The sequence below is a fragment of the Staphylococcus sp. EG-SA-10 genome (genome assembly GCF_017151945.1).
Taxonomy (GTDB): domain Bacteria; phylum Bacillota; class Bacilli; order Staphylococcales; family Staphylococcaceae; genus Staphylococcus; species Staphylococcus aureus.
Genome location: NZ_JACVZJ010000018.1, coordinates 1 through 42,597, shown reverse-complemented (window position 1 = coordinate 42,597; position 42,597 = coordinate 1). Strand labels below are relative to the sequence as shown.

The 42,597-nt window shown below is 32.9% G+C and carries 42 protein-coding genes, 1 pseudogene and 1 riboswitch; of the genes and pseudogenes, 11 read left to right on the top strand and 32 right to left on the bottom strand.

Annotated features, from left to right (window positions below):
• Positions 1 to 123 precede the first annotated feature (123 nt).
• A pseudogene (locus IDG45_RS13935) lies at positions 124 to 222 on the top strand (hypothetical protein); the annotation flags it as partial.
• An 81-nt stretch (positions 223 to 303) separates the two neighbouring features.
• Here IDG45_RS13935 and IDG45_RS10880 read toward each other — a convergent pair.
• From IDG45_RS10880 to IDG45_RS10820, 13 genes are all read right to left on the bottom strand, one after another.
• Complete coding sequence (locus IDG45_RS10880; protein ID WP_001080459.1) at positions 304 to 723, bottom strand: DUF4064 domain-containing protein; 420 nt, start codon at positions 721 to 723, stop codon at positions 304 to 306.
• 282 nt (positions 724 to 1,005) lie between these two features.
• Positions 1,006 to 2,025, bottom strand: coding sequence for a lipoteichoic acid stability factor AuxB (gene auxB / locus IDG45_RS10875; protein ID WP_000896727.1), 1,020 nt, complete (start codon positions 2,023 to 2,025; stop codon positions 1,006 to 1,008).
• 73 nt (positions 2,026 to 2,098) lie between these two features.
• Positions 2,099 to 3,172 (bottom strand): ABC transporter substrate-binding protein, encoded by a 1,074-nt coding sequence (locus IDG45_RS10870; RefSeq protein WP_000819679.1) that lies wholly within the window; start codon positions 3,170 to 3,172, stop codon positions 2,099 to 2,101.
• Positions 3,172 to 3,981: an ABC transporter permease gene (locus IDG45_RS10865; protein ID WP_000872390.1), complete on the bottom strand. Its 810-nt coding sequence runs from the start codon at positions 3,979 to 3,981 to the stop codon at positions 3,172 to 3,174. Before IDG45_RS10865 ends, IDG45_RS10870 begins: the two co-directional genes overlap by 1 nt.
• A gap of 5 nt (positions 3,982 to 3,986) precedes the next feature.
• Positions 3,987 to 4,784, bottom strand: coding sequence for an ABC transporter permease (locus IDG45_RS10860; protein ID WP_001246555.1), 798 nt, complete (start codon positions 4,782 to 4,784; stop codon positions 3,987 to 3,989).
• Complete coding sequence (locus IDG45_RS10855) at positions 4,777 to 5,871, bottom strand: ABC transporter ATP-binding protein (RefSeq protein WP_000433551.1); 1,095 nt, start codon at positions 5,869 to 5,871, stop codon at positions 4,777 to 4,779. The genes IDG45_RS10860 and IDG45_RS10855 overlap by 8 nt, the downstream gene beginning before the upstream one ends.
• 12 nt (positions 5,872 to 5,883) lie before the next feature.
• A complete protein-coding gene (relB, locus tag IDG45_RS10850; RefSeq protein ID WP_001020625.1) occupies positions 5,884 to 6,423 on the bottom strand; it encodes a type II toxin-antitoxin system RelB family anti-toxin in 540 nt (179 codons plus the stop codon).
• Between the two features lie 143 nt (positions 6,424 to 6,566).
• Positions 6,567 to 6,842, bottom strand: a complete 276-nt coding sequence (locus IDG45_RS10845; RefSeq protein ID WP_000455588.1) for a UPF0223 family protein — start codon at positions 6,840 to 6,842, stop codon at positions 6,567 to 6,569.
• A gap of 167 nt (positions 6,843 to 7,009) precedes the next feature.
• Positions 7,010 to 8,416, bottom strand: coding sequence for a dihydrolipoyl dehydrogenase (gene lpdA, locus IDG45_RS10840; RefSeq protein ID WP_000260117.1), 1,407 nt, complete (start codon positions 8,414 to 8,416; stop codon positions 7,010 to 7,012).
• Positions 8,417 to 8,419: 3 nt separating this feature from the next.
• On the bottom strand, positions 8,420 to 9,712 hold the full coding sequence (locus IDG45_RS10835) for a dihydrolipoamide acetyltransferase family protein (RefSeq protein ID WP_000863437.1): 1,293 nt from the start codon (positions 9,710 to 9,712) through the stop codon (positions 8,420 to 8,422).
• Between the two features lie 90 nt (positions 9,713 to 9,802).
• Complete coding sequence (locus IDG45_RS10830; protein ID WP_000068176.1) at positions 9,803 to 10,780, bottom strand: alpha-ketoacid dehydrogenase subunit beta; 978 nt, start codon at positions 10,778 to 10,780, stop codon at positions 9,803 to 9,805.
• Positions 10,781 to 10,783: 3 nt separating this feature from the next.
• Positions 10,784 to 11,896: a pyruvate dehydrogenase (acetyl-transferring) E1 component subunit alpha gene (gene pdhA, locus IDG45_RS10825; RefSeq protein ID WP_000035320.1), complete on the bottom strand. Its 1,113-nt coding sequence runs from the start codon at positions 11,894 to 11,896 to the stop codon at positions 10,784 to 10,786.
• Between the two features lie 170 nt (positions 11,897 to 12,066).
• Positions 12,067 to 12,693, bottom strand: a complete 627-nt coding sequence (locus IDG45_RS10820; RefSeq protein ID WP_000668338.1) for a YkyA family protein — start codon at positions 12,691 to 12,693, stop codon at positions 12,067 to 12,069.
• 364 nt (positions 12,694 to 13,057) lie between these two features.
• Between IDG45_RS10820 and def the strand changes: the two genes are divergently transcribed.
• From def to rnjA, 4 genes are all read left to right on the top strand, one after another.
• Positions 13,058 to 13,609 carry a peptide deformylase gene (def, locus tag IDG45_RS10815; RefSeq protein ID WP_000957036.1) on the top strand — a complete coding sequence of 184 codons (552 nt, stop codon included), beginning with the start codon at positions 13,058 to 13,060 and terminating at the stop codon, positions 13,607 to 13,609.
• 330 nt (positions 13,610 to 13,939) lie between these two features.
• The gene (locus IDG45_RS10810; RefSeq protein ID WP_001788599.1) at positions 13,940 to 14,062 is read left to right on the top strand and encodes a hypothetical protein; all 123 of its coding nucleotides are present in this window, start codon (positions 13,940 to 13,942) and stop codon (positions 14,060 to 14,062) included.
• A 28-nt stretch (positions 14,063 to 14,090) separates the two neighbouring features.
• Positions 14,091 to 14,309: a DNA-directed RNA polymerase subunit epsilon gene (gene rpoY, locus IDG45_RS10805; protein WP_000257888.1), complete on the top strand. Its 219-nt coding sequence runs from the start codon at positions 14,091 to 14,093 to the stop codon at positions 14,307 to 14,309.
• Complete coding sequence (gene rnjA, locus IDG45_RS10800; RefSeq protein WP_000811375.1) at positions 14,309 to 16,006, top strand: ribonuclease J1; 1,698 nt, start codon at positions 14,309 to 14,311, stop codon at positions 16,004 to 16,006. The genes rpoY and rnjA overlap by 1 nt, the downstream gene beginning before the upstream one ends.
• 464 nt (positions 16,007 to 16,470) lie before the next feature.
• Here the strand turns inward: rnjA and IDG45_RS10795 are convergent, their stop codons facing one another.
• The 3 genes from IDG45_RS10795 to IDG45_RS10785 form a co-directional block, all read right to left on the bottom strand.
• Positions 16,471 to 17,133, bottom strand: a complete 663-nt coding sequence (locus IDG45_RS10795; RefSeq protein WP_000514290.1) for a potassium channel family protein — start codon at positions 17,131 to 17,133, stop codon at positions 16,471 to 16,473.
• 132 nt (positions 17,134 to 17,265) lie between these two features.
• Positions 17,266 to 18,285 (bottom strand): cytochrome d ubiquinol oxidase subunit II, encoded by a 1,020-nt coding sequence (locus IDG45_RS10790; protein ID WP_000638453.1) that lies wholly within the window; start codon positions 18,283 to 18,285, stop codon positions 17,266 to 17,268.
• Positions 18,282 to 19,643: a cytochrome ubiquinol oxidase subunit I gene (locus IDG45_RS10785; RefSeq protein ID WP_000381852.1), complete on the bottom strand. Its 1,362-nt coding sequence runs from the start codon at positions 19,641 to 19,643 to the stop codon at positions 18,282 to 18,284. Before IDG45_RS10785 ends, IDG45_RS10790 begins: the two co-directional genes overlap by 4 nt.
• 197 nt (positions 19,644 to 19,840) lie before the next feature.
• Between IDG45_RS10785 and nrdH the strand changes: the two genes are divergently transcribed.
• Positions 19,841 to 20,074: a glutaredoxin-like protein NrdH gene (gene nrdH, locus IDG45_RS10780; protein ID WP_001289618.1), complete on the top strand. Its 234-nt coding sequence runs from the start codon at positions 19,841 to 19,843 to the stop codon at positions 20,072 to 20,074.
• Positions 20,075 to 20,310: 236 nt separating this feature from the next.
• Here nrdH and ptsP read toward each other — a convergent pair whose 3' ends face one another.
• From ptsP to auxA, 5 genes are all read right to left on the bottom strand, one after another.
• Positions 20,311 to 22,029 (bottom strand): phosphoenolpyruvate--protein phosphotransferase, encoded by a 1,719-nt coding sequence (gene ptsP / locus IDG45_RS10775; protein ID WP_031927757.1) that lies wholly within the window; start codon positions 22,027 to 22,029, stop codon positions 20,311 to 20,313.
• Between the two features lie 2 nt (positions 22,030 to 22,031).
• A complete protein-coding gene (locus tag IDG45_RS10770; RefSeq protein WP_000437472.1) occupies positions 22,032 to 22,298 on the bottom strand; it encodes a phosphocarrier protein HPr in 267 nt (88 codons plus the stop codon).
• A 153-nt stretch (positions 22,299 to 22,451) separates the two neighbouring features.
• Positions 22,452 to 22,994, bottom strand: a complete 543-nt coding sequence (locus IDG45_RS10765) for a hypothetical protein (RefSeq protein WP_000505962.1) — start codon at positions 22,992 to 22,994, stop codon at positions 22,452 to 22,454.
• 53 nt (positions 22,995 to 23,047) lie between these two features.
• Positions 23,048 to 24,220, bottom strand: a complete 1,173-nt coding sequence (locus IDG45_RS10760) for a class I SAM-dependent rRNA methyltransferase (protein WP_000685058.1) — start codon at positions 24,218 to 24,220, stop codon at positions 23,048 to 23,050.
• A 424-nt stretch (positions 24,221 to 24,644) separates the two neighbouring features.
• Complete coding sequence (auxA, locus tag IDG45_RS10755) at positions 24,645 to 25,940, bottom strand: lipoteichoic acid stability factor AuxA (protein WP_000009069.1); 1,296 nt, start codon at positions 25,938 to 25,940, stop codon at positions 24,645 to 24,647.
• Positions 25,941 to 26,091: 151 nt separating this feature from the next.
• On the opposite strand from auxA, the gene graF reads away from it, so the two are divergent.
• The 4 genes from graF to IDG45_RS10735 all read left to right on the top strand — a co-directional run bounded on the left by graF (position 26,092) and on the right by IDG45_RS10735 (position 29,600).
• Positions 26,092 to 26,226 (top strand): glycopeptide resistance-associated protein GraF, encoded by a 135-nt coding sequence (graF, locus tag IDG45_RS10750; RefSeq protein ID WP_000064214.1) that lies wholly within the window; start codon positions 26,092 to 26,094, stop codon positions 26,224 to 26,226.
• Positions 26,227 to 26,632: 406 nt separating this feature from the next.
• Positions 26,633 to 26,733: riboswitch (TPP riboswitch) on the top strand.
• A 76-nt stretch (positions 26,734 to 26,809) separates the two neighbouring features.
• Positions 26,810 to 27,385, top strand: a complete 576-nt coding sequence (locus IDG45_RS10745; RefSeq protein ID WP_000033477.1) for an ECF transporter S component — start codon at positions 26,810 to 26,812, stop codon at positions 27,383 to 27,385.
• A gap of 15 nt (positions 27,386 to 27,400) precedes the next feature.
• Positions 27,401 to 28,801, top strand: a complete 1,401-nt coding sequence (locus IDG45_RS10740) for an ABC transporter ATP-binding protein (RefSeq protein ID WP_000921977.1) — start codon at positions 27,401 to 27,403, stop codon at positions 28,799 to 28,801.
• The gene (locus tag IDG45_RS10735; protein ID WP_000273259.1) at positions 28,794 to 29,600 is read left to right on the top strand and encodes an energy-coupling factor transporter transmembrane component T family protein; all 807 of its coding nucleotides are present in this window, start codon (positions 28,794 to 28,796) and stop codon (positions 29,598 to 29,600) included. The genes IDG45_RS10740 and IDG45_RS10735 overlap by 8 nt, the downstream gene beginning before the upstream one ends.
• Positions 29,601 to 29,865: 265 nt before the next feature.
• On the opposite strand, the gene purD is transcribed toward IDG45_RS10735, so the two are convergent.
• From purD to purE, 11 genes are read right to left on the bottom strand one after another with little or no spacing between them, the layout of a single operon-like run.
• Positions 29,866 to 31,113 (bottom strand): phosphoribosylamine--glycine ligase, encoded by a 1,248-nt coding sequence (gene purD / locus IDG45_RS10730; protein WP_001101910.1) that lies wholly within the window; start codon positions 31,111 to 31,113, stop codon positions 29,866 to 29,868.
• 21 nt (positions 31,114 to 31,134) lie between these two features.
• Positions 31,135 to 32,613 carry a bifunctional phosphoribosylaminoimidazolecarboxamide formyltransferase/IMP cyclohydrolase gene (gene purH, locus IDG45_RS10725; protein WP_000709282.1) on the bottom strand — a complete coding sequence of 493 codons (1,479 nt, stop codon included), beginning with the start codon at positions 32,611 to 32,613 and terminating at the stop codon, positions 31,135 to 31,137.
• A 14-nt stretch (positions 32,614 to 32,627) separates the two neighbouring features.
• Positions 32,628 to 33,194 (bottom strand): phosphoribosylglycinamide formyltransferase, encoded by a 567-nt coding sequence (purN, locus tag IDG45_RS10720; protein ID WP_031927753.1) that lies wholly within the window; start codon positions 33,192 to 33,194, stop codon positions 32,628 to 32,630.
• 2 nt (positions 33,195 to 33,196) lie between these two features.
• A complete protein-coding gene (purM, locus tag IDG45_RS10715; protein ID WP_000030808.1) occupies positions 33,197 to 34,225 on the bottom strand; it encodes a phosphoribosylformylglycinamidine cyclo-ligase in 1,029 nt (342 codons plus the stop codon).
• The gene (gene purF / locus IDG45_RS10710) at positions 34,218 to 35,702 is read right to left on the bottom strand and encodes an amidophosphoribosyltransferase (protein ID WP_086034323.1); all 1,485 of its coding nucleotides are present in this window, start codon (positions 35,700 to 35,702) and stop codon (positions 34,218 to 34,220) included. Before purF ends, purM begins: the two co-directional genes overlap by 8 nt.
• Positions 35,681 to 37,870, bottom strand: a complete 2,190-nt coding sequence (gene purL, locus IDG45_RS10705; RefSeq protein ID WP_000032747.1) for a phosphoribosylformylglycinamidine synthase subunit PurL — start codon at positions 37,868 to 37,870, stop codon at positions 35,681 to 35,683. Before purL ends, purF begins: the two co-directional genes overlap by 22 nt.
• Entirely contained in the window at positions 37,863 to 38,534 is a 672-nt protein-coding gene (gene purQ / locus IDG45_RS10700) for a phosphoribosylformylglycinamidine synthase I (protein ID WP_000666799.1), read from the bottom strand. The genes purL and purQ overlap by 8 nt, the downstream gene beginning before the upstream one ends.
• Position 38,535: 1 nt before the next feature.
• Positions 38,536 to 38,799 (bottom strand): phosphoribosylformylglycinamidine synthase subunit PurS, encoded by a 264-nt coding sequence (gene purS / locus IDG45_RS10695; protein WP_000848351.1) that lies wholly within the window; start codon positions 38,797 to 38,799, stop codon positions 38,536 to 38,538.
• Complete coding sequence (purC, locus tag IDG45_RS10690) at positions 38,799 to 39,503, bottom strand: phosphoribosylaminoimidazolesuccinocarboxamide synthase (RefSeq protein WP_000174052.1); 705 nt, start codon at positions 39,501 to 39,503, stop codon at positions 38,799 to 38,801. Before purC ends, purS begins: the two co-directional genes overlap by 1 nt.
• A gap of 3 nt (positions 39,504 to 39,506) precedes the next feature.
• On the bottom strand, positions 39,507 to 40,631 hold the full coding sequence (gene purK / locus IDG45_RS10685) for a 5-(carboxyamino)imidazole ribonucleotide synthase (RefSeq protein WP_001010403.1): 1,125 nt from the start codon (positions 40,629 to 40,631) through the stop codon (positions 39,507 to 39,509).
• On the bottom strand, positions 40,618 to 41,100 hold the full coding sequence (gene purE / locus IDG45_RS10680) for a 5-(carboxyamino)imidazole ribonucleotide mutase (RefSeq protein ID WP_001807178.1): 483 nt from the start codon (positions 41,098 to 41,100) through the stop codon (positions 40,618 to 40,620). The genes purK and purE overlap by 14 nt, the downstream gene beginning before the upstream one ends.
• A gap of 200 nt (positions 41,101 to 41,300) precedes the next feature.
• Between purE and folD the strand changes: the two genes are divergently transcribed.
• Positions 41,301 to 42,161, top strand: a complete 861-nt coding sequence (gene folD, locus IDG45_RS10675) for a bifunctional methylenetetrahydrofolate dehydrogenase/methenyltetrahydrofolate cyclohydrolase FolD (RefSeq protein ID WP_000225846.1) — start codon at positions 41,301 to 41,303, stop codon at positions 42,159 to 42,161.
• Positions 42,162 to 42,597: the final 436 nt, after the last annotated feature.

Sequence of the window (42,597 nt, the reverse complement as noted above, 5' to 3'; positions counted from 1 at the left end):
TTCATGATTTTATTCTTTTCTTTAATCATGAAAGAATTACATTAAAAATGGCTGATTCTGTATAACAACAAAACCAACCATTAATTTTAATTATTTAATTGTCTACTAGACTGGGTGCAGTTCAAAACATGGGTTAATATCATTTCATGGACACTTATTATTATTCTAAGTATTTTAAATGTCTATTTAATCGTTCAAACATTCCAAGAACTACAAGGTTAAAAATAAAACCATTAAAATGTTGGTTGTATCTAATAATTAACAACTTAACATTTTAATGGTTTTTCTTTTGCTATGAACATATTAATGATAAATATACTCATCGTCCTTATGTGTAGTTTCTTTTGATTCTTTTTTAGAAATCGACATAATCATCACGATAATCCATAAGACAATTGCAATTAAATTAAGAGCCATCAAACTTACAATTATCGCGATAACAAAAAGTATAATCGATAATTTTCTACGCCCTTTAATACAAATTGTCGCAAATATACCATAAAGTGTTGAAATTAATAAAATAATTGCTAATGCACCAATTGTTGTCTGAAGCATATCTAAAGAAACCTTGCCACCGTTCTGAGATAATTGCTTCGCTAATTCTTCACGTTGTGATGCATTGCCACTTTTTAAAGAAAAATAGGATAGCCCCATAACTAATAAATAAATAATACTAATACTATTTGCAATCCAAGCCATGATTAATTCAGGTTTTCTATTCATCATAAAATCCTTTCTTTGTTTAATATTTTAATAAGTATACTACGAGCCTATAGATATACGCACATTAATTTCCTTGTATATTAACATATTTTTCATCTAATTTTTATAATAAACATCTGAATTCAGATTGATGGTAATTTAGGTGTATGGTAATGATAAATCGTCATTTAAAATTTTGACACCTAAACACTTTAATTAAAAGTTATCGATAATTAACCTCATATAAAAACCCAGATTAATAAGCAAAAGACCTCTACTTACTAATCTGGGTATCATCAATATTTATTCTTGCTCTTTTTTGTCCTTAACTTCACTTGAATTGCGTTCTTCAGAAATATCATTGTTGTAAATTTGACGTCGCTCTTCAAAATTCATTCGACGTTGACTAACTGCGCTAGGTTGATTTTTCCTATGTTCTTTCATTCGTTGGTTATAAGCTTTACGTTTTTCTTTTTTCTTAGCTTTAATTTCAGCTTTTTCTCGCTTTTGTTGTGCTTTCAATTCTTTTGGATCAACTTCAGGTTCTGCATAATAACCATCATCTTCAATACCTAGTTCTTCAGTACTTTTTTGTTTGTATTTAGCCTGTCTGGATAATACTGATGGTTCTTCCTCAGTGCGCTCATCATGATTATATTCACTTTCAACTGCTCGTTTAGGAAATTGATCATATTTATCTCTTTCCTGTTCTTGATCATATACAGTGTTTGATTTATCCAATTCTTTTTCATATTTAGGCACATCATAATAATCATCTTTCGGTTGTGGGCGCTCATACACAGGTTCACGATAATCATAAATCGGCCCATTGTACTCTTCATAATATTGTGGCGCAACCATTTCAACTTTATCTTTTCTTATAAATAGCATCATCGCAATAATAAAGAATAAGATCGGAATGATTAAAGTAACGATAAGTAAAACTAAAGGAATCGTTACAATTGCTGATATTAAGAATAAGAAACCTGACAAGATTCTTATATTCATAGATATGAGAGCTAAAAATGAAATCAACAAACAAACAATAAAGTAAACGATAATAGCCCATATACCATTTTGTAACCATATTACAAATTGTGTTGTATTATAGCCATTTCCAGCTAATAATTGCTGGATAAATGCATTATTGTTTAATGTATTTTCAAGATTAGCAATCGATGTGTTATTACTGAATGAAACAAGTGCTATAAACATCGTAATGACAGTAAGCACTAATAACATCACCCAACATAACCAACCTAGAACTTTTTCAGTTAATCTACTTACTGGACGTTTAATTTGAGTAAATTGTTCTCCAGCCATTCGTTACAACTCCTTATAGTACTTATCCCGTTATTATAACTAAATATACAGTAAATAACTACTATTTATGATTTTATTTTAATGACATTTTGAAATTCAAAAAGTTTTCATTGTATTCACTTAAAACTTCAGGTCCTAAATCTTTATAAACTTCAAGGCGTTCTTGCTCTTTCTTAGTCGGATAGAAACGATGGTCATCTTTAATCTCTTTAGGCAACAATTGTCGTGCAGCCTTGTTCGGCGTTGCATAGCCTACGAATTCTGTATTTTGCTTGTTATTTTTAGCATCTAATAAAAAATTCATAAATTTATATGCACCCTCTTTATTTTGTGCCGTTTTTGGAATTACCATATTGTCGAACCATAAATTCGATCCTTCTTTAGGAATAACATAGTTATATTTATCCCCTTCTTGCACTAGAGGTGCTGCAACACCACTCCAAACAACCGCAATGTTACCTTCATTTTGTTCAAGCATCATGGTAATTTCATCACCTACGACACCTCTTACTTGTGGTGCTAATTTAGTTAAATCTCGCTCTGCTTCTTTTAGATGGTGCGAATTACGGTCATTAAGATTATACCCAAGTTTGTTGAGACTCATGCCTATAATCTCTCTAGCACCGTCAACTAGTAAAATTTGGTTTTTAAATTTAGGATTATACAACGACTTCCAACTATCAAATGATTCATTTGGATACTTTTCTTTATTATATAAAATACCTACAGTTCCAAAGAAATAAGGTAAAGAGTATTTATTGCCTTTATCAAATGACATATTCATATAATCTGAATCCAAATTTTTAATATTAGGTACCTTATTATGATCTATTGGTAACAATAAATGATCTCTTTTCAATTTTTGAACTGTATATTCACTAGGAAAAGCAACATCATAATGTGTACCGCCATTGCGAATTTTGGCTTCCATCGCTTCATTTGAATCGAAAGTTTCATAAACGACTTGAATGCCAGTTTCTTTTTCAAATTTCTTAATTAACTCTGGATCAATATATTCGCCCCAATTGTATACGTAAATTTTTTGATTTGTATGCACTTGTTCTTTAGATTTAAACCAATGACTTAAAGTAAGACAAAGCATACCCACAACTAATGCACCTATAATGAGTTGTAAAAAACGTTTCATTATTTTACACCTCGCTTGATTAGTTTTTTCTTATTTATCACGTATTGAATCAAATAATATCCTAGTATTCCTAATACAATAACAGCAAACAATAATGTTGAAATCGCATTAATTTCCATACTAATTCCTTTTCTCGCCATAGCATAAACTTCAACTGATAACACACTAAAGCCATTACCAGTAACGAAGAAACTTACTGTGAAATCGTCTAGTGAATAAGTTAAAGCCATAAAGAATCCTCCTATAATAGAAGGTAAAATATTAGGAATAATAATGTTGCTTAATAATTGTGGTTCAGTCGCTCCTAAATCTCTTGCAGCATTTAACATATTATTATTCATTTCATACAGTTGTGGTAAGACGATAATCACAACTATAGGTATGCAAAATGCAATATGAGATATTAGAACTGTCCAAAATCCTAAACCAAGACCAGTAAAATGGCCAATCGTTGTAAACATAATTAAGAATGATGCACCTATGACAACGTCGGATGATACCATCAAGACATTATTCAATGTTAGTAAAGTTACTTTAAACTTTTTATTTCTTAAATAATAAATAGCAATGGCACCAAATGTACCAATAACTGTAGAAATTGAGGCTGCTAAAAGTGCTACAGCTATCGTATTAAAAATGACCGACATTAAATGATCATTTTGAAATAATGATTGATAATGCTCTAATGTAAAATGTTCAAAGTGAATCATATTACCAGCCGAATTGAATGAATAGAACATTAAAAAGAATATTGGGATGTATAAAATCGCTAAAAGTATCCCGATATACAGCTTTCCATACCATTTCATATGATTCACCCTCTCCCATTAGATGATTTTGTAATGATTAAAATGAATGCCATAAATACAATTAAGAATATAGCTATAGTTGATCCCATACCATAATTTTGAATTGTTAAAAATTGTTCCTCTATTGCCGTACCTATATTTATGACTTTATTACCTGCAATTAATCTTGTAATCATAAATAATGAAAGTGATGGAATAAAGGTTACTTGAATCCCAGTCATAACACCTTCTTTTGTTAACGGCATGATTACTTTTCTAAAAGTATAGAAAGGACTAGCACCTAAATCACTTGAGGCCTGCAATAAATTATTAGGAATTGCTTTCATGCTATTAAATATAGGTAAAATCATAAATGGTATATAAATGTAACTTGCCACTACTAAAAACGCACCAGTTGTAAATAACAAATTGAATGATGGTAAATTAAATAAGTGGAAAAATTGATTAATCACGCCATCATGACTTAATAAACCTATAAAAGCATATGTCTTTAACAATAAATTTATCCATGTTGGAATAATCATTATCATTAATAAGATATTTTGAAATTTCGAGCGAGTAATATAATAGGCAGCTGGATAACTGATAGCCAACGTAATAATTGTTATTAAAGCGGCATATAAAATTGAATATGCAAACATTTTTAAATATTTTGTAGTAAAAATTTGTTGATAATTCGTGAAACTAAAATGTCCATTGATATCTAAAAATGAAAAATAAATGAGTAATACAACTGGTACAATAATAAATATAACCATCCATAGTAAATACGGGATTAAGAGAAATTTATTAGTATTACGCATTGTCTACTTCCTCATAGCTTTCAATACGTTTATCAAACTCTTCTTCTGTTTCTCCAGGAACCATAATATGAATGGCTTCAGGATCAAAATAAAGACCAACTTCACTGCCTACTTCAGCTTTTTTAGTCGTTTGTATTACCCATTCATAACCTTTATTGTCTATACAACATATTTCATAGTGGACCCCTCTAAATAACATAGAATCAACAGTTGCTTTAAATAATCCTTCTTCAGCTTTGATTAATGATATATCTTCTGGTCGAATAACGACTTCTACTTTTTTATTTTCAGGAATACCCATATCGACACATTCGAAATCTTGCCCATAAATATTCACGACATAATCTCTAACCATGCGCCCTTCAACAATATTAGATTCTCCAATAAAATCAGCTACAAATCGATTCACTGGTTCGTCATATATATCTGTTGGTGTACCAAATTGTTGAATTTTCCCATCTTTTAATACAAAAAGAAAGTCACTTAATGCTAACGCTTCTTCTTGATCATGTGTTACAAATATAAATGTAATACCTAATCTAGATTGCAATTCTCGTAATTCATATTGCATTTCAGTACGCAATTTCAAATCTAATGCGGATAAAGATTCATCTAACAATAATATTTCTGGTTCATTTACGATAGCACGTGCAATTGCAACACGTTGCTTTTGTCCACCACTCATTTCATTAATATTCCTTTTTTCATAACCTGAAAGCTTAACTAATTTTAATGCCTCAGTTACTTTTTGATCAATTTCAGTTTTTGATAATTTTTTTAATTTCAAACCGAAAGCGATATTATCATAGACGTTTAAGTGTGGAAATAATGCATAATCTTGAAAGACTGTATTCACTTTACGTTTATTTGGCGGTAAATTACCAATTGGTTTGTTTTGATAAATCACTTCACCACTGTCAGGATATTCAAACCCTGCAATTAATTTTAAAATTGTTGTTTTACCACAACCTGAAGGACCTAATAATGTATAAAAGTATCCTGATTCAATATCAATATCTATGTCATCTAAGATATTAAGATCATCATAGCTTTTACTAACTGATTTTAATGATAATAATGGTTCCAAATAAGATCCCCCCTATAAATATGAAGCTGTCGCTACAATAAGTATTCGTGTTTCATTGTTTGATTCATTTGACAAACGATGATTATCTCGTGCTTTAAAATACAAAACGTCTTCTTCTTGTGCTTGATATATCTCTTTGCCTAAATTAAGTGTTATCTGACCTGACATACAATAAATAAACGTATCAGACTCTGATGGATTGAAATTTTTATATGATGCGCCAGGCTTTAAAGTTAATATTAATGGCTCCATATCATATTCATTTGACTTTGAAACTAACCAATTTAATATATAACCTTCATCATACTCATCATAAATAACTTGTTCTTCCTTCTTGTATAATACTTTTTCATTTTCACTGTCTTTAAAAAATTCACTTGGCGTCGTTCCTAACACCTCTATAATATTTAAGAAAGTTTCCATACTTGGTGAGGCATGTTCACTTTCTATTTGTGAAATGTAGCCTTTCGATAAGTCTGTACGTTCAGCAAGTTCTTCTTGCGTTAAATTTTTAATTCTTCTAAGATTTTTAATTTTATTACCTATGTTCATTTATTTTTCCACCTAAAAAAGCTATATTAAGTTTACTTTTATCAAACATTTTGTTTAACACTTGATAAAGGTATCAAAATATAGCTTTATTAGCAATAGTTTTAAAGAAAAAATCCTATTAAATTGTGTTAATTTCGAACGAATTATTTTTTAGCTGTTACTCTTTGTTCTTCAGAGTGATTTTTTACATCTTGAACTGCTTTGTAACTATTATAGCCACTACTTTTTTCGAAAGTATTAAAAATTTGTTTTTCCTCTGCTTTAGCAGGCACAATTTCTTTAAATCTTTTATATGCATCCATAAAGTCGCCTGCCGTCACGCCGGATTCATAATACTTCTCTACATGATTAAAGAAATTTATCACTGAAATCATCTCTTCATTACTCCAGTCTAAATCAATTGGATACTCATATTCCATTGTTGAACCCTCCATTTCAATTCTTTTGTTAGCATCGCTAGTATAACATGCATGTCACATGTTAACGATATCTCAAATCAATTTCCTTACACTACTTTACCTAAAACAAAAAAGCCGTAGCATATGCTACAGCTTTTAATGACTGAATCTTTATAGATAATCAGTTATTACATTGTATGGATTGGGTATCCGATAGCTTTTTCCGCTGCTTCCATAGTCATCTCACCTAATGTTGGATGTGCATGGATTGTTAATGCGATATCTTCAGCATTCATACCAGCTTCAATTGCTAAACCTAATTCAGAGATAATATCTGATGCACCAGTACCAACTACTTGAGCACCGATTAAAGTATCATCTTCTTTAAGTGTAATAAGTTTAACAAATCCGTTAGTATCATCTAATGATAATGCACGACCATTTGCTGCATATGGGAATTTAGAAGCTTTAATTGCTAAACCTTCTTCTTTAGCTTGCGCTTCTGAATAACCAACTGTAGCTAATTCTGGTTCAGTAAAGCATACTGCTGGCATACCAATGTAATCAACTTCAGCAGCTTGACCATCAATTGCTTCAGCAGCAACTTTAGCTTCATAGCTAGCTTTGTGAGCAAGTGGTAAACCTGGAACGATATCACCAATTGCATAGATATTGCTGATAGACGTACGGCTTTGTTTATCAACTTCTAATAATCCACGGTCAGCGAATTTAACACCTAATTCTTCTAGGCCTAATTCGTCTGTGTTTGGACGACGACCTACAGTTACTAATACATAATCAGCTTCGATTGTTTTCTCTTCGCCTTTAGCTTCATAAGTAACTTTAACTCCGTTATCTGTTTCTTCAGCTGATTTAGCCATAGCTTCAGTAACGATTTCAACACCTTTTTCTTTCATACCTTTTTTAACAGGTTGTGTCATTTGTTTTTCGAAGCCACCTAAGATATCTTTAGCACCTTCAAGGATGGTTACTTCTGAACCAAAGTTAGCAAATGCTGTACCTAATTCTGATCCAATGTATCCTCCACCAACTACAACTAATTTACCTGGTACTTCTTGTAAGTTTAAAGCACCTGTTGAGTCGATAACACGTTTACCGAATTTGAAATTAGGAATTTCAATTGGTCTTGAACCTGTTGCAATGATTGCATTTTTAAAGTTGTATGTTTGTGCGCTCTTTTCGTCCATAACACGTAAGCTATTGTTATCTACGAAATATGCTTCACCTTTAACGATGTTAACTTTGTTACCTTTAAGTAAGCCTTCAACACCACCAGTTAATTTATTAACAACTGATGATTTGAATTCTTGAACTTTTTGGAAGTTTAAAGAAACACTTTCAGCAATAACACCTAAGTTTTCAGAATGTTGTGCTTCAACAAAACGGTGAGAAGCATGTAGTAATGCTTTTGAAGGAATACATCCTACGTTTAAGCAAACACCACCAAGATTACCTTTCTCAACGATTGTTACTTTTTGTCCTAATTGAGCTGCACGAATTGCTGCAACGTATCCACCAGGACCTGCTCCGATTACTATAGTATCTGTTTCAATTGGGAAATCTCCAACTACCATGTTTTACCCCTCCATTAATAATAATTCTGGATTATTTAATAAACGTTTAATGTGATTCATTGCATTTTGGCCAGTTGCACCATCAATTTGTCTGTGGTCAAAGCTTAATGATAATGCTAATACTGGTGCTGCAACAATTTCTCCATCTTTAACGATAGGTTTTTGAGCAATACGGCCAATTCCTAAGATTGCTACTTCTGGGTGATTGATAACTGGAGTGAACCATTGTCCACCAGCTGAACCGATATTACTGATTGTGCATGTTGCACCTTTCATTTCATCGGCTGTTAATTTACCATCACGTGCTTTAACAGCTAATTCGTTAATTTCATCAGAAATTTGGAAAATAGATTTACGGTCAGCATGTTTCACTACAGGTACTAATAAACCTCTATCAGTGTCCGCCGCAATACCGATATTCCAGTAATGTTTATGCACAATTTCACCAGCTTCTTCATTGAATGAAGTATTAAGTGCTGGGTATTTTTTCAATGCAGAAACAAGTGCTTTAACAACATATGGTAAGAATGTTAACTTAGTACCTTGTTCAGCTGCGATTTCTTTAAATTTCTTACGGTGATCCCATAATGCTTGAACATCAATTTCATCCATTAATGTTACATGAGGTGCAGTATGCTTAGAGTTAACCATTGCTTTCGCAATTGCTCTACGCATAGCAGGGATTTTTTCAGTTGTTTCTGGGAAGTCGCCTTCTAATGATACTGCTGCAGGTGCTGCAGGAGTTTCAGCAACTTCTTCATTTGTAGCTGAAGCAGCTGATTCATTTGAAGCTGTTGGTGCACCACCATTTAAGTATGCATCTACATCTTCTTTTGTAATACGACCATTTTTACCAGATCCAGAAACTGCTTTAATGTTAACACCTTTTTCACGTGCGTATTTACGTACTGAAGGCATTGCTTTAACAGTTCTGTTTTCATCTACTTCTTCAGTTTGAGTAGCTACAGGTGCTTGCTCTGCTGGCGCTTCCTCTTTCGCAGGTTCTTCTTTAGATGATGAATCATCATCATGACCTTTAAATTGCATATCTTCTGCATCAGGTGCATCGATTTTAACAATAACGTCACCAACTACAGCTACTGTACCTTCTTCTACCATAACTTCTTCTACAGTACCAGATACTGGTGATGGGATTTCTACTACTGATTTATCGTTTTGTACCTCAGCTAAAACATCGTCTTCTTCAATAGTATCTCCAGCTTTAACAAACCATTTTACAATTTCACCTTCGTGGATACCTTCCCCGATATCGGGTAATCTAAATTCAAATGCCACGTTTTTGCCCTCCTAAGATTTCGTAAATTAAACATTTCATTTTAATCAATGAGACTAAAATACGCTAACTTCGTTAACTTTTAAAATGAATTAAAATTCTAAAGTTTCTTTTGCTTTTTCGATGATGTCATTTTTGTTTGGTAACCAAACATTTTCAGCTTGAGTGAATGGATAAATTGTATCTGCTGCTGCAACTCTTCCAATAGGTGCTTCTAATGAAAGGATTGCACGTTCACTTAATTCAGCTACAACTGCTGCACCAACACCAGCTTGACGTTGTGCTTCTTGAACTACAACTGCACGACCAGTTTTTTCAACTGAAGCTACAATTGTGTCAACATCGATTGGTTGAACAGTACGTAAGTCAATTACTTCAACAGAATAACCATCTTTTTCAAGTTCTTCTGCAGCTTTCATTGATTCTTGAACCATTGCACCGTATGTGATGATTGAAATGTCATTACCTTCTTTTTTCACATTAGCCTTACCAATGTCAATTGTATATTCTTCTTCAGGTACTTCTTCACGGAATGAACGATACAATTTCATATGCTCTAAGTATACGACTGGGTCATTACTTCTAATAGAAGAAATTAATAAACCTTTCGCATCGTATGGTCCTGAAGGAATAACAACCTTTAGACCTGGAGATTGAGCTAAAATACCTTCTAAATTATCTGCGTGCAATTCAGGTGTGTGTACGCCACCACCAAATGGGCTACGAATTGTTACAGGTGCAGTTTTAGTACCGCCTGAACGGAAACGAGTACGTGCAATTTGTCCAGCAATCGCATCAAATACTTCGAATACGAAACCTAAGAATTGTACTTCCATAACCGGACGGAATCCTTCAACTGCAAGACCCATTGCTAAACCGCCAATACCTGATTCAGCTAAAGGTGTATCGAATACTCTATCTTCACCAAATTCTTTTTGTAGTCCTTCAGTAACACGGAAAACACCGCCGTTAACACCAACGTCTTCACCAAAAATTAAAACATCTTGGTCATTTTTAAGTTCAGTTTTAAGCGCATCATTAATCGCTTGAACCATTGTCATTTGTGCCATGGCTTACTTCGACTCCTTCTCTTTGTAAATTTCATATTGTTCTGCTAAGTTTTGAGGCATATCTTCATACATAATTTCCATTAGAGAAGTAACAGTTTGTTTTTCAGTGTTATCAGCCTCTTTAATTGCTGCTTTAATATCAGCTTTTGCACGTTCAATAACTTCATTTTCTTTGTCTTCATTCCATAAACCTTTGTTTTCAAGGAATTTACGGAAACGTACTAATGGATCTTTTTTCTCCCATTCAGCATCTTCGTCTGAAGTTCTGTAACGAGTTGGATCGTCACCAGCCATTGTATGAGGACCATAACGATATGTCATAGTTTCAATTAATGTTGGACCTTCACCTGCAACTGCGCGGTCACGTGCTTCTTTAGTTGCTTGATATACAGCTAACGCATCCATACCATCAACTTGGATACCAGGAATACCTACAGCAATTGCTTTTTGAGCTAATGTTTCAGCAGCAGTTTGCTTGCTTCTTGGTGTTGAAATTGCATAGTTATTGTTTTGAATAACGAAAATTGCAGGTGCTTTATAAGCTGCTGCAAAGTTAATACCTTCGTAGAAATCACCTTGTGAAGAACCACCGTCACCAGTGTAAGTGATTGCAACTGCATTTTTACCACGTTTTTTAAGTGCAAATGCAACACCAGCAGCTTGAATGTATTGTGCACCGATAATAATTTGTGGGCTTAATGCATTAACGCCTTCAGGGAATTGATTTCCTTTGAAGTGACCTCTTGAGAATAAGAAAGCTTCTGTTAATGGTAAACCATGCCAAATAATTTGAGGAACATCTCTGTATCCAGGTAAAATATAATCTTCTTTTTCTAAAGCGTATTGTGACGCTAATTGTGATGCTTCTTGACCAGCAGTTGGTGCATAGAAACCTAAACGTCCTTGTCTGTTTAATGAGATAGAACGTTGATCAAGGATACGAGTCCATACCATTCTTTCCATTAATTCTACTAATTGTTCATCCGTAAGATCAGGTACTAAGTCTTCATTTACGACGTTACCATTCTCATCCAAAATTTGAACCATTTCAAATTTCGATTGAGTATCATTTAAAACTTTTACTGCATCGAATTGGGCTTGTAACTTAGGAGCCATTCAATTCACCATACCTTTCCCATAATTGTATAGAAATTCATTTTATCCTTACTAATTGTACCACAAATAAATGGGACTGTTAAACCATTTGAAAAAGTTCTGTTTTAATAAAAAAAGATACAGATAATAGGAACTGTATTAGTTGTTTCCTACCATCTGTATCATATTAATTATTTAAATTGATCAACGTCTTGCTTTTCTTTACCAACCTTATTTAGTACTTTTGTATATTTTTCAGATACTTCTTTTAACTTTTTATAGTTCTGTTCTATTGCTTTTGATTTTTCATTAACACCTTGTTGTGTCGCATCATTTTGATTTAAATATTTAAACAATGTTTTTTCTGAATTGACAGCATTTTTATAAGCTTTAGAGTATTCACCATGCAATTTGTATTTTTCTTTTAATACATCATCTAATTGTTTTACTTCTTTACGTTTAACATCATTATCAATGTTATCAACGTGACTTTTTGCTTTCTTAAAGTCTTGTTCAGACTTCTTAATTGCGTCTTCTTCTTTTTCAAATTCCTTTAGACGATCATCGGCATTTTTAATTAAATCTTTTACTGCTTTACCGCGAACTGCTGTATCTTTACTATTGACATCTTCAGTTAATTTTTTCTTTTTCTCATCTAATTCAGCAATTTTCTTACCAACAGTTTTAATTGGTTCTTCATCGTCTTTAATTTTATCCACTTGCTTTAAATATGCCTTAATTTCTTTTTTATCCGTAGTACATCCTGCAAGCAAGACACTAGATGCTAATACTACTGCGATTGTTTTTCCAAATTTCATTACTTGTACCTCCACTTGCTATTTAAATTAAATGATAAATAAAATCTGCTTGGAAATCAATTTTAAACAATTACATTACACATCTTCATTACTAAGTATATCTGTTGACAGTTACGTCATTTATAATATAATTTTTAAAGTCAAGATGATAAATAAATTGCTAAAGTATCATTGCTTGAAATCAACACTTTAATCATTTTTTAGGCAATTAGCATATCTGAAAATTTACATATACTATCTAAAATAAACCTTGGCAGTAGTTGGTTAACTTTGTACATACTTACACATAAAAATGTATGAGTATCTTAACAACCTTTTTACTGTCATTCAACTAAAACAAATTAAAATAAGGAAGGTGCAATATATGTTAACTATGAAAGACATCATTAGAGACGGTCATCCAACTTTGCGTCAAAAAGCAGCCGAGCTAGAATTACCATTAACTAAAGAAGAAAAAGAAACATTAATCGCCATGAGAGAGTTTTTAGTAAATAGTCAAGATGAGGAAATCGCGAAACGATACGGTTTACGTTCAGGCGTTGGTTTGGCTGCACCTCAAATTAATATTTCTAAACGTATGATTGCTGTTTTAATACCAGATGATGGCAGTGGCAAATCTTATGACTATATGCTTGTGAACCCCAAAATTGTAAGTCATAGCGTTCAAGAAGCCTATTTACCAACTGGTGAAGGTTGCCTTAGTGTCGATGATAATGTTGCTGGTCTAGTTCACCGTCATAATAGAATTACAATTAAAGCCAAAGACATCGAAGGTAATGATATACAGTTACGACTAAAAGGATATCCAGCAATTGTTTTCCAACATGAAATTGACCATTTAAATGGTGTAATGTTCTATGATCACATTGATAAAGATCACCCATTACAACCACATACAGATGCAGTAGAAGTTTAAAACACACTATTACTAATTATCAAAGCTTAGGATAAATATGATGTCCTAAGCTTTTTCTTTTACAACTTTTCCTAATAAATAACAGTAAAATATTTTCACCCTTCTACCAAACTTTTTATCCCCTCATTTAAATTTTATCGTTTCATATAAAATCCTTTAATTCTTTCTTAACATTAATTTATAATCTCTACATTTATTTTAATAAATAGAACTGCACATTTATTCGAAATACTTAGATTTCTAGTGAGATAAACTGCTTTATTTATTATCATTCATCATGTAAAATAAGATTTAACTGAAATTTTAGTGTTATTTCACTAATTTTTTAAAATGAACGACATGATGAACCTAGTTATTAACCAAATCGTTATTAAGTTACATTATAGAGATGATTGGAATGAATTTATCGATATATACTCCAATACGATTTTACTAGGGTTAACAATAAATTAAACAAACATTCTTAGGAGGAATTTTTAACATGGCAGTATTTAAAGTTTTTTATCAACATAACAGAGACGAGGTAATTGTGCGTGAAAATACACAATCACTTTATGTTGAAGCTCAAACAGAAGAACAAGTACGTCGTTACTTGAAAGATCGTAATTTTAATATCGAATTTATCACTAAATTAGAGGGCGCACATTTAGATTACGAAAAAGAAAACTCAGAACACTTTAATGTGGAGATTGCTAAATAATGAAACAATTACATCCAAATGAAGTAGGTGTATATGCACTTGGAGGTCTAGGTGAAATCGGTAAAAATACTTATGCAGTTGAGTATAAAGACGAAATTGTCATTATCGATGCAGGTATCAAATTCCCTGATGATAACTTATTAGGGATTGATTATGTTATACCCGACTACACATATCTAGTTCAAAACCAAGATAAAATTGTTGGCCTATTTATAACACATGGTCACGAAGACCATATAGGCGGTGTGCCCTTCCTATTAAAACAACTTAATATACCTATTTATGGTGGTCCTTTAGCATTAGGTTTAATCCGTAATAAACTTGAAGAACATCATTTATTACGTACTGCTAAACTAAATGAAATCAATGAGGACAGTGTGATAAAATCTAAGCACTTTACGATTTCTTTCTACTTAACTACGCATAGTATTCCTGAAACTTATGGCGTCATCGTAGATACACCTGAAGGAAAAGTAGTTCATACCGGTGACTTTAAATTTGATTTTACACCTGTAGGCAAACCAGCAAACATTGCTAAAATGGCTCAATTAGGTGAAGAAGGCGTTCTATGTTTACTTTCAGACTCAACAAATTCACTTGTGCCTGATTTTACTTTAAGCGAACGTGAAGTTGGTCAAAACGTAGATAAGATCTTCCGTAACTGTAAAGGTCGTATTATATTTGCTACCTTCGCTTCTAATATTTACCGAGTTCAACAAGCAGTTGAAGCTGCTATCAAAAATAACCGCAAAATTGTTACGTTCGGTCGTTCGATGGAAAACAATATTAAAATCGGTATGGAACTTGGTTATATTAAAGCACCACCTGAAACATTTATTGAACCTAATAAAATTAATACCGTACCGAAGCATGAGTTATTGATACTATGTACTGGTTCTCAAGGTGAACCAATGGCAGCATTATCTAGAATTGCTAATGGTACTCATAAGCAAATTAAAATTATACCTGAAGATACCGTTGTATTTAGTTCATCACCTATCCCAGGTAATACAAAAAGTATAAACAGAACTATTAATTCCTTGTATAAAGCTGGTGCAGATGTTATCCACAGCAAGATTTCTAACATCCATACTTCAGGGCATGGTTCTCAAGGTGATCAACAATTAATGCTTCGATTAATCAAGCCGAAATATTTCTTACCTATTCATGGTGAATACCGTATGTTAAAAGCACATGGTGAGACTGGTGTTGAATGCGGCGTTGAAGAAGATAATGTCTTCATCTTTGATATCGGAGATGTCTTAGCTCTAACACACGATTCAGCTCGTAAAGCTGGTCGCATTCCATCTGGTAATGTACTTGTTGATGGTAGTGGTATCGGTGATATCGGTAATGTTGTAATAAGAGACCGTAAGCTATTATCTGAAGAAGGTTTAGTTATCGTTGTTGTTAGTATTGATTTTAATACAAATAAATTACTTTCTGGTCCAGACATTATTTCTCGAGGATTTGTATATATGAGAGAATCAGGACAATTAATTTATGATGCACAACGCAAAATCAAAACTGATGTTATTAGTAAGTTAAATCAAAATAAAGATATTCAATGGCATCAGATTAAATCTTCTATCATTGAAACATTACAACCTTATTTATTTGAAAAAACAGCTAGAAAACCAATGATTTTACCAGTCATTATGAAGGTAAACGAACAAAAAGAATCAAACAATAAATAATCAAAAAGCTACTAACTTTGAAGTGAAGTTTTAATTAAACTCACCACACATTGTTAGTAGCTTTTTCTTTATATATGATGAGCTTGAGACATAAATCAATGTTCAATGCTCTACAAAGTTATATTGGCAGTAGTTGACTGAACGAAAATGCGCTTGTAACAAGCTTTTTTCAATTCTAGTCAGGGGCCCCAACATAGAGAATTTCGAAAAGAAATTCTACAGGTAATGCGAGTTGGGGTGTGGGCCCCAACATAGAGAAATTGGATTCCCAATTTCTACAGACAATGCAAGTTGGGGTGGGACGACGATAAAGAAATACTTTTTCTATAGAAATTAGTATTTCTTATGCATGAGTTTTACTCATGTATTCCTATTTTTAAGTACACATTAGCTGTGGCTAATGTGTAAGAACCACTACATAATAAATCATTAGTGGCTCTTTATCATTTCTGTCCCACTCCCGATTATCTCGTCGCAATATTTTTTTCAAAGCGATTTAAATCATTATCATGTCCAATCATAATTAAAATATCACCTATTTCTAAATTAATATTTGGATTTGGTGAAATGATGAACTCTTTGCCTCGTTTAATTGCAATAATGTTAATTCCATATTGTGCTCTTATATCTAAATCAATGATAGACTGCCCCGCCATCTTTTCAGTTGCTTTCAATTCTACAATAGAATGCTCGTCTGCCAACTCAAGATAATCAAGTACACTTGCACTCGCAACATTATGCGCAATACGTCTACCCATATCACGCTCAGGGTGCACAACCGTATCTGCTCCAATTTTATTTAAAATCTTTGCATGATAATCATTTTGTGCTTTAGCAGTTACTTTTTTTACACCTAACTCTTTTAAAATCAAAGTCGTCAACGTACTTGATTGAATATTTTCACCAATTGCCACAATGACATGATCAAAGTTACGGATACCTAAACTTTTCATAACTGCTTCATCTGTTGTATCTGCAACAACCGCATGAGTAGCGATATCACTATATTCATTCACTCTATTTTCATCATGGTCGATGGCCATTACATCCATGTCTAATGCATTCAACTCACGAACGATACTACCTCCAAAACGACCTAGACCGATGACTACATATTCTTTACCCATACTCGCCCTCCATTAAATGATTTTCATCAATTCATTGAAAATATAAATTTAAAATTATTATAAATGAGTACCCCAACTAAATTATCTAAATGCAGTAATGCAAGTAAATGAAAGTTGGGGTATCGTCTCAACTTATGATTTCTTTCCTTCAACATATTCTTTGTCGAAAACAAATAATCTTAATAATAATATTAACGATGGAAGTAATAAAAGTAAACCTAAAATAAAGACAATCACTAATGTCCAGCCCATTTCTGGATTAACATATGCATCTGTAATTTTTACAAACGGATATAAAAGGTATGGCAATTTACTAATTCCATAGCCAAAGAACGCGAACATCATTTGTAAAATAACAAATACAAAAGCCAAACCATGTTTTTTCTTAAAGAATGTTAACAATGAAGCTAATGCAAAGAATAAGAAACTTATAGCAAACATCCACCAGTAGTCAAAAACAGCTGAATAAAAATGTTCAGAATTTTGAATGCGTAATGATAGAAATACGAATAAACAAATGATAATCATCGGTGGCCCTAAAAATATGTGCCATTGTCTTGTTAAATTATATGCAGGTTCGTCATTTGCTTTTTTAGCATAATATGTCAAAAATCCTGATGAAATATATAAAACTGAAATAATCGCCAAGAATACTACAGACCAAGCAAATGGGCTTAATAGTAACTGCACCCAATCTAGATCGATAACATTGTTTCGAACATTAATATAACCACCTTCTGTAATAGTTAAAGCAGTTGATAATGAAGCTGGAATTAATAATCCACTTACCCCATACATGATCATCCATGCTAATTTTGTATCTTGACCATAATTTTCAAATGCATAAAAACTGTTTCTCAACGATATCATAATCAGTGCTATTGAACCTGGTATTAACAATACCGTGCCTAAATATTTGATTGACTCTGGAAAGAAACCTACGAATCCTACGAAGAAGAAAACAAAGAATACATTCGTAACTTCCCAAACTGGGTTCAAATAACGTGAAATTAAGTGATTAATTTTCTTTTCATCACCAGTTAACTTTGAATGCAATGCGAAGAAACCTGCCCCAAAATCTATAGAAGCAATAATGATATAGCAAAATAAAAACAACCATAACACTGTTATACCTATAAATGCATAAATCATTTTTCTATTTCTCCTCCTTGCTTCTTGGCTAAACGATTTACATCTTCATACGCCGGTTTATTTTTAAACATACGAATTAATACGTATGCACATGTATACATTAAAATGATGTACAATACGCCAAATAAAATTGTAACGAAGGTTATTCCGCCTGCTTGTGTTGCTGCTTCTGCCACGCGCATATAACCACGAACAATCCAAGGCTGTCTACCCATCTCTGTTAAGAACCATCCAAATTCTATAGCTAGCATTGAAGCTGGTCCTGTTAATAATATTCCGTAAAGCATCCATTTATGAGTAGAAAACTTTCTAAGCTTTTTAAACATTAAAGTTAAGACATAAACACCTGAAATGACAAAACATAAAATTCCCATCGTTACCATTAAATCAAAGAAATAATGGACAATCATAGGCGGATGTAAACTTTTCGGAAAATCATTTAACCCTTGCACTTTAGTTTTGACACTATTATCTGCTAAGAAACTCAATAGTCCAGGTAATTCAATCGCACCTTTAACTTGCTGAGTCTTTTCATCTAACACACCAAATAATAATAATTTGGCATGGGAAGATGTATCGAAATGCCATTCATAAGCTGCTAATTTTTCAGGTTGGAATTTATGCAAAAATTTTGCAGATAAATCCCCTGCCAACATAGAAAGTAAAGTTGAAAAGAATCCAACAATCATAGACATTTTCAAAGCTTTCTTATGGTAGACAGTATCTTTAGGTTGACGATTACGCAATAATTTAAAAGCTGCTATTGATGCAATAACAAATGCCATCGTCATACCGGCTGTAGTAATTACGTGAAATGATCGAACTATAAACGATGGGTTAAACATCGCTTCTATAGGTTGAACATTGACCATCTTTCCATTCTTCAACTCAAAACCTGCAGGCGTATTCATAAATGAATTCACTGAAGTAATGAAGAATGCTGAGAAAGAGCCACCAATAATTACTGGTATACTAATTAAGAAATGTGTCCATTTATTTTTAAAACGATCCCAAGTATATAAATATATACTTAAGAAAATAGCTTCAAAGAAGAACGCAAATGTTTCCATAAATAATGGAAGTGCAATAACGTGTCCACCCATTTCCATAAATGTAGGCCAAATCAATGATAATTGAAGTCCTATAATTGTACCTGTAACAACTCCCACTGCTACAGTAATCGTATAAGCTTTAGCCCATCTTTTGGCCATAGCTATATATTGAAGATCATTTTTGCGAATACCTAAAAATTCTGCAATTGCGAACATTAAAGGCATACCAACACCAATCGTTGCAAAAATGATATGAACTGCTAAAGTCATAGCTGTCAAAAACCGACTGATTTCAACTGTATCCATTTAAAAACATCACCTTTTTCTTTTTTTGATGACAACACAATGAACTTAATTATAATTGCTATAATGTGTATTTTTAAAACATTATGCGCTATGAAATTGTGTATAATTTATGTCAGTTCACAATGTGTTCACAAATTTGAATTTCAATGTATAATTGTGTATATTACATTAGAATAAAGCACGAAGGAGCATGATACATGTCAGAAATAATCGTTTATACGCAGAATGATTGTCCACCTTGTACATTTGTAAAAAATTATCTAAATGAGCATCAAATTGATTTTGAAGAAAGAAATATCAACAATCAACAATATCGAAACGAAATGATAGATTTTGATGCTTTTTCAACTCCGTTTATTTTGTTGAATGGCAATCCAATGTACCATGTTGATCTTGATGAAATCAACAAAGTATTAAATATACAAGATTAATTTTCATCTAAATCGACTTCATCATTTTTAGCTATCATAAATTAAATATCGATTTTTAAATTAATTAACATTAATTAAAGAACAACATTTTGCTAATGACACCTAGTTGTTTAATTAGTTAGCAACAACATTCCTTGAAATTAACATAAATCATAAAAAAAGAACCCGAAGTATTCATAATTACTCACAATGAATACTTCGGGTTTATTTATAATTCTGTCTTTCGAAAGAATTAATTATTTTACGTAGTTGTTAACTAATTCAATAACTTCTTCTTGCGTTGCACAGTCGACTGCACGGTTAGCAAGTTCAGTCATTTCATTTTTACTTAAACCATTAATTTGTCTTCTTGCTTTCAGAATAGACGTTGCACTCATAGAGAACTCATCTAAACCTAAACCAAGTAATAATGGAATAGCTGTTTCATCTCCAGCCATTTCACCACACATACCTGTCCATTTACCTTCTTTATGTGACGCTTCAATAACTTGTTTAACTAAACGCAAGATTGAAGGGTTATATGGTTGGTATAGATATGATACACGCTCTGACATACGGTCAGCAGCTAATGTGTATTGAATTAAATCATTTGTACCGATACTGAAGAAATCTACTTCTTTAGCAAAGACATCAGCTAATGCTGCTGTTGCAGGTATCTCTACCATGATTCCTAATTCTATATCATCTGAAATGTCATGACCTTCATTTTTAAGGTTTTCTTTTTCTTCTAATAATATAGCTTTAGCTTCTCTAAATTCGTTAATTGTTGCAACCATTGGGAACATGATATTTAACTTACCATAAACTGATGCACGTAATAATGCACGTAGTTGCGGTCTAAAAATATCTTGTTGCGCAAGGCATAAACGAATCGCACGGTAACCTAAGAATGGATTCATTTCTTCAGGCAAGTTTAAGTATGATAATTCTTTATCTCCACCTATATCTAAAGTACGTACAACAACACGTTTACCGTTCATTGCTTCTAATACTTCTTTATAAGCTTCAAATTGCTCTTCTTCTGTAGGCATTTGGTCACGACCCATATATAAAAACTCAGTTCTATATAAGCCGATACCTTGTGCACCATTTTCAATAACACCTGGCAAATCATTAGGTGTACCAATATTTGCAGCAAGCTCTGCGTGAACACCATCAACTGTAACAGTATCAGCATCACGTAGTTTTTGTAATTCTTTCTTGTCAGCAAAATAACGCTCACGTTTATCTTGATAAGCGATTAACTCATCTTCAGTTGGATTAACGATTACATCACCATTTAATCCATCTACGATAATCATGTCGCCTTGTTTAACTTCTTGAGTAATTGATTTTGTACCAACAATTGCTGGAATTTCTAAAGAACGACTCATAATCGCAGAGTGACTTGTTCTTCCGCCAATGTTTGTAGCAAAACCTTGTACGAATTCTTTATTTAATTGAGCAGTATCAGATGGCGTTAAGTCATTCCCTACAATAACAACGCTTTCATCGATCATACTCGGATTCGGTAATTCTACACCTAAAATATGTGATAACACACGTTTAGAAACGTCGCGAATATCAGCCGCACGTTCTTTCATGTATTCGTTATCCATAGATTCAAAAATTGTAACAAATTGTGTTGTTACATCCGTTAATGCTGTAGCAGCATTAGCGTTTTCATTTTTAATCTTATCTTGGATTGGTTGAATTAATTCAGGGTCATCTAAAACTAATAAATGTGCATCAAAGATAGCAGCTTTATCAGCACCTAGTTGAACCTCTGCATTATTTCTAATTTTAGTTAACTCAACTTTAGAAGCTTCGATAGCGCCATTGAACTTTGCAACTTCTCCTTCAACATCAGTGACTTTTTCATTTTTGTCGAATGTTAAGTCTGGCTCAACTAATAAATAAGCTTTAGCAATTGCGACACCATCAGATGCGGCAATACCTTTAATTAATTTAGACATGATTATTTAGTCAATCCTTCTTTTGATAAGACGTCACTGATTGCTTGAATGGCGTCAGATTCATCACTACCGTCAGCATAAATTGTAATTTCAGCATCTTTACCAACACCAAGGCTCATAACACCCATGATTGATTTTAAGTTAACTTTCTTACCGTTATATTCTAATTGAATATCAGAATCGAATTTTGAAGCTGTTTGTACTAACATTGTTGCTGGTCTAGCGTGAATACCAGTCTCGTCGATGATTACATATGAATTTTGTTCCATAATTACATTTCTCCTTCGTATAGTTAGAATCTTCAATATTATTACAATACTAACTTAGTTTTATACATTAACTTTACCAAAACCATGCTTTAAATTCAATTCGTTTAAAACCGGTTTCAGTAAAATTTGCAAATTGCAAAACTATTATAGCACCTACATGACATTTTTAATAACATTTTCGCATTTTTGAATGTGATCTTTTCCAATTTTATTCATAAAATAATAACTAATTGATGCAGATACAGCTTGTCCTACTACCGGGAACCATTTCGTTTGTTTTGCAGCAGTACGTTTAGCTACATCTCTAATAACTATTTTTAAAAATGCACTTGAAATTCTTTTACCAATAAATTGACTACCTTGAATTGCTGCTGCAGACATAACTCTTTCTTTCACATCATCTCCAAGGCTATTAACTTGCTTATGATCTAAGCCATAAATTTTATTAACATCTTCGATAATATCTTTCATTAATTTTAAATCAACACCAAAGTCTAATCCAGGAATTGGAACAACGCTCATTGTTGATGACATTAAAGACTTTCTCTTTACAATTGCTTCAGCACGTTGTCGTCTTTCATTTAATTCTTTAATTGTCGTAGGCATTGCACCCTTTTCATTAATGTTTTCTATTTTAAAAACTGAATTACCAATTTTATTAGTTAAATTTGACGTTAAATTATTTTTGAATCCCATAATATTATCACCCTTCTTTTTCTCAATAAGTTACTATACCCCTTTTTATCAAATTAATGTCTAATATTTACAAAAACAGCTTTTAAATATTTAGATGGCTTATAATGTGGATGTGTTTTAAAATCTTTTGGTAATCCCATAACTTCAGTTAATTCATAATCAACGCCACTCTCTTCAAGTGTCTTTTTAATAGTATTTTTAAATTGCTTTAATGGATATACACTTGCGTTTGTACATAATAATAATGTTCCTTCAGATGATAAGATATTTAAGGCGCCATTAATTAATTTGTCATAATCTTTTTGCACTGAAAATGTACGTTTTTTGTTGCGTGCAAAGCTAGGTGGATCAATCACGATCGTGTCATAACTATGTCCATGACGTGCAGCATATTTATAGAAATCAAAAGTGTCCATGACATAAATATATTGAGATTTAGGATCAATAGCATTTAATCCAAAATTTTCTTCAGTTAAACTACGAGAACGATTAGCCAAATCTACACTTGTTGTTGAAGATGCCTCACTTGCTGCTATTACAGAAAAAGCACCTGTATAACTAAATAAGTTTAAAACATGGCGTTCTTTGGCATATTGATCCCTTAATTTCTTGCGCACTTCTTTTTGATCTAAAAAGATACCTGTCATCAAACCATCTTCAAGGTCTACGTTATAAAATGTGAAGTTTTCTTCGATAACAATTGGAAACTCAGGTGCATCGCCTTCAACAAAACCACCACTATATTCGCTGTCTTTAAATCTTACTTTTTCGTAAATAGATTTATAATCAAATACTTTTCTAACCGCTTCAAGAATGGCATATTTAAATTTATAAATACCTTTTGAGTACCATTGAATCAACAAATGGCCATCGTAATTGTCGATCGTCAATCCCCCAACACCATCACCTTCAGCATTAAATAATCTAAAAGCATTTGTTCCATCTATATTAAAATAATAATCACGTTCTGCTAATGCAGTTTTAAACAATTTCACAAAGAAAGCTGTATTGATTTCTTGAGCTTTATCGTATGTTAGAACCCAACCTAATCCTTTATGTTGGCGACCAACATAAGCCGTTGCAACATATTGTGATTTATCAGTCACAATTTGAAAAATATCTCCTTCTTTTAAATGATCTTGTGAATAGATATCCTCTTCTTCAATTAAAGGATATCCATTAAAATATTTTGTTTCTTTGCCTTTGTTCAGAGTTGCTATTTTCATCTGACAACTTCCTTTCTGTGTATCGTTGTAGTTTTATATAGATTAAATTGTTTGCCAAATTTCAATATCATCTACTTCTAATCTTACTGTTGATTTTAACAAATTAGTAATTCGAATGATATATGTTAAATTTCTACAAAGGAAATACTATATATCGTTTCGCCAATTCCATATGTCGCTTCAACTATTTACTAGTTTTCTTGATTTTACAAATGGATAACTTTTCAACTATTTTATTTGCACTAAAACTTTGTATACAATTTTCAATACTTAATTCGCATCACCTGAATCAATCAAATCTAGTTACAAAAAAAGTACTATCCATAAACTTCATTGACCTGTATCTAAATAAGTTAGAGATATATCTAACTTATAGCGTACACATCAAAATGTTTAATAGATAGTACTTTTATAATGCTTTTAATTATGGTCGCTCTCGTAATTGTAACGAATAAGAAATGATGATTGCCAATAACATTAATAGTAATGTTGGCGTAATGAACACTGAAAGTAGTAGTCCATGAATCATTATATTTATAAATTCCGTTAACAATTTAAAGAATAAAATGCTCCCCATAAATAGTTGTAAATAATAAAACTTACCTTTCAAGTGGAAAGTTAACGTTGTAGCGATATATGCGATAATAATGAATAGCAGAATTAGTAATGTAACCCATTCAATAACATATTGTGTCTGTGATAATTTCCAATCACCAGATACAAATAATGCATTACGATTATTAAATTCTAAAAATGTGAATAAAAAGATGACGACACCACAAAATAGTTCGACATACATTGGTTTAACCCATTTCGGTTTTCTCATCCAATCAGGAATATCGTCTTCTTGAATATCGATAATATCATTAACTTTCTTTTTGAATTTATCTCTTTTAGCTCTAATTTTATCTAAATCGACACTTCTTCTTGTCTTACGTGCATATTCTGTAGTCTTATCTTGGAGTTGTTTCAAGTGAATTTTAGTTTGATTCGTGACATTCCCTTTACTTGTTCTTGATAATTCTGGCTCCTCTTCACCTAATTCTTGCTTTGTTAAAGGTAAAGCTCGGCGCAAGAACAAGAAATTCCAAATAGCCATTTGACCAAGTAACCACATAATTATAAAGAAAGCATTGACACTTAAGATATCAATTGACTCTATTTCATTAGCATCAATTCTGCCATACAATGCAATTTGTGTAATTAAGTAACTTATACCATAACTCACAATTATCCACATGAAATGATTTTTTACATTTTCCTGATTCAATTCATCTTTATAGACGATATATCCTATATGAATTGTAAATGGAATAATGAAAATCACTGCAAAGAATCCATAAACTTGTGTCATTAATATAAGAGTAATAATAAAGTACATGATACCGATAACTAAGAAAAAGATAGAAATATCATAGTCATACTTAATAGTTCTAAGTAATGTATGACCAATCAACATAACTAAAATACCGAATATAATTATCACAATTGCACTAACTATAGGGAAATTACCTATAAATCGACTCATTACTTTAATAATTTCACTGAAAAATGCATTCAGAAATTCCCACACATTATGAACATGTGTATCAACTTTTTTACCACCATTTAATTGTTTAATTAATGGCAAGTTAATTAAAATAATGAGACCAGTGAAGAGTGAAACGATACCGATTAAATAGCTAAAAATAATTTCGGCGTGTTTCCTAAGAAAAGACATTATGTTCACCTCAAAATCATTATATATTAATCTAATGTTGTTGTCTTTAGATAAATGAATAAATAGTGCTATAGACTTAGAAAAGTTTAACGAAAGTACAACCGGGTAAGATTTATATATAAATAATTATCCAATTTGGGAGGAATTAATCATGTCAAATGAAAATCAAAATAAAAAAGCAGCAGAAAAAGCTAAAGAAGTTGAAGAAAAATTAAAAGATAAAAAAGAAGAAAAAACAGAAGATATTAATCAAACAAAACAAGATATCCAAGATACACTAAATTAATTTAGAGCCCCTTACAACTTTTAGTTGTAAGGGGCTTTTATGCATGCGCTCAGCGCAAGTATCCCTCTTTTACCTTACAACTTTTAGTTGTTAGGGGCTTTTATGCTTGTGCTCGGCGCAAGTATCCCTCTTTTACCTTACAAACTATAATTTATAAGCCATTATGCACGGATTCTTCACTGTTGTTAAAAAGGTATGATTGATAAGTACCCCTCTTCATTTATCAGCTCAATATTATTACATGTCACATATTTTTATATCTTTAATTACTAACATTCCTACTACATCTTCAATTTAAATCCAATGCTAATATTATAAATTTTAAATCGAATTAAACGAAATTTCATGAAGACAACCTATTGACATAAGTTTACAAACGTCTTACAGTATAATTAATTAAATAAATCGCACACACTAGGGGTGTTTTATACTGAGATGAGGCTTGCCCTCAAACCCTTTGAACCTGATCTAGCTTGAACTAGCGTAGGAAAGTGTTACTATACATATGTTTTACTAATATATATTGTGAACGCATAACTTTCCTATGGATGGTTGTGCGTTTTTTTATTAGGAGGATGTAAAAATGTCAAAAGGTTTAAAGCTATCTGAAATACTAGTAACCGTACTTATTTCAGTAGTATTCGCAGTTATTTACAATTTATGGTGGTTTGTTTACAATGGTGTTCAAGCTACAGGCCTTCACCTCGAACAATTAACAAACGGGGTTTGGTTCATGGCAGCGATTGTCTGCTATCTAATTATTCCAAAACCAGGTATTGCTTTACTGGCTGAATTTGCTGCAGGTGCCGGCGAAACTATCATTATGGGTCGTTTCGATATTCCGACAATTGTTTACGCTTTTATACAAGGTTTAGCGTGTGAACTTGTCTTTGCAATTTTTAAATATCAATCTCGTTCAGTTATGGTAGCTATGTTAGCAGGTTTTTGTACAGCAATCGCGGCTTTCCCGATAGATTATTTCTATGGTTATTTAAATGAAGTTGCAGGTTGGAACTTAACATTATTCATCGTATTTAGATTAATTAGTGGTGCAGTAGTCGCCGGCGTCTTATCATACCTTTTAGTAAAAGCTTTAGATAAGACAGGTGTAACAAAATTATTTAGACCAGCTGCTAAAGAAGATTACGACAACTTATAAGAGGAGCCATTCAGAGTGTTAAAAGTAAGTGATTTACGATTAAAATATCCAAGTGGTCAGCGTAAAATTTTCGATCATTTAAATATCACTATTCAAGACAAAGAAAAAGTACTTTTACTCGGTCCTTCTGGTTGCGGTAAAAGTACACTTCTGAATGTATTAAGTGGTATTGTTCCTAATTTAATAGAATTACCTATGAAATATGATGAACTAATCGTAGACCCATTAAGTGGCGTTATTTTCCAAGACCCTGATAGCCAGTTTTGTATGCCAAAAGTATACGAAGAACTTGCATTCGTTTTAGAAAATAGACAAGTACCACGTGAAGACATGGATGCGTTAATTATCAATGCTTTAAATATGGTCAATTTAAATGTTACCCCTGAAACGTATATCAAAGATTTAAGTGGCGGGATGAAACAGAAATTGGCAATTGTTGAAACCATTCTTCAACAATCAAAAACATTGTTTTTAGATGAACCGACAGCAATGTTAGATGTTCAAGCAACAGAAGATTTATGGACTAAACTAATTGAACTTTGGGAAAATCAAACTGTTGTAATCGTTGAACATAAAGTTAAACACATCTGGAATCATGTCGACCGCGTCATTTTGATGGATTATAACGGAAATATCATTGCCGATGAATGTCCTGAAATCATATTACAGAAGTATGTTCATTTACTCAGTGAATATGGTGTGTGGCATCCACGTGCATGGGAATTCGCACCAAGTCGTGTTGACTTTCCAACAGCAAACTCACACTTATTACAATTTAAAAATGGACGTATTATTCGCGGTAAATCAACATTGCTCTCATTCTCAGATTTAGAAATTGGTCTAGGTGAGTGGATTACAATTACAGGGGCAAATGGTAGTGGTAAAACAACCTTGCTTGAATCAATTATGCAATTGATTAAATATCAAGGTGATGTTTATTTTGAAAATCAGCGTTTAACAAAAATTAAACATGCAGCAAAACACATGTATCTAGTTTATCAAAACCCAGAATTACAATTTATAACAAATTCGGTTTATGATGAAATTAACATTCATTTTAATCACCTTTCTAAAGATCAAAGTGATGATGAAACGATGCAACTTTTAAAACTTTTAGATTTAGAAAATGTAAAAGATCAACATCCTTATGAGTTGTCTATTGGTCAAAAACGACGCCTTAGCGTAGCTACCGCACTAAGTTCTAAAGCTGATATCATCTTTTTAGATGAACCGACATTTGGACTTGATAGCCATAATACATTCCAGTTGATCAAACTTTTCCAAAAACGAATTAATTTGGGACAAAGTATTGTCATGGTTACACATGACGATGAAATAATTGAACGTTATCCATCAAGAAGACTTAAAATTTCAGATGGTGCGTTACTAGATTGTGATGGTGATACGAATGTATGAGCAATGGAAAGTTCGGCAATCATTTGTTGATGATGTCAACATTATAACGAAACTATTTCTTGGAATTATACTATTTTTCTTTATTATATTTGTGCATAATTTCGATTTTATGCTTTATATCACTATCTTAATGTTAGTTTTCTTATTGATGTTTAATGGTACTCAGTTTAAAATTACAGCAATTTTTATAACTATAAGTATTGGCTTTGCATTACTCTCTTCCCTGTTCATGATTTTATACGGGAACGGTAGCCATACAATTTTGAAATTCGGATTTATCCATATTACAACAGAAAGTTTAGTTCGTGGTTTACATGTTTCATTAAGAACCATTGCTATTTCATTTTTCGGTATCTTAATCGCACTCACATCTCAGGTTGTCATGATTTTTTATAGTTTAATGCAACATTTAAAGGTTAAATCAAAAGTTGCTTATGCATTCATGGCTGCCATTCGTATGATACCTTTAATGATTAGTTCTTTAATACAGCTTCGCAGATCTTTAAAAATGCGCTATCAGATGATAGACGCATCAAATTATAGAGGATTAAAGCGATTTAAGCATTTAATCATACCTCTATTAAGCCAAAACATTAGAAAGGCTCATCAATTATCAGTTGCGATGGAGTCGAAAGGATTTAGAGATGGTCCTCGTACTTACTATTACAACGTACCTTTCTCATATAAAGATGTAATCTTTATTATAGTTTTAATTGCCATTATTACTTTGGCATATTATTGTTCAATCAATTTACCCATCACGGGCATAGATGATGTTCGTCTTGGTCGTGTAGGTTAAATTTTATCCATAATTGTATAGATACTAAATTAGAAATTCATTGTATAGAAAAAGAAAACCATTTATTCCATACTAAACAAAAGAGGTGCCACAAACATGTTATTTTGTTCATCCAAACATGTTGTGGCGCCTCTTTTGTATTACATATACATAATCACAAATTTGGTACAGAAATCAATGTCCTAGACTCTACAACTAAAAAAGCTATGAAAAAATCTATCGTTATAGATTCGTTCATAGCTAATCTTAGTATTTTTAAATATACTTATTTAAGTTGTAGTGCTTTATTCGCAATGTCATGACGATAGAATAAATGGTCACTTTGTATTTGAGATACTTTTTCGTATGCGTCTTGCTGTGCATCATGTACATTGTCACCTTTTCCGATGGCAAGTATAACTCTACCACCTGAAGTAACAAAGGTATCACCTTGCTTCTTTAATCCACTAACAAAATAGTTTTCATTTAAATCAAAGCCACTTACTTTATGCCCTTTTTCATATGCATCAGGATATCCTTTTGATGCCAACATGACCCCTACAATAGATTCATTTTTCCATTTGAATTCAGTACGTTTTCCTTCATCTAAATCAATAATATGCTGCATTAAATCACTTTCCATGCGACTTAATAATACTTGAGCTTCAGGATCTCCAAAACGGGCATTAAATTCAATTACTTTTGGACCATCTTTAGTTAAAATAGCACCAATGTATAATACTCCGAAGAATTGATAACCTTCATTAAGCATTGCCTTTGCAATGGGTTGTGCAATCGTTTCATTTGTAAGTTTTAAAACATCGTCACTAATATGTGGTACTGGACAATAAGCCCCCATACCACCAGTATTTGGTCCTTCATCATGATCAAATGCGCGTTTATGATCTTGTGCAATACAGTCGAAAGGAACTGCTAAATCACCATTAACAAATGTCATTAGCGAGAACTCTTCACCTTCTAAAAACGTTTCAAATACAACAGTACCTTCTTCTTCATCACCATACATAATCTCAATAGCACTTCTGGCTGCTTCAATAGTATCTGCAATAATAACGCCTTTCCCAGCAGCTAACCCATCTTTCTTGACAACAACGGGCAATTCACAGTTTTCAATATATGTTAAAGCATCCTTTTTTCGCTCAACTTCTTTATAATCCGCAGTTGGAATATTATATTTTTCCATTATCTTTTTAGCAAATAATTTTGAGCCTTCGATTTGAGCAGCTTGCTTATTTGGACCAAACACTTTGAAACCATTCGCTCGTAAAATGTCTGCTAATCCATCAATTAGCGGTTGTTCAGGACCTATAACAACCCAATCAACATCTTGCTGTTTAGCAAAATCTAGTATCCCTTGATGATCAGATTCTGAAATTTCAGTGTGTACTTCAGCTATAGGTGTCATTGCCTCATTACCTGGAATAACAAACACTTGTTTAACTAGATTCGATTGATTAAGTTTATATGCAAGTGCATGTTCTCGTCCACCAGCACCAATTACTAATACATTCATTTATGTTACGCCCCTTTAAAATTAGTGTTTAAAATGTCGAGTGCCTGTGACTACCATTGCAATACCATGTTTATTAGCCATATCAATTGAATCTTGATCTTTAATCGAACCACCCGGTTGGATAATTGCCTTTATACCATGTTGTGCTGCAAGTTCAACTGTATCTCCCATAGGGAAAAATCCATCAGATACTAACGCTACATGATCATTGATTTCAATAGCTCTCTCTAACGCAATTTTAGCAGCACCGACACGATTCATTTGTCCAGCACCTATACCTACAGTTTGTTTATTATTACTTAAAATAATTGCATTACTTTTTACTGATGGTACAACTTTCCATCCTAATAGCATTGCTTCCCATTGTTCATCAGTAGGTGCAACTTCTGTAACAACTTTCATTTCTTCTTTTGGCACGACATAATTGTCTTTATCTTGAACTAAATATCCGCCAGATACTGAAACAAACTCTTCTTCGTTACTGTCTATAGTCATATCAATTTCTAATAATCTTACATTCTTCTTTTGTTTTAAAATATCTAATGCTTCATCTGTAAATTTTGGTGCAATAATGACTTCCAAAAAGATACTATGCAATTGCTCTGCTAACTCAGGTGTTACAGCTCGGTTTAATGCAACAATTCCACCAAATATTGATTGACTATCCGCTTCATACGCATGTTGAAATGCTTGTTCTATCGTGTCACCGATACCAACACCACATGGATTCATGTGTTTAACTGCAACTGCAGCAGGTGTATCAAACTTTTTAACTAAAGCTAGTGTAGCATCTGCATCTTTAATATTGTTATAGCTTAATTGTTTCCCATGTAATTGTTTAGCGCCTGCAATCGTGTGCTTAGCATTCGAAGTTCTCACAAAATACGCTGATTGTTGTGGATTTTCTCCATATCTTAAAGTTTCTTTATCCCCTTTAAAGAAACGTACAATCGCTTCATCATATTCTGCAGTATGCTCAAAAACTTTGATCATTAATGATTGTCTATATGACTCATCTAACGAATCGTTTCTTAATCGCGTCAATACTTCTTGATAATCTGCAGGATGTACAATTGTTGTTACATGTTTATAGTTTTTAGCTGCAGCACGTAACATTGTTGGACCACCAATATCAATATTTTCAATTGCTTCGTCCATCGTCACATCAGGGTTTGCAACAGTTTGTTGGAATGGATATAAATTAACTACTACCATATCAATTAAATCTATATGTTGTTCTGATAATTCATTTAAATGCTGCGGTTTATTTCGATCAGCTAAAATGCCACCATGAACAGCCGGATGTAATGTTTTAACACGGCCATCCATTATTTCTGGAAAATGTGTTAAGTCTGAAACAGAACGAACTGGTACATTTGCTTCATCTAATATACGTTTAGTACCACCTGTTGAATATAATTCATAATTTAATTGCGTTAGCGCTTTAGCAAACTCTACAATACCTGTTTTATTTGATACGCTCAAAATAGCTTTCTTCATCACATACATACTCCTTATTTTACAATTTTAGCAATAACACTTGGATATAACTCATATTCCAATTTTTTTACTTTCTCTTCTAATTGTTCTTTTGAATCGTCCGGTCTAATATCACATTGTCTCTGTTCAATAATTTCTCCCGTATCCATACCACTATCAACATAATGTACTGTCGAACCAGTAATAGTATCGCCACTATGATATGCTTGGCCTATTGCGTCAATCCCCTTATATTTCGGCAATAGAGATGGATGTATATTCAATATTTTACCTTCAAATGATGCTAATAAGTCTGGACCAATTAGGCGCATGTAGCCAGCTAAAATAATCCACTCTACCTTATCTTCATTTAATAATGTTACTAAATGTTGTTCATACGCTGCTTTTGAATCAAATTTTTTTGGTTCATTAATATAAACAGGAATATCATGCTTTTTTGCTCTATCTATACAAAACGCATTTTGATGATCCGTATATAGCGCCGTAACTTCAATATTTTCAAGTTTTCCTGATTCAACATGCTCAACTATATTTTCAAAGTTACTTCCTGAACCTGATGCAAAAATCGCAATTTTAACCATTGTTATACCCCCAACAATTCGATTGCAGTTGACTCATTTTTCACAATATGACCAATTTGATAGGCTTCCACATTTTGTTCTGCTAAAATCTTCAAAGCGCGTGATACATCTTTTTCATCAACGATAACCGTATAGCCAATACCCATATTAAAAATGTTATACATTTCATTTGTGTCTATATTGCCTTGTTGTTGTAACCAATCAAATATTTTTGGCGTTGGAAATGATGTAGTATCAATTCTAGCAGCATATCCGGCTGGCAATGCACGTGGAATATTTTCATAAAAACCTCCACCAGTAATATGATTCATTGCCTTAATAGAAACTTCTTTTTTCAGAGCAAGTACAGGTTTGACATATAATTTAGTTGGCTCTAAAAAGACATCTATAAATGGACGATTATCGAAGTTTGATGCCAATTCAATGCCTGATTCATTAATTAATTTGCGCACTAAACTGTATCCATTTGAATGAATGCCACTTGACGCAAGCCCTATAACAACTTGTCCCTCTTCCACTTCTGAACCATCTACATAGTCATCCTTTTCAACTGCTCCAACTGCAAATCCGGCTACATCATATTCGCCTTCGTGATACATTTCACCCATTTCAGCAGTCTCTCCACCGATAAGTGCAGTATTCGTTTCAACGCATGCATCACTAATACCTTTAACAATTTGTTCAATAACTTCAGGAACAACTTTGTTTGTAGCGATGTAATCTAAAAAATATAATGGTTCTGCACCTGTCGTTAAAATATCATTAACACACATTGCGACTGCATCGATACCTATCGAATCATGTTTACCATAGTCGATAGCTAGTTTTAATTTCGTACCTACTCCGTCTGTTCCAGAAACTAAAACTGGTGCTGTCATATTTAATTGTGATAAATCAAATGTAGCACCGAATCCACCTAAACCACCGATAACTTCTTTACGCATCGTACGTTTAACATGACTAGACATTCTTTCTACAGCTTCATAACCAGCATGAATATTTACACCAGATTGTTCATATGCTTTAGACATTTAAATTTCCCTCGCTATCAAAAAAGTGTTTATTTTTAGAAATATATTGCTTTTGTCGATGACTTAAGTGTGCTTTATAATTTGCTTCATAATCATATAACCCTGCAGGATAATCTCCAGTGAAACTTTCTACACATAAGCCACTATATGGCGCGTCATAATCTAAACCAATTGATTCAATTAACCCATCTACAGATAGATATGCTAATGAATCAGCGCCAATATAATCTTTAATTTCTTCAGGTGATTTGCTTGCAGAAATTAATTCTGCCGTAGTTGAAACATCGATTCCATAAAAACTTGGGAACATAAATTCCGGTGATGCTATACGCACATGCACTTTATTTGCACCAGAAGCTTTTAACATTTTCACAATGCGTCGAATTGTCGTACCGCGAACAATGGAATCATCAACAAGAATGATATTTTTCCCATCTACTATATCTTTTACCGCAGATAACTTCACTCTCACACCTTGCTCACGTAATTCCTGAGTTGGTTGAATAAATGTTCTTGCAACATATTGATTTTTAACTAGTCCCATTTCATATGGCAAACCTATTTCTTCAGCATAACCACTCGCAGCTGATAGCGATGAATTGGGTACACCGATGACCATATCAGCATTTACAGGGCTTTCTTGGGCTAATTTTTTACCAGAAGCTTTACGCACTGCATGAACATTTTTGCCAGCAATCGTTGAATCTGGTCTCGCAAAATAAATATATTCCATCGCAGAAATTGCAGTTGTCGTATGATGTGTATAAGATTTAACTGTAATACCTTTATCGTTAATCACGACATATTCACCCGCATGAATATCTTGAACAAACTCTGCACCTAACACATCTATTGCACATGTTTCACTTGCAAGAATGTATGTACCATCTTTCATTTTACCTACAACAAGAGGTCTGATAGCATTTGGATCTACTGCGCCATACAACGCATCTTTAGTTAAAATCGCAAATGTAAAACCGCCTTTAACTTTTCGCAAACTTTCTTTCAACGCTTCCTCAAAAGTAGGAGCTTTACTTCGACGTATCAAATGCATAATGACTTCAGTATCAGAAGACGAATGGAAGATAGCACCTTGTTTTTCTAAATTCTGACGCAATGATTTAGCATTAATGAGGTTACCATTATGACAAATACCTACACTCATATCATAAAAGTGATACAGAAACGGTTGAATATTTTCAATACCTTTATTACCTGAAGTAGCATAACGGACGTGACCAATTGCATGTTGATATCCTTTTAATCGTTCCATTTGGTCATCTTTAATCGCTTCAGTAAGTAAGCCTAATCCTCGCTCGCCTTTTAATTCATTTTGATCAGAAACAACTATACCTGCACCTTCTTGACCACGATGTTGCAAACTATGAAGTCCCATATATGTTAGTTGCGCTGCTTCAGGATGATTCCAAATACCAAACACGCCACATTCTTCGTTTAATCCTGAGTAGTTAAACATTGAGCAATTGCCCCTTCCCATATTTGTTTAATATCTGAAACATTTTCACTAATCTCTGTATATGGTGTTGTTACTTTGAAATTATCACTATCTGTTAAAAGTCCAATTTCTATTGCATTATCAATATTTAAAGTTTTACCTGATTTAACAGAAACAACATATCGGCCTTGTGTCTCACTAAACAATTGTGCATTTGTTATATCTATTGAAGACTTTAATCCTAAACCGTAATGCGCACTTAGTTTAGCTAAGGTAATCAGTAAGCCACCTTTACCAACCGTTTGAACATGTGATAATACCCCTTCACGAATAGCTGTCTTGATTGATTCACCTTTTTCAACTTCTGAACTCAAATCTAATGACTCAAATTCATGATTAACTTTGCCATAAATTAACTTTTCAAGTTGACTACCACCAAAGTCGTCCTTAGTATCACCGATTAAATATAATTTATCTCCAACTTGAGGTTCAAAATCATTTAAATAATTTACATTTTCAATCAAACCTACCATTCCAACAACTGGTGTTGGGAAAATAGAAGTACCTTTCGTTTCGTTATATAAAGATACATTACCAGAAACTACTGGTGTCTTAAGAATGTCACATGCTTCTGCCATACCTTTCGTTGAATCTATCAACTGTTGATAGATTTCTTTCTTTTCAGGAGAACCATAATTTAAACAATCTGTCATTGCTAATGGTGTTGCACCCACGGCAATTAAATTTCGATAAGCTTCAGCTACTACCATCTTTCCACCTTCATATGGATTGTTATATACATAACGCGCTTCACCATCAATTGTTGAAGCAATTGCCTTATTTGTGCCTTCCACACGTACTACCGATGCTTGAAGTCCAGGCTTAATTATCGTATTGGCACCAACTTGTTGGTCGTATTGATCATATAAATAGTGTTTAGATGCTATAGTCGGATGCTTAAGTAATTTAAAGAAAGTATCTTTAACATCGATGTGTGTATAATCATTTTTAGAAGTATTATAATTTTTTTCTTCTCCTTCTAAAATATATACAGGTGCTTCATCAGCTAGTGGTTCAACTGGAATGTCAGCATAAACTTCGTCATCATATGTTAAAACAAAACGATTTGTATCTGTAACTTCACCTATAACAGCACTATCTAATTCGTGCTTATCAAATAAATCTAAGAATTTTTGTTCAGTACCTTTTTCAACAACTAGTAACATACGTTCTTGAGTTTCTGAAAGCATCATTTCATAAGGAGAAATACCTGGCTCACGTGTTGGCACTTGTTCTAATCTCAAATGTAAACCACTACCACCTTTTGCCGCCATTTCAGATGATGAAGATGTTAAACCAGCAGCACCCATATCTTGAATACCAACTAATTCATCAAATGTAATTGCTTCAAGTGTTGCTTCCATTAATTTTTTACCTACAAATGGATCACCGATTTGTACAGAAGGTCGTTTACTTTCGCTTTCTTCCGTCAATTCTTCAGATGCAAAAGTAGCACCATGAATACCATCTCGACCAGTTTTCAAACCAACATAAATGACCGAATTACCTACACCTTTTGCTGTGCCTTTTTGAATCATGTCGTGATTGATAACACCAACACACATTGCATTAACAAGTGGATTGCCATCATAACGTTCATCAAATTCGATTTCACCGGCAGTTGTTGGAATACCAATGCAGTTACCATAACCTCCGATACCCTTTACAACCCCTTTAAGTAATCTTTGGTTTTGTTTATTATCTAATTCTCCAAATCTAAGACTGTTTAACAAATTAATAGGTCTAGCTCCAATAGAGACAATGTCACGAATGATTCCACCAACGCCTGTAGCAGCCCCTTGATATGGTTCAATTGCTGATGGATGATTGTGAGACTCTACTTTAAATACTACGGCTTGATTATCACCTATATCGACTACCCCTGCACCTTCACCTGGCCCCATAAGCACATGCTCACCTGACGTAGGAAATTGCTTTAAAAACGGTTTAGAATGTTTATAAGAGCAATGTTCACTCCACATAACAGAAAAGATACCTGTTTCTGTAAAGTTAGGTTGTCTGCCTAAAATATCGCAAACTTTTTCATATTCTTGATCACTTAATCCCATATCTTGATATACTTTTTCAAGTTTAATTTCTTCAACGCTTGGTTCGATAAATTTAGACATGTTGTTCCCTCCAACTTTTTACCATCGCTTCAAATAATTTCACACCACTATCAGTACCTAACAACGTTTCTAAAGCTCTTTCAGGATGTGGCATCATACCACATACATTGCCTTTTTCGTTAACAATTCCTGCAATATCATCATATGAACCGTTCGGATTATTCACATATTTCAGAATAATTTGATTGTTAGCTTTTAATTGTTGATATATTTCATCAGTACAATAATAATGGCCTTCACCGTGAGCTACAGGATATATAACTTTTTCACCTTGTTCATAAAGATTTGTAAATGCCGTTTGATTATTCACTATTTCTAACTCTTCATTTCTACTAATAAATAAATGTGAATCGTTATGCAATAATGCACCAGGTAATAAGCCTATTTCAGTTAAAATTTGAAACCCATTACAAACACCTAATACTGGCTTACCTTCAGCTGCAAGACGTTTAACTTCAGAAATAATCGGCGCTACACTAGCCATTGCCCCAGATCTTAAGTAATCCCCGAATGAAAATCCACCAGGAATAAGTACGCCATCAAATCCACTTAGTGATGTTTCTCTATAATCTACATATTCCGCTTCAACACCACTTTTAATAGCAGCATTAAACATGTCTCTATCACAATTCGAACCTGGAAAAACAAGAACCGCAAATTTCATTTTATGCATTCTCCTTTTCATCTTCTAAAACTTTATAGCTATATTCTTCAATCACTGTATTTGCAAACAATTTTTCACTTAGAGTTGTAATAATGTTGTGTACCTTTTCATCACTAACCTCATCCACTGTCATATATAATACTTTTCCTACACGAATATCATTCACTTGTGCATAACCTAAGTCATGTACAGCTCGAGTAAGCGTTTGTCCTTGCGTATCTAATACTTGTGGTTGTAATGTGATATGTAGTTCAATTGTTTTCATTATTTTAAATCCTCCAATTTGTTTAAAAATATTTGATATGTTTCAATCAGTGATCCAGTGTTATTTCTATATACATCTTTATCAAAGTTTGCATTGGTAGCTTTATCCCAAATTCGACATGTATCTGGAGATATTTCATCCGCTAACAAAATTTGACCAGTCTCAGTCTTTCCAAATTCGATTTTAAAATCTACTAATTTTAAATTCATAGCATCCATTAATTGTTTCAACACAATATTAATCTTTAATGCTTTGGATTTTAGTATTTCAATATCTTCATCTGATGCTATATTGAGCAATTTAACATGGTCATCCGTTATCAATGGATCATTTAACGCATCATTTTTATAGAAAAATTCCACAAGTGGTTCTCTAAAAACTTCACCATTTTCAAAACCTAAACGCTTTGTAATAGATCCACTAGCAATATTACGGACAACTACTTCTAATGGAATTATTTTCACAGGCTTAACTAATTGTTCTGTTTCAGATAATTGCTTAATAAAGTGACTTTCTATTCCATTTTCTTGTAAATATTTAAATATAATAGAAGTAATTTGATTATTTAATCGCCCCTTACCTGCCATCGTGTCTTTCTTAGCCCCGTTTCCAGCAGTAACTTCATCTTTATATTCAACTCTTAATTCATTTTCTTGATTTGTTGAGAAAATGCGCTTCGCTTTTCCTTCATATAATAATGTCATGCTTTAATTACTCCCCTCAAATTTAGCGTACATATCTTGTTCAGTTTGGTTTACATCATTCGTTAGTACAGTCATATGCCCCATTTTTCTGCTATCTTTACGCTCAGACTTACCATAAATATGTAAGTGCCACTCTGGATGTTCATTAAATTCATTTTCCAATAAATCTAAGTCTTTACCTAGTAAGTTCATCATGACTGCAGGTTTTAATAATTCAATTGAATTTGGTAATGATTGTCCGGTAACTGCTAAAATATGAGTATCAAATTGTGAATAATCACATGCCTCAATTGAATAATGTCCGGAATTGTGAGGCCTTGGTGCAATCTCGTTCACATACAATTGGTTGTTACTATCTATAAAAAATTCAACTGTAAATGTTCCAATGAAATGAATCGATTGGATAATTTTATTAACTTGCTCTTTCGCCTCTGCTATTTTATCTATTCTCGCTGGAACAATTGTTTTGAAAAGTATTTGATTTCTATGCTCATTTTCTTGTAATGGGAAAAAAGTGATTTGATTGTTGTTTCCTCTTGTAACAGTAAGTGATACTTCTTTCTTGATATTCAAAAATTTTTCAGCTACGCATTCACTAGTTTCAATTAATTTAAAACCTTCTTGTAAGTCTTTTTCGTTGTTAATTAAAACTTGACCTTTGCCATCGTAGCCACCAAATCTAGTTTTTACAATAAAAGGATATCCTAATGTTTCAATTGCTTTGTCAATATCTGTAGATTCTTTTACTGAAATGAATGGGACAACCTTGGTACCAGCACTTTTTAATGTTTCTTTTTCAGTTAAGCGGTCTTGTAATAACTGTATAGCTTGGTAACCTTGCGGAATATTGTACTTTTCACATAATAGTTTTAATTGTTGGGCTGAAATGTTTTCAAATTCATAAGTAATCACATCACATTTTTGTCCTAATTGATTGAGTGCCTTTTCATCGTCATACTTGGCTTGTATAAATTCGTGTGCAACGTATCTACATGGACAATCTTCAGAAGGATCCAAAACAGCCACTTTATAACCCATTTTTTGAGCTGATTGTGCCATCATCTTTCCAAGCTGACCACCACCAATAATGCCAATAGTCGCACCAAACTTTAATTTATTGAAGTTCATTTTGCATGTCCTCCACTTTTTGAATTAACGAAGATTCATACTGATTTAGTTTTTCAACTAAAGAAGAATTTTGAATACTTAACATTCTTGCTGCAAGTATACCTGCGTTTTTAGCACCTGCTGCACCAATTGCAGTCGTTGCAACCGGAATACCTCCTGGCATTTGAACAATTGATAATAAAGAATCTATACCCTTTAAACTTTTTGTTTCAATCGGCACTCCAATAACTGGTAGCGTCGTTAATGATGCAACCATACCTGGTAAATGTGCCGCACCGCCAGCGCCTGCAATGATAATGTCTATACCTCTTTTTCTCGCTTCAGAAGCAAATTGAACCATCATTTTTGGCGTACGATGTGCGGATACTACTTGCTTTTCGTACGGAATTTCAAAATAATCCAACATGTTACAACTCTCTTGCATAATTTTCCAATCGGAAGAACTGCCCATAATGACTGCTACTTTCACTTTGTACACCCTTTCAAAAGTTTGAATTGTGAATTACTTTAGTTGTATATTATAGATATAGCATAACAAGCAATTTCTGCTTTTTCAATCAAAAATCGAACTTTATTTTGATTTTTTGTTTGAATTTACGTCTTTTGCTATGTAAATTAGTTTTATGAACTAACAAAGTTAGGATATTGACAATAGGAGGAGAAGTTTTTATGGTTGCTAAAATTTTAGATGGTAAACAAATTGCCAAAGACTACAGACAGGGGTTACAAAATCAAGTTGAAGCGCTAAAAGAAAAGGGTTTTACACCTAAATTATCCGTTATATTAGTTGGTAATGATGGCGCTAGTCAAAGTTATGTTAGATCAAAAAAGAAAGCAGCTGAAAAAATTGGTATGATTTCAGAAATCGTACATTTGGAAGAAACAGCTACTGAAGAAGAAGTATTAAACGAACTAAATAGACTAAATAATGATGATTCTGTAAGTGGTATTTTGGTACAAGTACCATTACCAAAACAAGTTAGCGAACAGAAAATATTAGAAGCAATCAATCCTGATAAAGATGTGGACGGTTTCCATCCAATAAATATAGGGAAATTATATATCGATGAACAAACTTTTGTACCTTGCACACCGCTTGGCATCATGGAAATATTAAAACATGCTGATATTGATTTAGAAGGTAAAAATGCAGTAGTAATTGGACGAAGTCATATTGTCGGACAACCAGTTTCTAAGTTACTACTTCAAAAAAATGCATCAGTAACAATCTTACATTCTCGTTCAAAGGATATGGCATCATATTTAAAAGATGCTGATGTCATAGTCAGTGCAGTTGGTAAGCCTGGTTTAGTAACAAAAGATGTTGTCAAAGAAGGAGCAGTAATTATCGATGTTGGCAATACGCCAGATGAAAATGGCAAATTAAAAGGTGACGTTGATTATGATGCGGTTAAAGAAATTGCTGGAGCTATTACACCTGTTCCTGGTGGCGTTGGTCCATTAACAATTACAATGGTATTAAATAATACCTTGCTTGCAGAAAAAATGCGTCGAGGTGTTGATTCGTAAAGATCCTGAGACATAAATCAATCTTCTAGGCTCTACAAAGTTATAATGGCAGTAGTTGACTGAACGAAAATCCGCTTGTAACAAGCTTTTTTCAATTCTAGTCAACCTTGCCGGGGTGGGACGACGAAATAAATTTTACGAAAATATCATTTCTGTCCCACTCCCTAATATCTGAGTTTTAATGAACTCTTTTAATCCACATTAAATATTATCTCGCAATTGCAATGAATAAGAAGAATCTGGGACATTCATCAATCAAATGCTCCCTTCAAAGTAGACATTGAAAAAATGAAGGCTTTGAAGGGAGCATTTTGAACTGCACCCAGTCTAGTAGACAATTAAATAATTAAAATTAATGGTTGGTTTTGTTGTTATACAGAATCAGCCATTTTTAATGTAATTCTTTCATGATTAAAGAAAAGAATAAAATCATGAA

Bases quoted from the DNA above. Each gene is read 5' to 3' on its own strand.
- IDG45_RS10880 (WP_001080459.1), bottom strand. From the start codon at position 723: ATGAATAGAAAACCTGAATTAATCATGGCTTGGATTGCAAATAGTATT.
- auxB (WP_000896727.1), bottom strand. From the start codon at position 2,025: ATGGCTGGAGAACAATTTACTCAAATTAAACGTCCAGTAAGTAGATTA.
- IDG45_RS10870 (WP_000819679.1), bottom strand. From the start codon at position 3,172: ATGAAACGTTTTTTACAACTCATTATAGGTGCATTAGTTGTGGGTATG.
- IDG45_RS10865 (WP_000872390.1), bottom strand. From the start codon at position 3,981: ATGAAATGGTATGGAAAGCTGTATATCGGGATACTTTTAGCGATTTTA.
- IDG45_RS10860 (WP_001246555.1), bottom strand. From the start codon at position 4,784: ATGCGTAATACTAATAAATTTCTCTTAATCCCGTATTTACTATGGATG.
- relB (WP_001020625.1), bottom strand. From the start codon at position 6,423: ATGAACATAGGTAATAAAATTAAAAATCTTAGAAGAATTAAAAATTTA.
- IDG45_RS10845 (WP_000455588.1), bottom strand. From the start codon at position 6,842: ATGGAATATGAGTATCCAATTGATTTAGACTGGAGTAATGAAGAGATG.
- lpdA (WP_000260117.1), bottom strand. From the start codon at position 8,416: ATGGTAGTTGGAGATTTCCCAATTGAAACAGATACTATAGTAATCGGA.
- IDG45_RS10830 (WP_000068176.1), bottom strand. From the start codon at position 10,780: ATGGCACAAATGACAATGGTTCAAGCGATTAATGATGCGCTTAAAACT.
- pdhA (WP_000035320.1), bottom strand. From the start codon at position 11,896: ATGGCTCCTAAGTTACAAGCCCAATTCGATGCAGTAAAAGTTTTAAAT.
- IDG45_RS10820 (WP_000668338.1), bottom strand. From the start codon at position 12,693: ATGAAATTTGGAAAAACAATCGCAGTAGTATTAGCATCTAGTGTCTTG.
- def (WP_000957036.1), top strand. From the start codon at position 13,058: ATGTTAACTATGAAAGACATCATTAGAGACGGTCATCCAACTTTGCGT.
- IDG45_RS10810 (WP_001788599.1), top strand. From the start codon at position 13,940: ATGAACGACATGATGAACCTAGTTATTAACCAAATCGTTATTAAGTTA.
- rpoY (WP_000257888.1), top strand. From the start codon at position 14,091: ATGGCAGTATTTAAAGTTTTTTATCAACATAACAGAGACGAGGTAATT.
- rnjA (WP_000811375.1), top strand. From the start codon at position 14,309: ATGAAACAATTACATCCAAATGAAGTAGGTGTATATGCACTTGGAGGT.
- IDG45_RS10795 (WP_000514290.1), bottom strand. From the start codon at position 17,133: ATGGGTAAAGAATATGTAGTCATCGGTCTAGGTCGTTTTGGAGGTAGT.
- IDG45_RS10790 (WP_000638453.1), bottom strand. From the start codon at position 18,285: ATGATTTATGCATTTATAGGTATAACAGTGTTATGGTTGTTTTTATTT.
- IDG45_RS10785 (WP_000381852.1), bottom strand. From the start codon at position 19,643: ATGGATACAGTTGAAATCAGTCGGTTTTTGACAGCTATGACTTTAGCA.
- nrdH (WP_001289618.1), top strand. From the start codon at position 19,841: ATGTCAGAAATAATCGTTTATACGCAGAATGATTGTCCACCTTGTACA.
- ptsP (WP_031927757.1), bottom strand. From the start codon at position 22,029: ATGTCTAAATTAATTAAAGGTATTGCCGCATCTGATGGTGTCGCAATT.
- IDG45_RS10770 (WP_000437472.1), bottom strand. From the start codon at position 22,298: ATGGAACAAAATTCATATGTAATCATCGACGAGACTGGTATTCACGCT.
- IDG45_RS10765 (WP_000505962.1), bottom strand. From the start codon at position 22,994: ATGGGATTCAAAAATAATTTAACGTCAAATTTAACTAATAAAATTGGT.
- IDG45_RS10760 (WP_000685058.1), bottom strand. From the start codon at position 24,220: ATGAAAATAGCAACTCTGAACAAAGGCAAAGAAACAAAATATTTTAAT.
- auxA (WP_000009069.1), bottom strand. From the start codon at position 25,940: ATGTCTTTTCTTAGGAAACACGCCGAAATTATTTTTAGCTATTTAATC.
- graF (WP_000064214.1), top strand. From the start codon at position 26,092: ATGTCAAATGAAAATCAAAATAAAAAAGCAGCAGAAAAAGCTAAAGAA.
- IDG45_RS10745 (WP_000033477.1), top strand. From the start codon at position 26,810: ATGTCAAAAGGTTTAAAGCTATCTGAAATACTAGTAACCGTACTTATT.
- IDG45_RS10735 (WP_000273259.1), top strand. From the start codon at position 28,794: ATGTATGAGCAATGGAAAGTTCGGCAATCATTTGTTGATGATGTCAAC.
- purD (WP_001101910.1), bottom strand. From the start codon at position 31,113: ATGAATGTATTAGTAATTGGTGCTGGTGGACGAGAACATGCACTTGCA.
- purH (WP_000709282.1), bottom strand. From the start codon at position 32,613: ATGAAGAAAGCTATTTTGAGCGTATCAAATAAAACAGGTATTGTAGAG.
- purN (WP_031927753.1), bottom strand. From the start codon at position 33,194: ATGGTTAAAATTGCGATTTTTGCATCAGGTTCAGGAAGTAACTTTGAA.
- purM (WP_000030808.1), bottom strand. From the start codon at position 34,225: ATGTCTAAAGCATATGAACAATCTGGTGTAAATATTCATGCTGGTTAT.
- purF (WP_086034323.1), bottom strand. From the start codon at position 35,702: ATGTTTAACTACTCAGGATTAAACGAAGAATGTGGCGTGTTTGGTATT.
- purL (WP_000032747.1), bottom strand. From the start codon at position 37,870: ATGTCTAAATTTATCGAACCAAGCGTTGAAGAAATTAAACTTGAAAAA.
- purQ (WP_000666799.1), bottom strand. From the start codon at position 38,534: ATGAAATTTGCGGTTCTTGTTTTTCCAGGTTCGAATTGTGATAGAGAC.
- purS (WP_000848351.1), bottom strand. From the start codon at position 38,799: ATGAAAACAATTGAACTACATATCACATTACAACCACAAGTATTAGAT.
- purC (WP_000174052.1), bottom strand. From the start codon at position 39,503: ATGACATTATTATATGAAGGAAAAGCGAAGCGCATTTTCTCAACAAAT.
- purK (WP_001010403.1), bottom strand. From the start codon at position 40,631: ATGAACTTCAATAAATTAAAGTTTGGTGCGACTATTGGCATTATTGGT.
- folD (WP_000225846.1), top strand. From the start codon at position 41,301: ATGGTTGCTAAAATTTTAGATGGTAAACAAATTGCCAAAGACTACAGA.